The organism is Candidatus Methylomirabilota bacterium, from assembly GCA_036001065.1.
Classification (GTDB): Bacteria; Methylomirabilota; Methylomirabilia; order Rokubacteriales; family CSP1-6; genus MNEF01.
This window is the reverse complement of sequence record DASYUQ010000082.1, coordinates 1-41,381: the sequence shown is the minus strand read 5'-3', so window position 1 is coordinate 41,381 and position 41,381 is coordinate 1. Positions and strand designations below refer to the sequence as shown.

General features: G+C 68.9%; 47 protein-coding genes. 37 read left to right on the top strand and 10 right to left on the bottom strand.

The features are described 5' to 3' along the window. The 3 genes from VGV13_07510 to VGV13_07500 form a co-directional block, all read right to left on the bottom strand. The coding region (locus tag VGV13_07510) for an NADPH-dependent 7-cyano-7-deazaguanine reductase QueF (GenBank protein HEV8640927.1) at positions 1–158 on the bottom strand (158 nt) is incomplete at its 3' end. Between the two features lie 64 nt (positions 159–222). Further along, positions 223–519, bottom strand: coding sequence for a type II toxin-antitoxin system RelE/ParE family toxin (locus tag VGV13_07505; GenBank protein HEV8640926.1), 297 nt, complete (start codon positions 517–519; stop codon positions 223–225). 518 nt (positions 520–1,037) lie between these two features. Next, the gene (locus VGV13_07500; GenBank protein ID HEV8640925.1) at positions 1,038–1,910 is read right to left on the bottom strand and encodes a DMT family transporter; all 873 of its coding nucleotides are present in this window, start codon (positions 1,908–1,910) and stop codon (positions 1,038–1,040) included. 20 nt (positions 1,911–1,930) lie between these two features. On the opposite strand from VGV13_07500, the gene VGV13_07495 reads away from it, so the two are divergent. The 3 genes from VGV13_07495 to VGV13_07485 all read left to right on the top strand — a co-directional run bounded on the left by VGV13_07495 (position 1,931) and on the right by VGV13_07485 (position 4,007). Beyond that, complete coding sequence (locus VGV13_07495) at positions 1,931–3,010, top strand: DUF933 domain-containing protein (protein HEV8640924.1); 1,080 nt, start codon at positions 1,931–1,933, stop codon at positions 3,008–3,010. 33 nt (positions 3,011–3,043) lie between these two features. Further along, on the top strand, positions 3,044–3,436 hold the full coding sequence (locus tag VGV13_07490) for a hypothetical protein (GenBank protein HEV8640923.1): 393 nt from the start codon (positions 3,044–3,046) through the stop codon (positions 3,434–3,436). A gap of 154 nt (positions 3,437–3,590) precedes the next feature. Then, on the top strand, positions 3,591–4,007 hold the full coding sequence (locus tag VGV13_07485; protein HEV8640922.1) for a hypothetical protein: 417 nt from the start codon (positions 3,591–3,593) through the stop codon (positions 4,005–4,007). A gap of 62 nt (positions 4,008–4,069) precedes the next feature. On the opposite strand, the gene VGV13_07480 is transcribed toward VGV13_07485, so the two are convergent. Genes VGV13_07480 through VGV13_07470 form a run of 3 tightly spaced genes read right to left on the bottom strand, consistent with a single transcriptional unit; the run spans position 4,070 to position 7,817 of the window. Beyond that, positions 4,070–5,098 (bottom strand): uroporphyrinogen decarboxylase family protein, encoded by a 1,029-nt coding sequence (locus tag VGV13_07480; protein HEV8640921.1) that lies wholly within the window; start codon positions 5,096–5,098, stop codon positions 4,070–4,072. Continuing rightward, complete coding sequence (locus VGV13_07475; protein HEV8640920.1) at positions 5,089–5,955, bottom strand: MaoC family dehydratase N-terminal domain-containing protein; 867 nt, start codon at positions 5,953–5,955, stop codon at positions 5,089–5,091. The genes VGV13_07480 and VGV13_07475 overlap by 10 nt, the downstream gene beginning before the upstream one ends. Continuing rightward, positions 5,952–7,817, bottom strand: a complete 1,866-nt coding sequence (locus VGV13_07470) for an ASKHA domain-containing protein (protein HEV8640919.1) — start codon at positions 7,815–7,817, stop codon at positions 5,952–5,954. Before VGV13_07470 ends, VGV13_07475 begins: the two co-directional genes overlap by 4 nt. A gap of 74 nt (positions 7,818–7,891) precedes the next feature. Here VGV13_07470 and VGV13_07465 point away from each other — a divergent pair, with 74 nt between their 5' ends. From VGV13_07465 to VGV13_07450, 4 genes are all read left to right on the top strand, one after another. Next, the gene (locus VGV13_07465) at positions 7,892–8,074 is read left to right on the top strand and encodes a hypothetical protein (protein HEV8640918.1); all 183 of its coding nucleotides are present in this window, start codon (positions 7,892–7,894) and stop codon (positions 8,072–8,074) included. A gap of 1 nt (position 8,075) precedes the next feature. Beyond that, a complete protein-coding gene (locus VGV13_07460; protein ID HEV8640917.1) occupies positions 8,076–9,491 on the top strand; it encodes an amidase in 1,416 nt (471 codons plus the stop codon). Between the two features lie 6 nt (positions 9,492–9,497). Then, on the top strand, positions 9,498–9,875 hold the full coding sequence (locus VGV13_07455) for a hypothetical protein (protein HEV8640916.1): 378 nt from the start codon (positions 9,498–9,500) through the stop codon (positions 9,873–9,875). A 121-nt stretch (positions 9,876–9,996) separates the two neighbouring features. Next, entirely contained in the window at positions 9,997–10,314 is a 318-nt protein-coding gene (locus tag VGV13_07450) for a Smr/MutS family protein (GenBank protein HEV8640915.1), read from the top strand. Between the two features lie 373 nt (positions 10,315–10,687). Here VGV13_07450 and VGV13_07445 read toward each other — a convergent pair whose 3' ends face one another. From VGV13_07445 to VGV13_07430, 4 genes are all read right to left on the bottom strand, one after another. After that, positions 10,688–11,464 (bottom strand): class I SAM-dependent methyltransferase, encoded by a 777-nt coding sequence (locus VGV13_07445; GenBank protein ID HEV8640914.1) that lies wholly within the window; start codon positions 11,462–11,464, stop codon positions 10,688–10,690. After that, on the bottom strand, positions 11,461–11,640 hold the full coding sequence (locus VGV13_07440; GenBank protein HEV8640913.1) for a hypothetical protein: 180 nt from the start codon (positions 11,638–11,640) through the stop codon (positions 11,461–11,463). The genes VGV13_07445 and VGV13_07440 overlap by 4 nt, the downstream gene beginning before the upstream one ends. Before the next feature lie 112 nt (positions 11,641–11,752). Then, on the bottom strand, positions 11,753–11,935 hold the full coding sequence (locus tag VGV13_07435; GenBank protein ID HEV8640912.1) for a hypothetical protein: 183 nt from the start codon (positions 11,933–11,935) through the stop codon (positions 11,753–11,755). Then, positions 11,936–12,049: a carboxymuconolactone decarboxylase family protein gene (locus VGV13_07430; GenBank protein ID HEV8640911.1), complete on the bottom strand. Its 114-nt coding sequence runs from the start codon at positions 12,047–12,049 to the stop codon at positions 11,936–11,938. A 134-nt stretch (positions 12,050–12,183) separates the two neighbouring features. Here VGV13_07430 and VGV13_07425 point away from each other — a divergent pair, with 134 nt between their 5' ends. From VGV13_07425 to VGV13_07280, 30 genes are all read left to right on the top strand, one after another. Further along, positions 12,184–13,713 carry a PLP-dependent aminotransferase family protein gene (locus VGV13_07425; protein ID HEV8640910.1) on the top strand — a complete coding sequence of 510 codons (1,530 nt, stop codon included), beginning with the start codon at positions 12,184–12,186 and terminating at the stop codon, positions 13,711–13,713. Positions 13,714–13,759: 46 nt separating this feature from the next. Further along, positions 13,760–14,656 carry a pyridoxal 5'-phosphate synthase lyase subunit PdxS gene (pdxS, locus tag VGV13_07420; protein ID HEV8640909.1) on the top strand — a complete coding sequence of 299 codons (897 nt, stop codon included), beginning with the start codon at positions 13,760–13,762 and terminating at the stop codon, positions 14,654–14,656. A gap of 147 nt (positions 14,657–14,803) precedes the next feature. Continuing rightward, the gene (pdxT, locus tag VGV13_07415; protein HEV8640908.1) at positions 14,804–15,406 is read left to right on the top strand and encodes a pyridoxal 5'-phosphate synthase glutaminase subunit PdxT; all 603 of its coding nucleotides are present in this window, start codon (positions 14,804–14,806) and stop codon (positions 15,404–15,406) included. Continuing rightward, on the top strand, positions 15,406–15,978 hold the full coding sequence (locus tag VGV13_07410; GenBank protein HEV8640907.1) for a peroxiredoxin: 573 nt from the start codon (positions 15,406–15,408) through the stop codon (positions 15,976–15,978). The genes pdxT and VGV13_07410 overlap by 1 nt, the downstream gene beginning before the upstream one ends. A gap of 86 nt (positions 15,979–16,064) precedes the next feature. Continuing rightward, on the top strand, positions 16,065–16,856 hold the full coding sequence (pcaD, locus tag VGV13_07405; GenBank protein HEV8640906.1) for a 3-oxoadipate enol-lactonase: 792 nt from the start codon (positions 16,065–16,067) through the stop codon (positions 16,854–16,856). A gap of 100 nt (positions 16,857–16,956) precedes the next feature. Then, the gene (locus VGV13_07400) at positions 16,957–18,165 is read left to right on the top strand and encodes a 4Fe-4S dicluster-binding protein (protein HEV8640905.1); all 1,209 of its coding nucleotides are present in this window, start codon (positions 16,957–16,959) and stop codon (positions 18,163–18,165) included. 27 nt (positions 18,166–18,192) lie between these two features. Next, on the top strand, positions 18,193–19,422 hold the full coding sequence (locus VGV13_07395; GenBank protein HEV8640904.1) for a pyruvate ferredoxin oxidoreductase: 1,230 nt from the start codon (positions 18,193–18,195) through the stop codon (positions 19,420–19,422). A 10-nt stretch (positions 19,423–19,432) separates the two neighbouring features. Then, positions 19,433–20,461 carry a thiamine pyrophosphate-dependent enzyme gene (locus VGV13_07390; GenBank protein HEV8640903.1) on the top strand — a complete coding sequence of 343 codons (1,029 nt, stop codon included), beginning with the start codon at positions 19,433–19,435 and terminating at the stop codon, positions 20,459–20,461. A 109-nt stretch (positions 20,462–20,570) separates the two neighbouring features. Continuing rightward, entirely contained in the window at positions 20,571–21,548 is a 978-nt protein-coding gene (locus tag VGV13_07385; GenBank protein HEV8640902.1) for a tripartite tricarboxylate transporter substrate binding protein, read from the top strand. Position 21,549: 1 nt separating this feature from the next. Continuing rightward, positions 21,550–22,029 carry a tripartite tricarboxylate transporter TctB family protein gene (locus VGV13_07380; GenBank protein ID HEV8640901.1) on the top strand — a complete coding sequence of 160 codons (480 nt, stop codon included), beginning with the start codon at positions 21,550–21,552 and terminating at the stop codon, positions 22,027–22,029. 3 nt (positions 22,030–22,032) lie between these two features. Beyond that, positions 22,033–23,553, top strand: a complete 1,521-nt coding sequence (locus VGV13_07375; GenBank protein ID HEV8640900.1) for a tripartite tricarboxylate transporter permease — start codon at positions 22,033–22,035, stop codon at positions 23,551–23,553. 34 nt (positions 23,554–23,587) lie between these two features. Further along, a complete protein-coding gene (locus VGV13_07370) occupies positions 23,588–24,292 on the top strand; it encodes a TerC family protein (protein HEV8640899.1) in 705 nt (234 codons plus the stop codon). After that, the gene (locus VGV13_07365) at positions 24,292–25,059 is read left to right on the top strand and encodes a FadR/GntR family transcriptional regulator (protein HEV8640898.1); all 768 of its coding nucleotides are present in this window, start codon (positions 24,292–24,294) and stop codon (positions 25,057–25,059) included. Before VGV13_07370 ends, VGV13_07365 begins: the two co-directional genes overlap by 1 nt. 358 nt (positions 25,060–25,417) lie before the next feature. Further along, positions 25,418–28,111, top strand: a complete 2,694-nt coding sequence (ppdK, locus tag VGV13_07360; protein HEV8640897.1) for a pyruvate, phosphate dikinase — start codon at positions 25,418–25,420, stop codon at positions 28,109–28,111. Beyond that, on the top strand, positions 28,104–28,991 hold the full coding sequence (locus VGV13_07355) for a dihydrodipicolinate synthase family protein (GenBank protein ID HEV8640896.1): 888 nt from the start codon (positions 28,104–28,106) through the stop codon (positions 28,989–28,991). The genes ppdK and VGV13_07355 overlap by 8 nt, the downstream gene beginning before the upstream one ends. A gap of 5 nt (positions 28,992–28,996) precedes the next feature. Continuing rightward, complete coding sequence (gene ilvB / locus VGV13_07350) at positions 28,997–30,757, top strand: biosynthetic-type acetolactate synthase large subunit (protein ID HEV8640895.1); 1,761 nt, start codon at positions 28,997–28,999, stop codon at positions 30,755–30,757. Beyond that, positions 30,757–31,338: an acetolactate synthase small subunit gene (ilvN, locus tag VGV13_07345; GenBank protein HEV8640894.1), complete on the top strand. Its 582-nt coding sequence runs from the start codon at positions 30,757–30,759 to the stop codon at positions 31,336–31,338. The genes ilvB and ilvN overlap by 1 nt, the downstream gene beginning before the upstream one ends. 31 nt (positions 31,339–31,369) lie before the next feature. Continuing rightward, positions 31,370–32,374, top strand: coding sequence for a ketol-acid reductoisomerase (ilvC, locus tag VGV13_07340; GenBank protein ID HEV8640893.1), 1,005 nt, complete (start codon positions 31,370–31,372; stop codon positions 32,372–32,374). A 2-nt stretch (positions 32,375–32,376) separates the two neighbouring features. Then, positions 32,377–33,057 (top strand): phosphatidylserine decarboxylase, encoded by a 681-nt coding sequence (locus VGV13_07335; protein ID HEV8640892.1) that lies wholly within the window; start codon positions 32,377–32,379, stop codon positions 33,055–33,057. Positions 33,058–33,124: 67 nt separating this feature from the next. Further along, on the top strand, positions 33,125–33,919 hold the full coding sequence (pssA, locus tag VGV13_07330) for a CDP-diacylglycerol--serine O-phosphatidyltransferase (protein ID HEV8640891.1): 795 nt from the start codon (positions 33,125–33,127) through the stop codon (positions 33,917–33,919). Positions 33,920–33,938: 19 nt separating this feature from the next. After that, on the top strand, positions 33,939–35,486 hold the full coding sequence (locus tag VGV13_07325; GenBank protein ID HEV8640890.1) for a 2-isopropylmalate synthase: 1,548 nt from the start codon (positions 33,939–33,941) through the stop codon (positions 35,484–35,486). 21 nt (positions 35,487–35,507) lie between these two features. Beyond that, positions 35,508–36,593: a 3-isopropylmalate dehydrogenase gene (gene leuB / locus VGV13_07320; protein HEV8640889.1), complete on the top strand. Its 1,086-nt coding sequence runs from the start codon at positions 35,508–35,510 to the stop codon at positions 36,591–36,593. Then, a complete protein-coding gene (locus VGV13_07315) occupies positions 36,593–37,597 on the top strand; it encodes an aspartate-semialdehyde dehydrogenase (GenBank protein ID HEV8640888.1) in 1,005 nt (334 codons plus the stop codon). Before leuB ends, VGV13_07315 begins: the two co-directional genes overlap by 1 nt. Before the next feature lie 36 nt (positions 37,598–37,633). Next, the gene (locus tag VGV13_07310; GenBank protein HEV8640887.1) at positions 37,634–37,957 is read left to right on the top strand and encodes a hypothetical protein; all 324 of its coding nucleotides are present in this window, start codon (positions 37,634–37,636) and stop codon (positions 37,955–37,957) included. 26 nt (positions 37,958–37,983) lie between these two features. Continuing rightward, positions 37,984–38,700: a tRNA pseudouridine(38-40) synthase TruA gene (gene truA / locus VGV13_07305; protein ID HEV8640886.1), complete on the top strand. Its 717-nt coding sequence runs from the start codon at positions 37,984–37,986 to the stop codon at positions 38,698–38,700. Between the two features lie 145 nt (positions 38,701–38,845). Continuing rightward, positions 38,846–39,619: a formate dehydrogenase accessory sulfurtransferase FdhD gene (gene fdhD / locus VGV13_07300; protein HEV8640885.1), complete on the top strand. Its 774-nt coding sequence runs from the start codon at positions 38,846–38,848 to the stop codon at positions 39,617–39,619. Then, positions 39,612–39,917, top strand: a complete 306-nt coding sequence (locus tag VGV13_07295; protein HEV8640884.1) for a hypothetical protein — start codon at positions 39,612–39,614, stop codon at positions 39,915–39,917. The genes fdhD and VGV13_07295 overlap by 8 nt, the downstream gene beginning before the upstream one ends. Positions 39,918–40,020: 103 nt before the next feature. Further along, positions 40,021–40,299: a hypothetical protein gene (locus VGV13_07290; GenBank protein HEV8640883.1), complete on the top strand. Its 279-nt coding sequence runs from the start codon at positions 40,021–40,023 to the stop codon at positions 40,297–40,299. 67 nt (positions 40,300–40,366) lie between these two features. Further along, a complete protein-coding gene (locus VGV13_07285) occupies positions 40,367–40,942 on the top strand; it encodes a twin-arginine translocation signal domain-containing protein (protein ID HEV8640882.1) in 576 nt (191 codons plus the stop codon). A gap of 48 nt (positions 40,943–40,990) precedes the next feature. Beyond that, positions 40,991–41,381: molybdopterin-dependent oxidoreductase (locus tag VGV13_07280; protein ID HEV8640881.1), on the top strand; the 391-nt coding region annotated here is incomplete at its 3' end.

The following is a 41,381-nucleotide window of genomic DNA, read 5'->3' as shown; positions in this document are numbered from 1 at the left end:
TGGTCGGGGACGTAGCGGATCCTGATGGTCGCGAAGTCGGGCTGGCCGGTCATCGGGCACAGGCACGTGAACTCGGGCGCGGTCATGCTGACCTCGTAGTCCCGGTCCGGGTGCGGGTTCGGCACGACCTCCAGCGTCTTCGAGGGCTTGGTCGGCATCTCGAGCGATTATACCGGGAGGTTCTCGGTCCGCTGAAGCGGCGTTAGATTGAGCGTGTACCCGCTACCGCCCAAGCCAATATCCGGGCCGGCGTCGCGCGTGAGCGACGGCCAGAATCTGGACGCGGTTCTCGACCTCGCGGAACACAACGAAGAAAGGAAATCGGCGGAGCAGGTATCGACGCGTATCGCCGAGGTAGGGTGGCCACCGGCGTGGCGCATCCTCGATTCGTTCGATCGCCAGATCAAGTTCCGCCATAAACGCCTCAGCCGTCTCGGCGTTCCGAGCGTAATACCACTCGCGTGCAGCGCGGGCGTCCCCGATCGCCTCGGGATGAACCCAGGGGTGCCCGCCCGGCACTACCGGCCTAGGATCATGCGGCGAGCTTCAGGCCACGGGACTGGCGTAACTGCCCCGGAGTCTAGTTCTCGGATGCGCTTAGCTATCTCCGCCGCCCACGCAGCCTCTGCGCCCTCGTCGACGCCCTCCTCCAGACTTTCCAACAGCGAGGCCGCGAGCGCAGCCCGTGCCTCGGGCGACAACTTCAGAGCTTCCTCCAAGAGCTTTGCAGGGTCTGGCTTCATGTGCCGATTCTACTCCAGAGGGTCCTCACGGCTATTGAGGTCCGCCCCTACCTCAGGGGCGAGGCCGGCTTGCAAGGTCCACACCCTGTCAACGAACGTCTGGGCGAGTACTGTTACCGATCCGCCGCACTGGAGGCATGGAGCCCGGTAGTCGCCCGGGAGTGCGGCGCCGGCAAAGTCTGGCGGACGCTGGTAGCTCGGACGCCCGGAGACGGGGGTGCGGGCTCCTGCAAGCACAGATCGGTGAGGGTCATAGATACTGAGGGTTGCCCTGAGACGGGAAACGGCTGGCGTTCACCGGCTCGTGAGCCCGATGCCGGCGGCGACGGCGGCGCTGGCGACGAGCAGATCGAGGGTGAGGGCGTCGCCGGCGAAGAGCGCGGCGGCGACGACGCCGAAGAGCGGCTGGGTCAGGAAGAAGGCCGCCAGCGCGCTCGGCCGGTAGCGCTTGAGCAGCCAGAGGTTCACGACGAAGTTGAAGCCGGACACGATCGCGCCCTGGAAGGCGATCGAGCCGGCCAGCCGGGTGGTCCACCGCGTGGCCCCGGGCTCGAACAGGAGCGACATAAGAAAAAGGAGCACCACGCCGATGACCGCCTGGGCCAGCAGGATCTTGACCGGGTCGAACGTCTGTACGGCCCGCGCCATGTAGACGGTGCGTTCGGCGAGCAGGAGCGCGCTCAGGAACATGATCCCGTCGCCCAGCAGGGTGGGGGCGCCGCCCGCCTCGCGGCCGAAGAGCAGGGCGATGCCCGCGTAGGCGATCAGCACGCCGGCCAGCCGCCGCAGGGACAGCCGATCGCCGGGAATGAGGAAGTGGGCGAGAACGACGAAGTGGACCGCGTAGAGGTTCAGGATGATGGCGACGTGGGCGGCGCTGGTCAGCCCGGTGGCGATGTTCATCGAGGCGATCTGGGCGGTGAGCATCACCCCGAGGACGCTCAGCGGCCGCCACTCCTCGCGCGCGATCCGCAAGCCGGCCAGGCGGCCGGTGATCCACGCCCATCCGAGGATGATGATGCCCCCGACGAGGAAGCGTATCGCGGCCAGGCGGAGCGGCGGGGCGTCCTCGAGCCCGATCTTGATCGCGATGGGGTTGACGCCCCAGAACAGGGAAGCCAGCAGCGCCAGCGCGGCGCCGCGGAGGTCTATCGGGACGTAGCTCACCGGGTGCGATAATCGCACACATGAAGATCGGCCTGATCGGACTGCCCAAGAGCGGCAAGACGACGCTGTTCAACCTCCTCACCGGCTCCACCGTCCCCACCTCGCGCTACGAGACGGGGCGCGGGGAGCTCCACACGGGCATCGCGCGGGTGCCGGACCCCCGCGTGGACGGGCTGAGCGCGCTGTTCCAGCCCAGGAAGACGACGTATGCGAGCTTCGAGGTCGTGGACCTGGCCGGGATCGCCAAGGGGGAGCGGGCGGGGCTGGAGACCAAGGAGTTCCGGAACGCGGACGCGCTGCTGCACGTGGTGCGGGCCTTCCCGGACCCCGCGCTCGGCGCGCCCGATCCGCGGCGCGACATCGACGATCTCGAGACCGAGCTGATCCTCGCCGACCTCGAGGTCGTCGAGCGCCGCCTGGTCCGGCTGGAGTCCTCCATCAAGAAGCGCCGCACCGACGCCGAGGTCCGGGAGCAGGAGATTCTGAAAAAGCTCCAGGCGGCCCTGGAGGCCGCGACGCCGCTCCGCGCGCTCGAGCTGTCGGCCGACGAGGCCCGGGTGGTGCGGGGCTTCACCTTCCTCTCGCAGAAGCCGATCCTGCACTGCGTGAACCTGGACGAGAAGGCTGTCGGCGAGGGCGAGCGCGTCGTCGAGCGGTTCGGGCTCGGCGGGCTCACCTCACGCCCGCACACCCGGGTGGGCTGGGTGTCGGCGGTGATCGAGGCCGAGGTGGCCCGGCTCGCCGGCGACGAGCAGCAGGCTTTTCTGGCCGACCTGGGCCTCACGGAGCCGGCCATCCGCCGCCTCCTGAGCGACTGTTACGCGCTCCTGGGCCTGATCTCGTTCTTCACGGTCGGCGACGACGAGGTGAGGGCGTGGGCGATCCCCCGGGGCACGCGCGCGCAGGACGCAGCGGGGACCGTGCACTCCGACATGGCCCGCGGCTTCATCCGGGCCGAGGTCACGGGCTACGACGAGCTGGTCGCGGCCCAGGGGTCGTTCGCAGAGGTGCGGGCCAGAGGCCAGCTCCGGCTCGAGGGCAAGGACTACATCGTCGGCGACGGCGAGATCTGCCACATCCGCTTCAACGTCGGGAAGTAGGCCTCCTCTTGTGCACTGGCGCTGGCAGTCGCAGTGGCGTTCTTCGTGGCGTCGACTGTACCGACACTCGCAGGTCCTCCTGCTGGCCGGGGTGGCGAAGCCGTCAAGGACACGAAGGACGACAAAAGCGAGGCTACTTCTGACGCGAAGAAGTCGGACGCCAAGCGAGGCGACCGGAAGCCAGCGAAGAAGGGCGACGCGGACAACAGCGGCAACGCTAACGAGCACAGCAACAAGGGTGGGGAGCTGCGCGGGCTCGATCGTGCGGATCAGGTCGCGGGCGAGCACGGTGAGCAGGGCCGTGCCAAAGCGAGGACCAAGCAGGAAGGTTATCGTTCCGGCACCGTCGCCGGTTGTTGCTCGTCTCGGCTCACCTCTTCCTGCGCCGGCCTTTGCGCGACCGCATCCCACCTCGTTTTCCCGTAAGTCTAGAACTTGAATAATACGTCTCAGCTCCAGGACGAAGTGTGCTAGCGTCTTCGAAAAGCACGGGGAGCCAATTCACGTTCGCAGCGTAGGCTGGAGAAAGGCGCATCGCCACCGTTCGGTGGTTTCCGAACGCCAACCGCGGAGGAGCTCGATGGACAAACTTGATCGGAGATCAGCTTTGGCATTATTCGGATTCATAGCCGCTTCGGCCGCTGTGGTGAAGCCCGCAGCTTCGCAAACCATGTACAAGACTGTCGGCAAGGACACGACGTTGGCACCCGGTGTCGTGCAGCGTGTCTATGGCGAGGGACCAGCCATCATCTCTGGCTTTAAGAGTGTCTCGATGCGTGACATCATCATGCAGCCGGGATCGAAGACTGCCGGTAACCCGATGAAGGATGCCATGGTCTGCCATATCACCGAAGGAGAGCTTCGGCTCGTGCAAGACGGCAAGACCTTTACGGCCAAAAAGGACCATGTCTGGACTTGCGGGAAGGGCACAAAAGAGCAAGCGTTCAATGACGGGAACGTAGTCGCAATTATGAGGATCACGGACCTGATGGCTTGAGGCTCGCTTAGAGGCGCCTGGCGCACCGGTCGGATCATGCCGAGTGCCCAAAGGTCGCTGGTTCACACCGTGGCGCCCGGCACGCGCTTGAGCGGGCCGCCGAGCGCGCGCACCACGGCGGCGACGTTGGGGTCGGGCGTTCCCGTGGGCAGCACGCAGCCGGGCCCGACGATAAGGCCGACGCCGCCGGTCTGAGCGATCGCGTCCTGCGCCTCGGCCACGGCTTGCTCGGGCGTGCCGTCGCAGAGGGTCTTCCATTGATTGAGCCCGCCGATCACCGCCCCCGGCACCAGCGCCCGGCCCTCGGCGAGCGACGGGGGTGTCGCGCGGTCGTCCCAGTTCCACGCGTGCCCGGGCAGGCGGGCCAGGGGCGCGAACATGAGCTGATCGCCGTGGGCGTGGATGATCGTGAGCGCCGAGCGGCCGTGCACCGACTGGAGCAGGCGGCGGTCGTAGGGCTCGCCGAACTCGGCGTACTCCGCCTCGGTGTAAAGGCTCCGGCTGGCGGCCTGGATCGAGTAGAAGATGCCGGAGACGCCCTCGGTCAGCGCCAGGTCGGCGAACCGGATCAGCGTCTCGGTGATCGCTTCGAGCGCGTCCTTCACGAGCGCGGGGTGCTCGCGCAGATCCGAGCTCAGGCGATCGCCCGAGAGCTTCCGGGCCAGCGACAGCGGCGAGAAGAGCGTGGGCACGACGGGGGCGTCGCCGATTCTCCGATCGAAGCCCATGCGGACGATCGTCTCGATCTGCTGGGAGTACCCCGCCGCTGTTGCGGGATCGAGCGGGCGGATCTTCTTCCAGTCCTCCGGGCCCCGGACGGCGCAGCTCGCGCAGGCCCGGTGGCCGTCGGGCAGCACCTCCTCGGCCTCGACGCAGCCCCATTCCTGCACCGCGTATCCGCCGCTCGGCGTGATCTTGATGAAGTCGGAGCCGTAGCGCTCGTGGAAGCGCAGCGTGGCCTGGGCCAGACCGGCCGGGTTGCGGTCGACCTGGGGGAAGTGCCGCCACACCGCGTACGGCACGCGGTCCACGGGCTGCCGGGTGATCGCGGCCTGGACGCGCTCGCGGCGGCTCATTGGCTTCACAGCCACAGGGCTCCCTCGCTGAGAACGGCGCGCCCTCCGGCGTCGACGGCGTCGAACCCCACGCGGTCGGCAAGGCGGTCGCGCCCGTGGACCACGAAGGTGGACGGCAGGCGCACCATGCCGGTGAAGCGCGCCGCCACCCCGCGCACCACGGCGGGGTCGCCCCCCAGGTCGCGGCCGATGACGCGTGACACGGCGAGTCCGAGCGTGGCCGTTCCGTGCAGGATCAGCCCGGGCAGCCCCGCCGCCCGCGCGGCGGCGATGTCGGTGTGGATCGGATTCCAGATGCGGGCGCTCTCGGTGTAGACGTGCGCCGCCTGGGCGGCGACCTGGACCGGCGAACCCCACCTGACCGCGTCAGGATTCTCCGTCGCGGGCTCGATGGGGGGCAGCGGCTCGCCGCCTTCCGCCTCGGCGTGGACGCCACGGTACACGCTGCCGTAGAGCGTCGTGGTCACGGGGCGGCCGCGGTCGTCCACGGTTTCGAACCTCACCACGACCAGGGCCCCCGCCCGGCGCCGGCTCAGCGCGACCACGCGCGCCGTCGTCGAGAGCCGGTCGCCGGCGCGGGGCGGCCGATGAATCGTCAGGTGGTGGCTCGCGTGGACGCCCAAGGGCGCAATCGCCTCGCCGATCGTCCGGGCCCGGATGGCCTGGGCCAGCGGCCACTCGTAGCAGACGGGGAAGATCGGATGGGCCAGAGGACCGCCGGGCGCCGCCGTGTCGTAGTAGCGCGGACCCTCCTCGCCGAGGGCCGCCGCGTAAGCCATGAGCCAGCGGGCGTCGATCTCGTGCGTCAGCGGGCCCGCGACGGCGCCCACGATGGCCGCGCTCAGCCGGGGGGTCGTCGCGCGCGTCGTCATCGGGACGGGAAGTTCATGGACTCCACGAAGATCTGCTCGAAGTCCGGATGGGCGGCCAGCGAGACGTGCTCGATGCGGCCGGCGATCTCCGCGGCCCGCGCCCGCTCGGCTTCGCTGAGCAGCGCGAGCTGGGCGCCGAGCGAGGCCGCGTTGCCCACGTAGCGGACCTTTTCGGGCGGCAGCGGTGGGATGAGCCCGATGCGCAGCGCGCTCGAGATCGAGATGTAGTTGCCGAAGCCGCCCGCCAGCATCAGCTCGACCAGCCGGTCGGGCCTGACGCCGGCGACGTGCAGGAGCATGGCGACCCCGGAGGCGATCGCGCCCTTGGCCAGCTGCACCTGGCGGACATCGTCCTGGGTGAGCACGATCTCGCGCCCGGCGCCCGCCTCCCCCGGCCGCAGCACGATCACCTGGCGCTCCTCGCCCCGCATCACCACCCGGTCGCGCAGCCCGGGAGGCAGCGCGTCGCGCGCCTCCACGCGGATGAGGCCGGTCGCGTCGATGACGCCGGCCTCCAGCAGGCCGGCCAGGAGGTCGATGAGACCGGATCCGCAGATCCCCAGGGCGTCGACCTCCCCGATCGTGTGCACGCGGATGTCGTCGTCCACCGCGACGCGGTCGATGGCGCCCAGCGCGCCGCGCATGCCGTGACGGATCTGCGCGCCCTCCAGCGCCGGGCCGGCGGGCGCCGAGCACGCCCACAGACGCTCCCGCGAGCCGAGGATCACCTCGCCGTTGGTGCCGATGTCCACGGCGACCCGCACCTCGGCGCTCGCGTAGATCCGGGTCGCCAGCGCCACCCCGACCGCGTCGGCCCCGACGAAGCCCGCCACCAGCGGCAGCAGGCACACGCGGGCCTCCGGCGCGATCTTGAGGTTGAGCTCGCGCGCGGGCACGACGAGCGCGTGGCGCATGACCGGGGCGTAGGGGGCCAGCCCCACCCACGAAGGATCGATGCCGAGTAGCAGGTGGTGCATGCAGGTGTTGCCCACGACCACGGCCTTGTAGATCCACTTGGGCAGCACGCCGGCCTCGCGTCCCACCTCGGCGATGTGCTGGTTCAGCAGACCCACGATCCGCGTCGTGAGCCTGCGCAGGTTGCCGGGATTGAACTGGACGAAGGCGATGCGGGACATGAGGTCGCCCCCGAACACGGCCTGGGGGTTCAGGCTCGAGACCGAGCCGAGCTGCTCGCCGGACTCCAGCTCGACCAGCGTGGTGACGACGCTGGTGGTGCCGATGTCGATCGCCAGCCCGAACTTCATCGCGGACGTGTCGCCGCGCTCGACGGCGAGGACCCGCCGGCCGAAGGTCGTCACCGTGACGGTGCCCCCGTCGTCCCTCAACGCCGCCGGCAGGGTGGCCAGCACGCCCGGGCCGACGTCGCCCGGCTCGAGACCGACCGCGGCGACGAGTTCCTCGACGTCCGAGGTCTGGTGGTGCTCCTCGCGCGGCAGCGACACCTTGACGACCTGCTTGGCGATCCCCGCGTCGATGGTGATCCCGCTGGCGCGGGTGACGCCGGGACCGGCCCCCAGGATCTGGAACGATTGCTCCTCCACCGGCGGCGCCACCTGGACCGTCACGGCCTCCTCCAGGCGGCACTGGCAGGCGAGGCGATAACCCTCGCGGACGAGATCGTCCCCGAGCTGCACCTCGTCGGCGAGGCTGGGCGGAGGGATGGTGCCGGTCACGAACTTCACGCGGCAGGAGGTGCAACGGCCGCGTCCGCCGCAGGTCGCGGTGATGTCCACGCCGCCCGCGTGGGCGGCCTTGAGCACCGTGGTGCCGGCGGGCGCCGTCAGAGTGCGCCGCGCCGCGGGATCGCGGGGATCGACGAGGATGGTCAGCGAGACGGCCACGTGCCCCGATTGTAGCGCACGTGGCTCGGCGCTCGAGCCTTGCCTCCGGCCGCGCCTGCCGGTATTCTCCCGGCATGACGACGCCGGTTTCCCTCGACAGTCTCCGGCGCTCGGCCCAGCTGGCCGGGTTCGACTGGAGCGACGCCGAGCTGGAGGCGATCCGGGGCGCCGTCGAGCGCGCGCTGGAGAGCCTCGCGCGCCTGGAGCGGCTGCCGCTGGGCGACGTGGAGCCCACCACGCAGTACCGGGTGCTCTGAGATGGCCGATCTCTGCTGGGCGTCGGCGGCGGACCTGGCCCGCATGATCGCCACCAAGGCGGTCTCGCCGGTGGAGGCGGTGCGGGCGCACCTCGACCGCATCACCGCGCTCGACCGCTCCCTGCGGTCCTTCATCACCGTGTGCGCCGACGAGGCGCTGAGCGCGGCGCGGCAGGCCGAGGCGGAACTCGTCGCCGGGCGGCCGGCGGGGCCGCTTCACGGCGTGCCGATCGGATTGAAAGATTTGTTCAACACGGCGGGCGTGCGGACGACGGGCGGCTCCAAGATCCTGGCCGACTTCGTACCCCGGGAGGACGCCACGGTCGTCGCCCGGCTGCGGGCGGCGGGGGCGATCGTGCTGGGCAAGCTCAACATGCACGAGTTCGCCTACGGGCCCGAGGGGCTGAACGCTCACTACGGTCAGGCCCGCAATCCGTGGGACGCGGCGCAGGCCCGGATCCCCGGCGGCTCGTCGTCGGGCTCGGGTGTCGCCGTGGCGGCCGGGCTCGTGGCGGCTGCGCTGGGGTCAGACACCGGCGGGTCGATCCGCATCCCGGCCTCGCTCTGCGGCATCACCGGTCTCAAGCCGACCTATGGGCGCGCCAGCCGCGCGGGCGTGCTACCGCTGGCGTGGTCGATGGACCACGTCGGTCCCATGGCGCGGACGGCCGCGGACTGTGCCCTCATGCTGCGATGCCTGGCGGGGCACGACCCGCTCGACACCTCCACCAGCGTCCTGCCCGTCCCCGACTACGTCGGCGCGCTGACGGGCGAGATCAAGGGGCTGCGCGTGGGCCTGTTGAAGAAGTTCTTTCTCGACGGCGCCGCGCCCGAGGTCAGGCAGGCAGTGGAGCGCGCGGCCAAGGCGCTGGAGAAGCTCGGCGCCACGCTGGACGAGGTCGATCTGGAGTCGATGCCGCACGTGGCGCCGGCGTCGTTCGCCATCGTCGCCTCGGAGGCGCTGGCCTACCACGCCGAGTGGATGCGGACGCGTGCCGCCGACTACCAGCCCGACGTCCGCGAGCGCCTCCGGATGGGCGCCTTCGTCACCGGCCTGCAGTACGTGCGCGGCCAGCAGATGCGCGCGCTCGTCCGCGCCGAGGTCGACGGCGCGCTGGCCCGGCGCGACGTGCTCCTGGCCCCGACCACGCCGATCACGGCGACGGTGCTGGGCCAGACGGAGGCCACCCTCGGTGACGGAACGACGGACGTGCGCTCGGCCCTCATCCGCCTCACACGGCCCTTCAACTTCTCCGGCCATCCGGCCTGCTCGGTGCCTTGCGGGTTCTCGACCGCGGGACTGCCGATCGGCATGCAGTTCGTGGGCCGGCCGTTCGACGAGGCGACCGTCCTTCGGGTCGCCGACGCCTACCAGCGGGCCACCGACTGGCACGCGCGGCGGCCCGTGTTAGCATGACGGCCGATGGACGATAGCCTCGCTCAGCGGCTGGCGGCCCTGGAATCTCGGCTGGCGCGCCTGGAGGCGTCGCTGGCCTCGGTGAGCATCGACGCGGCCAAGGCGAGCATCCAGCAATGGGTGACCGAGTACGTGTCGCTGCGCCTGCAGCAGCTCGTGCCCGAGACGTGCGAGCACGCTCCCGACGGGGAGATGGCGGCGTCCGGGGGGCCGGTGCTCCCGGGCACGCGCATCCGCTGCACCGAGGAGGTCATCCACCGCCTGGGCCGGATCCCGATTCCCTTCGTGCGCCAGATGGTCACCCAGAAGGTCGCCGAGACCGCTCGCGCGGAGCAGGTCGGCATGGTCGACGTGGCCTTCTTCGAGCGCGCGGCGACGTTCTGACAGTGCAGGCTCTCGGGAGAGGATCTCTCGAGCTTCCAGCACTGGCAGCAGCACGCGGCGGGGGGCGTGCGGATTTAAATTCGGAGGGGGCGGACGTTACGGCCCCCTCCGAAACCTCGCCGTGACCCCGGACGAGCCCGTCCGGATTCCCATCGAGGATTCCCTCGACCTGCACGCCTTCGCGCCGCGCGACATCGCCTCGGTGGTGGAGGAGTACCTGGAAGCCGCCCGGGCCCGGGGCTTCAGCGAGGTGCGACTCATTCACGGGCGGGGGATCGGCGTGCAGCGCGCGATCGTGCAATCCCTCCTGGCCCGGCATCCGCTGGTGGCCAGCTACGCTGACGCTCCGCCCGAGCGCGGCGGCCGCGGCGCCACCCTCGTCCACCTCCGCCCCCCCGTCAGGCCAGATACACGTCGACAGGGATCAGGCGGCGGTTGAGCGGGTCCATCCCAAGCCCGAGCTCCTCGAGCGTCGTCGCGCCGAGGAGCACCGGGCTATCGGGCGGTCCCATCAGTATCGGAGTGGTCGCTCGACGCCCCTGACACTCGATCTCGAGCTGTGTCAGCCCCCACTCTTCGATGCGCCCGTCTGCCATCACGACGCGTTGGGTCCGGAGCGGACGGCAACCCAGAGCCTCCAGGAGGGGGACGGGGAGCCACCGAGTAGGCGGCGCCGGAATCTACGAGAGCATCGAAATCCCTGGCGGCGCCGTCACTTCTCGGATACAGCCTCAAAGTGACCTTGAACTGTCCCACGACCACCAGTGTGCTCTGTCGTCCGGCCGGACGGCAAGTGTGGTCGCCGGGGCGACTCAGTCCCGATCTGCCCGCAGCAGGAGCATGCGGTCGGTGAACGACTCCACGCTTGTGTCGGTGAGCTTGAAGTCGAACGCGGCGCGGCAACGCTCCGGGGCCGCGCGGACGAACCCCTCGAGAGCGCGGAGGGCATCTGGCGTCATGCGCATGCGCCCCGTCCAGTCGTCCCAGAGGCGGACCTTCGTCAGGACCGTCTCGTCGATCACCGTCAGGCCGGCGCCCCGCAGGAACGCCTTCCACTCCCGCGCGCGGTAGGCGCGCACGTGCGAGGGATCCCGCCGGCGCTCCACCTCGGTGATGAAGGTGGCGATTTCTAGATCGTCGTGCCCCAGGATGTCCTGGACGAGGAACGAGCCGCCGGGGGCCAGCACGCGCGCGACCTCGCGGATGGCGGCGGCGGGGTTGGCGACGTGGTGGAGGGCGATCCGGCAGGTGACCACGGCGAAGGCGCCGGGCCGGAAGGGCAGGGCCTCCACGTCGCCGGCCACGTAGGCGAGGTTACCCACGCCCCGGCCCCGGATGAACTCGCGCGCGGCTCGCAGCATCGGCTCGGTGAGATCGAAGGCAACGACCCGCGTGGCCAGGCCGGCGAAGGCCAGCGCGGTGTGGCCGCCGCCGGTGGCGACGTCGAGCACGCGCGCGGGCCGCCGGGCACGGCCCCAGGTCAGCAACTGCTCGAGGTCGGCGCCGGCCGCGTGCGAGACGCTCGCCACATAGGCCTCGGCGCTGGGGCCGAACTGCTCGCGGACGCGCTGGCCGTGCCGACCGTTCACTTCTTGTCCCTGGCGCGCTCGGCGAGGTGGCGCATGAGGAAGTCCTGGTCCAGCGGCGACAGGTCGAAGCGGCGCGATGCCTCGTCGATGAGCTTCACCCGATCCGCCTTGGGGTTGTCGAGGAGATGCTCGTCGATCCACTTCACGGCCTGCCGGATGGGGGCCTCACCCGCCATGGCGGTCTCCTTCCTCGAGCGCCTTGGTGGCGACCTTCTTGATGAGCGCCCGAGGCGGAGCAGGGTCCGTCAGCGTCGCGTCCAGGACCCCGCGCCGCCCCAGGTCAGGCGCCTACTTGCTCGAATGGCGCTCGAACTTCGTCTTCCACTCCTTGTTGAGGTCCTCGACGCCGGGGATGTACTTGATGGTCGACCAGGTCGCCCGGGCCGCCCCGCGCATGGCGTAGTAGAGGGCCTCGCTGATCTCGTCCTCGGTGGCGCCGGCTTGCTTCGCAGCCGCGAAGCGTCCCGGCACTCAGGAGGTGCAGCCGGCGGCCGCCATCGCCGCCAGCGCCACCAGCTGCATCGTCTTGGGGTCGAGCGCGCCTTCGCGGTAGTACAGACCTGCGAACTCCTTCATCTCTGCCATCGAATCGCCTCCTGGCTGGGGGGATCTCTAACGCGCGACCATTATACGGTGCCCGATTTGGTCGGTCGCCAGGTAGACCAATTGGCGCTTGACCGGGTTGATTTTTGGCCGAAAATGGTTGGTCGAGGCGACCTATGCAGATCGCGCTAGACCGCAGCAAGCCGGTCCCGCTGGCCCGCCAGATCCAGGCGCACCTGGAGCGGCTCGTCCGCGACGGCCTTCTGCTCCCGGGGGTCAAGCTGCCGGCCACGCGGGAGATGGCCCGGGACCTGGGCGTCAACCGCGCGACCGTGGTGCTCGCCTACGAGGAGCTGGTGGCCTCGGGCGCCGCGCGGTCCCACGTGGGGCAGGGCACCTTCATCGCCGAGCGCGCCGGTGACCGCGGCCGGCCGGCCGCTCCCGAGAGCGCCGCGCGGCCCCCCATCGACTGGTCGGGGCTCTTCTCGCGCAGCGCCCGGATCGTCGAGACCGAGGACAATCGCCGCCGGGCGCTGGTGCCGCCGAACGGGCTGGCGGGGACGGTGATCTCCTTCGCCGGCGGCATGCCCGACAGCGGCCTCTTCCCGACCGACGCCTTTCGGCGGGCCCTCAACGAGGTGGTGCGGGAGGAGGGCGAGGCGCTGCTCCAGTACTCGCCGGTGGCGGGCTATGCCCCTCTGCGCCGGTACCTGTCCACGTATCTCTTGCGTTTCGGGCTCGAGGCGCGATCGGACGAGATCCTGATCGTCAACGGCTCGCAGCAGGGCTTCGACCTGATCGCCCGCACGCTCGTCGATCCCGGCGACTTCGTCGCGATCGAGCAGCCGACCTATCCGCGGGCCGTGCAGGTCTTTCGCGCGTTCGGGGCCCAGCTCCTCACCGTGCCCTGGAAGGCGGACGGGCCCCAGGCCGACGTGTTCGAACGGCTGCTCGAGCGTCAGGCGCCGAAGCTCTTCTACTGCCAGCCGACCTCCCACAACCCCACGGGTCTGGCCATGGGCGCGGAGACGGGGCGCCGGCTGCTGGCCGCGGCGGCGCGCCATCAGGTGCCGATCGTGGAGGACGGCTTCGATCCCAGTCTCTACTACGGCGACCGGCCGCCGGGCCCGCTCAAGGCGCAGGACCACGACGGGCTCGTGATCTACATCGGGACGTTCTCCAAGATCCTCTTCCCGGGGCTGCGCCTGGGCTGGCTGCTGGCGCCGCCGCTCGTCATCGAGCGGCTCGCCGCCGCCAAGCAGCTCGCCGATCTGCACACGAGCGCGCTGCTCCAGGCGGCGGTCCACCGGTTCTGCGAGCGGCGGCTGCTCGATCGTCACGTCGCCCGCGTCGCCCGCGAGTACGGCCGGCGGCGCTCGCTGCTGGTGGGAGCGCTCCAGCGGCGCCTGCCGGAGGGCGTGACCTGGACCGAGCCTCAGGGCGGGTTCTCGCTGCTGGTGACTCTGCCGCCCGGGCTCGACGCCGCGGCTCTGCTCTCGCGCGCCATCGAGCGCGGGGTGGCGTTCACGCCGGGGGCCGCCTTCTTCGTGGACGGCGGCGAGCGCACGCTCCGGCTGTCCTTTTCGTCGGTGCCCGCCGCGCGGATCGACGAGGGGATCCGGCGGCTGGCCGAGGTGGTCAAAGACAGCTTGAAGCGCCCGGCGTCGCGACCGCGAGCGGAGGGCGTGGCGGTGCCGCTGGTCTGAGGTGAGCGGGGAAACGCAGCCGCACAACGGCGTAAGGAGACACGATATGACGGAGCTGAACGGATTGCGCATCGCCGATCGCAAGCACATCGGCCTCGCCGAGATGCTCAAGGGCGGGGTCATCATGGACGTGACGAATGCCGAGCAGGCCAAGCTCGCCGCGGAGGCGGGGGCGGCGGCCGTGATGGCGCTCGAGCGCGTGCCCGCCGATATCCGGCGGGAGGGCGGCGTGGCGCGCATGGCCTCCGTGAAGAAGATCAAGGAGATCCAGAGCGCCGTCACCATCCCCGTGATGGCCAAGTGCCGGATCGGTCACTTCGTGGAGGCCCAAATTCTGGAATCGCTCGGGGTGGACTTCATCGACGAGTCCGAGGTCCTCACGCCGGCCGACGAGCACTTCCACGTGGACAAGTTCGCGTTCCGGGTGCCGTTCGTCTGCGGGGCACGCGACCTGGGCGAGGCGCTCCGCCGCATCGGCGAGGGCGCGGCCATGATCCGCACGAAGGGCGAGGCCGGCTCCGGCAACATCGTGGAGGCGGTGCGCCACATGCGCGCGCTGACCACCGGGATCCGGCGGCTGACCACGCTCGGGCCCGAGGAGCTGATGACGGAGGCCAAGAACCTGGGCGCGCCCTACGAGCTGATCGGCTCGGTGGGCAAGCACGGGCGGCTGCCCGTCCCAAACTTCTCGGCCGGGGGCATCGCCACGCCCGCCGACGCGGCACTGATGATGCAACTCGGCGCCGAGGCGGTCTTCGTCGGCTCGGGCATCTTCAAGTCGAGCGACCCCGCCAAGCGGGCCAAGGCCATCGTCCAGGCCACCACGCACTACAAGGATCCGGACGTCCTGGCCCGGGTCAGCGAGGAGCTGGGCGAGGCCATGGTGGGGCTGGAGACCTCCAAGCTGACGAAAGAGGAGCTGCTGCAAACGCGCGGATGGTAGTGCGAGCCGAGACGCGGATGCGGAGGCTCGGCGACGCACGCGGCGAGGCGAGCCTGAGTGAGGGCGTGCGAGCCGCAGGGCGCCCAGGGGCTGGGGCCCCTGCGCCCGAGGCGAGCCGAAGAAAGGGGCGGGGGGTAGGTCGGAGCCATGAAGATCGGAGTGCTCGCGCTCCAGGGCGATTTCGTGCGGCACCGCCAGGCGCTCGAGCGCTGCGGTGCCACCGCAGTGGAGGTGCGCAAGCCCGAGGAGCTGGATGACCTGGATGGCCTGATCATCCCGGGCGGCGAATCGACGACGCTGCTGCATCTGATGGAGGAGTGGAACTTCGTGCCCGCACTCGAGAAGTTCCATGCCGAGGGGCGGCCGATCTTCGGCACCTGCGCCGGGCTGATCGTGCTGGCGCGGGACGTCGCGAACCCGCGGCAGTTTTCCCTCGGGTTCATCGACGTGGGCGTGGAACGGAACGCCTATGGCCGCCAGCGGGAATCGTTCGAGGCCCCAGGGACAGCAGTGCTGGATGGGCAGCCCACGCCCATCGAGATGGTCTTCATCCGTGCTCCGCGCATCCGGCGCCTGGGGCCGGAGGTGGAGGCGCTGGCGCGCCAGGGCGAGGACCCCGTGATGGCGCGCCAGGGGACGGTGCTGGTGGCGACGTTCCATCCCGAGCTGACCGATGACTCCGCCGTCCACCACTACTTCTGCGAGATGGTCCGACTGGCGTCGGTCGGTCGCGCTCCACGGAAGCGCTGATGGCCAGGTCCGACAACGTGTACGAGCTGCCCAGGGACTTGCCGGTCCCCGTCGACGATGCTGCCTGCGCGCATCTTCCCGGGCTTCCGGTACCCTCGATTCTGCTGCCCTCGACGGACGGCCGCGCGGTCGACCTCGCCTCTCTGGCCGGGACAACGGTGGTGTATTGCTACCCGCGGACCGGTCGTCCCGACCGCGAGCCTCCGCGGGGGTGGAACGAGATCCCGGGCGCGAGAGGATGCACGCCGGAATCGTGTAATTTCCGGGACCACCACGCCGAACTGCAGGCGGTGGGGGCCCGGGTCTTCGGCCTCAGCACCCAGGAGACGGACTACCAGCGCGAGGCCGTCGAGCGGTTACGCCTGCCCTTCGCACTCCTGAGCGACGCTCACCTGCGCCTCGCCCGCGCGCTGCGCTGGCCGACGTTCGACGTCGACGGGATGACACTCATCAAGCGGCTGACGCTCATCCTCCGGGATGGCCGCATCGAAGAGGTCTTCTATCCGGTGTTTCCCCCCGACCGGCATGCTGAGGAAGTGGTGGCGTGGCTGACCGCGCGCGCGCCGCGCTGAGTCGGGCCTTTCCCGCGCCACGGCTGCCGGGATAAGATCCCGGGGTCGTGCCGGCATCAATCCACCCTCTTCCGGGAGGACAGCCCATGAAGATCACCGCGAACGGGATCGCCATCAACTACACGCTGGAGGGCCCCGCGGCGGCGCCCGTGCTCACGCTCAGCCACTCGCTCGCCACGGATCTGACGATGTGGGACCCGCAGCAGGCAGCGCTGACGCCGCGCTTCCGCGTGCTGCGGTACGAGACGCGCGGCCACGGCGCCACCGACGCCCCGGCCGGCGCCTACTCGCTCGAGCAGTTGGCCGACGATGCGCGGGGACTACTCGATGCGCTCGGCATTCAGCAGACGCACTGGATCGGCCTCTCGATGGGTGGGATGATCGGGCAGACGCTCGCGCTGAAGGCGCCCGGCCGGTTCCTGAGCCTCGTTCTCGCCGACACCTCGAGCCGCGTACCGCCGGAAGCCAAGCCGATGTGGGAGGAGCGCATCCGCACCGCCGAGTCCAAAGGCATGGAGCCGTTGGTGGAGCCGACCCTCGGCCGCTGGTTCACGCCGGCGTTTCGGCAGCGCCGGCCCGACGTGGTCGAGCGCGTGGCCGCCATGATCCGCAAGACCAACCCGCGCGGCTACGCCGGCTGCTGCCATGCGATCGCCGCGCTCAATCTGACCGACCGCCTCGGCGCTATCAAGCTGCCGACGCTGGTGATCGTGGGGGAAGAGGACCAGGGAACGCCCGTGGCCGCCGCGCGCGCGATCCACGGGCAGATCAAGGGCTCCGAGCTGACGATCATCCCCGCGGCCGCGCATCTGTCGAACATCGAGCAGCCCGAGGCCTTCACGGCGGCCGTGACCGGGTTCTTGAGCAAGGTTCAGTAGAGACAAAGCGCTTGACAAGCGGTGTGGCCCACCGCATAGTTTGGTCAGACCAGCGGACCAGTCCTTTCCCCGGAAGCCTGTCGGTCGAGGAGGAGCACGCATGTCGGCGTTGATTTGCGAGGTCGTCTACCGCGGGATTTTCCAGAAGAACCTGGCGTCGCGCATCACGCGCGGCATCGTGCTGTCGGCGCGCAAATCGGGGCGCTGGGGCATCGCCTTCGGCCGCTACGGAGACAGTCCGCAGCGCAACGGCGTTCCCGCCAAGGACTTCGCCATCGTCGCCGACACCAAGGAAGAGCTCGAGCAGAACATGGCTCGCTACGAGCCCAAGCACGTGGACGTCACGATCTGCGTCGACGACACGCTGGCCAAGGGCGTCGAGTCGTGGGCGTGGTACGGGCTGCAGCCGATCAACCGGCTGACGCTCCCCGACGGCACGCTCCTCATGACGTCGCTGCAGCCCTTCGAGGATCTCCTGCGGGACATCCATAAAAAGGACGAGCCCTACACGCTCGCCGTGATCCGCGCCAGGGCGTCGTTCTCGGGGCTCTGGGTCTACAAGGAGGACCACACTGAGGTCCGGATCCTCGGCGCGTTGGCCAAGATCGCGCCGTCGTTCCTCACCCTCGACGGGGTCTGCCAGGCCATTGGGGAGATGGAGTGGGGCTCCGAGCTCAAGGTGGCCTCCGTCCGCAAGGCCTACGAGCGTCTGGAGGCGCGCCGGGTTCAGCCCGGGGAGGGCAACCCCGAGGTCCCGTACGCGTTCGAGTTTCCGCGCTGGTGGGAGATGCGCGAGGGCGTCACGATTCCAGCCATCCCCATCGGCAAGCCGAAGGAGGGCGGCAAGGGCTACGTCCCCGAGCGGAACCCCTACTTCAAGAAGTTCAGCACGCGCACGATGCGCCCGGTGGTCGACTTCGACACCTGCGTGAAGTGCAACCTCTGCTGGATCGCCTGCCCGGACTCGTGCTTCGACGTCATGCCCGACGGCACCTTCGACGCCAACATGGAGGCCTGCTGCGGCTGTGGGGTGTGTGAGGCCGTCTGCCCGGTGGAGAACTGCATCACCATGGTCAACGAAGCGGTCTTCGAGGACAACGCCAGCCAGTGGGACATGTGGCGGAACGACAAGACCGCCTACAAGACCTGGCTCACCGACAAGATCACGAACAAGAAGGCGACGGTGCGCTCCCACGGGTTCCGGTTCCGTGGCCAGTACGAGGAGGAGGTCAAGACGGACCTCGACGCCGGCGGCGCGGAGATCACCGCGGGGATTCCGGGCGAGAACGCCAAGCACAAGACCATCTAGCGGCGCGACACAGGAGGCGAACGAGCGATGGCGGTTGCGACAAAGACGGCTCCGGCCGTAACGGAAGACAGGGAACTCCTCATCTCGGGAAGCGAGGCGATCGCCGAGGCCCTGACCCTCGCCGACATCGACGTCGTCACGGCCTATCCGATCCGGCCCTACGACACCGTCATGCAGGCCATCGCCAAGAAGATCGCCAACGGTCAGCTGGTGGCCGAGTACATCGTGGCCGAGGGCGAGCACAGCCAGTTCGAGGTGGTCAAGCACGCTTCCACCGTCGGCGCGCGCGTGTTCTGCGGCTCGTCGGGCGTGGGCTGGGCGTACGCGATGGAGTGCCTGGTGGTGACCCCGCCCCTGCGGGTGCCGATGGTGGCGATGGTGGGCAACCGGGCGCTCGATGATCCGGGCGCCTTCGGCGTGGAGCACAACGACGCCCTGTTCGTGCGCGACCTGGGCTGGATGCTGGTGTGGATCGACAGCTCCCAGGAGGCCCTCGACACCACCCTGATCGGCTACCGCGTGGCCGAGGACCGCCGCGTGTTCCTGCCCCTGGCCATCTCGGCCGACGGCGCCTTCCTCACGCACTCGCAGGCGCTGACGCTGGTGCCGCCCAAGGCGAAGGTCGAGCGGTACCTGCCGGCCTACAACCGCGGTGACCTCCTGCTGCACCCGGACAACCCCATCACGGTGGCGCCGCAGGCCAACGAGGACTGGGTCATAGAAATCCGGCGGCAGAACAACGAGGCGATGGCGCGGGCAGTCACCGTGATCGAGGAGGCCTACGCCGACTTCCGCAAGGTGTTCGGCCGCGGCCCCGAGAATCCGTGGTTCGAGGAGTACATGACCGACGACGCCGAGATCATCCTGGTCGGCATGGGCACGATCTCCCTGCCCATCAAGGTGGGGATCCGCAACATGCGCGCCCAGGGCAAGAAGGTGGGGTTGGTTCGGCTGCGGTGGTTCAGACCATTCCCGACCGACCGGCTGGTCGCCGCGCTGTCGAAGGCGAGCACGATCGGCGTCATCGACCGCGATTATTCGTTCGGCTCGCCGTTCGGCTCGGGCGTGGTGGCCAACGAGATCCGCGCGGCGATGTACAACGCGCCCACGCGCCCGCCGCTGCTCTCCTTCATCTGCGGTCTCGGTGGCCGCGAGGTGACACTGGAGGACGTCTATAAGGTGACGGACCTCTGTTACAATGCCGCCAAGACCGGCAAGTCGGACACCAAGACCCACTGGCTCGGCGTTCGAGAATAGGGAGAGGCACATGCCGGAGACGACGTTCACCAACGCGACACAGGTGCTCGAGGCCTTCAAGGGCATCAAGAAGGTCACGATCGAGGAATACTTCACGTCGGGCCATCGGACCTGCCAGGGCTGCGAGTCCGCGCTGGTCATGAAGCTGATGGTCAAGGCGGCCGGCCCGCGCACGATCGTGCTCGGCTCCACCGGCTGCATGTACGTCGCCAACACGACGTACTACACGACGCCCTGGGTGGTGCCGTGGATGCACACGCAGCTCGGCTCCTCCGGCGCCGCCGCCCTGGGGACCGCCGCCGGCCTCAAGGCGCTCATGCACAAGGGCAAGATGAAGTCGGAGCCGATCAACGTGATCGCGTTCTGCGGCGACGGCGGCGGCGCCGACATGGGCCTCAACGGCATCTCGGCGACGCTGACTCACAAGGAGTACAACTGCCTGATTCTGCTGTACGACAACGAGTCCTACGCCAACACCGACATCCAGCTGTCGGGGATGACGCCCTACGGGGCCCACACGACGTTCAGCCCGCCCGGCTCGGTCAAGCGCATCATCCACACGCGCTGGAAGAAGAACGTCGCCGGCATGCTGGCGGCGGGGCATACCGAGTGCCGCTACGTGGCCACCGTCTGCGCCTCGTTCGCGGTGGAGATGATGAACAAGGTGCGCCGGGCGCTGACCATCGGCGGCCCGACCTTCATCCACTCCCTCGACCCCTGCCCCAAGGGCTGGGACTACGATCCGATGCTCTCCCACGAGCTGGGCGAGCTGGCGATCGAGACCGGCATCTTCCCGCTCTACGAGGTCGACGACGGCGTGCTCAGGTACTACGGCAAGACCAAGGCCATCATCGAGGGTCGCAAGCGCAAGCCCGTCCGGGAGTACCTCCTCAAGCAGGGCCGGTTCGCTCACTTCACGGAAGAGGACCTCGCTTACTTCCAGGCCAAGGTCGACGAGATGTGGGACAAGTGGGAGATTCCCGGCGTGGTGCCGTTCAAGCGGCTGGAAGCCACCAAGGCCGCCCTCGTAGCCAAGTAGCCTCGAGAGCGTGGTCGTTGCTTCGGTCACCGGCGGGGCCGGGCGCGGAACGGCGTCCGGTCCCGCCGTGTTTTATCGGTAACTCGTCGCACTACTTAGGAGGACCGTCATGACACACAGCGCCCGCATCCCGCTGAATTGGCTCCCCCTCCTCGTGCTGCTCGTGGCCGCGCCGCCGGCCGAGGCCTGGGAGCCGACCAAGCCCATCGAGTTCGTCATCCCCGCCGGGACCGGCGGCGGCGCCGACCAGATGGCCCGGCTCATCGCCGGTTTGGCCGAGAAGCACAAGCTCTCGCCGCGGCCGCTCATCGTCGTCAACAAGTCGGGAGGAGCAGGCGCCGAGGGTTTCGTGCACGTGAAGGAGAAGAAGGGCGACGCCCACACCATCATCATCACGCTGTCGAACCTGTTCACGACACCCCTGGCCACCGGGACGCCCTTCAGCTGGCGCGACTACACGCCGATCGCCCGTCTGGCGCTCGACCGGTTCATCCTATGGGTCAATGCCGAGACGCCCTACAAGAGCGCCAAGGAGTACGTCGCGGCGGTGAAGCAGAGCCCGGGCATGAAGATGGGCGGCACCGGCTCCAAGCAGGAGGACCAGATCATCACGGTCCAGGTCGAGCAGGCGCTGGGGCTGAAGTTCACCTACGTGCCGTTCAAGGGGGGCGGTGAGGTGTGCGTCAACCTGGTTGGCAAGCACGTGGACTCGACCGTCAACAACCCCATCGAGTGCGTGAGCCACTGGAGGGCCGGGCGGGTCCGGCCGCTGGCCGTCTTCGACCCCGAGCGCATTCCCGATCCCGACTGGAAGGACATCCCGACGGTGAAGGAGGCCCTGGGGCTCGACATCCAGTACAACATGCTGCGCGGCATCTTCGGCCCGCCGGACATGCCCAAGGACGCCGTCCAGTGGTACGTCGGCTTCCTGAAGAAGGTGTACGACACCAAGGACTTCCAGGACTACCTGCACAAGGGCGCGCTCAAGGGCGCGTTCGCCACCGGCGCCGAGTACGTCAAGTGGGTCGAGGGCGCCGAGCAGCTCCACAAGGAGCTGATGGAGAAGGGCGGGCTAATCAAGAAGTAGCATGCGGCTTGCCGACTTGGTCGTCGCGGCCGTCCTGGCCCTGCTGGGCGGCGTCGTGCTCTACGACGCCGCCCGGCTGGGCGTCGGGTGGGGACTCGAGGGTCCGCAGAGCGGGTTCTTCCCGTTCTGGCTGGCGGTGACCCTGATCGGCGTCTCGCTGGGGGTCTTCCTCCAGGCGCTGGTACGGGGCCCGGCCAAGGCGTTCGTCACCCGCGAGCGGCTCCGCCCGGTGCTCAAGGTGCTGCTGCCGGTGGCCGGCTTCATCGTGCTCACCGATCCGCCCGGCCCGCTCACCGGGCTCGGGCTGTACGTGGCGGCGGCGTTCTATCTGGGCTTCTACATGCGGTGGGTGGGACGCCACGACTGGCGGGCGGTCGTGGCGCTCTCCATCGTCGTCCCCGTCATCACCTTCTTCATCTTCGAGAAATGGTTTCTGGTCCCGATGCCTAAGGGACCGGTCGAGGACTGGTTCGGGTACTGACCGGTGGGTCTGGAGAACCTTCTCCTCGGCTTCCAAGTCGCCATCACGCCGACCAACCTCTTCATCGCCGTCGTCGGGATCACCCTCGGCACCATCATTGGGGTCCTCCCGGGACTGGGCGGCGCCAACGGCGTCGCCATTCTGCTGCCCCTGACCTTTACGATGCCGCCCACCTCCGCGATCATTCTGCTGACCTCGCTCTACTGGGGCGCCCTCTTCGGCGGTGCCATCACCTCGGTGCTCTTCAACATTCCCGGCGAGCCGTGGTCGGTGGCCACCACGTTTGACGGCTACCCCCTGGCCCGGCAGGGCCACAGCGGGCAGGCCCTGACGGCTGCCTTCACCTCGTCGTTCGTGGGGGCCTTCTTCTCGATCGTGCTGATCACGTTCTTCGCCCCCATCCTGGCCGAGATCGCCCTCAAGTTCGGTCCGCCGGAGTTCTTCGCCATCCAGTTCCTCACGTTCTCGAGCTTCGTGGGCCTGGGAGGTGGTAACCCGCTGAAGTCGCTGGCCTCGATTCTCATCGGGTTCATCCTGGCCTCGGTCGGCCTGGACATCGTGACCGGTCAGCTGCGGCTGACCTTCGGCTTCACCGACCTCATGAAAGGGTTCGACTTCATCGTGGCCGTCATCGGCCTGTTCGGGATCGGCGAGATCCTCCTCTCAGTGGAGGAAGGGCTGAAGTTCCAGGGTGCCAGAACGGCCATGAACCTCCGGGTGGTGCTCGACACCTGGAAGATCCTACCGCGCTATTACCGGACGTTCATCCGCGGCTCGGTCATCGGCTTCTGGATGGGGTTCAAGCCCGGCGGGGCCACCCCCGCCTCGTTCATGAGCTACGCGTTCGCCAAGCGCTTCTCCAAGAACCCCGAGCGGTTCGGCAAGGGCGAGATCGAGGGCATCGTGGCCCCGGAGACCGCCGCCCACGCCGCCGGCGTGGCGGCCATGCTGCCGATGATCACGCTCGGCATCCCGGGCTCGCCGACGGCGGCGGTGATGCTGGGCGGACTCATCATCTGGGGGCTGCAGCCGGGCCCGATGTTGTTCGTCGACAATCCGGAGTTCGTGTGGGGCCTGATCGCCAGCATGTACACCGGCAACGTGATCGGCGTGCTCATGGTGCTGGCGTTCGTGCCCTTCTTTGCCGCGATCCTCAGGATCCCCTTCGCGATCCTGACCCCGCTGATCGTCATCGTCTGCGCGATCGGGTCCTACGCGGTCCACAACAGTATGATCGACATCTGGTACATGCTGATCTTCGGCGTGGTGGGCTACGTCTTCAAGAAGCTGGACTACCCCCTGGCCCCGCTGGTGCTGGCCCTCGTCCTCGGCGACCTCGCCGAAAACGCGCTGCGCCAGAGCCTCATCATGTCGCAGGGCTCGCTGACCATCTTCCTGACCCGGCCGATCGCGGGCGCGATCACGGCCGTGGCGATCTTCTTCTTCCTCCTGCCGGCCATCACGCCCTGGTGGCGGCGCCTGCGGGGGCTCCCCGCCGCCGCCCCGGCGCCGCGCGAGACCTGAGCACGGTCGCGCGACGATGAGCGGAGGCACCTGAATGGGATTCTTGCTCGATCCCGAATTCTGGGCGCGCTGGCTCAGCATCGTGATCATCGACCTCACGCTGGCCGGCGACAATGCCCTGGTCATCGCCCTGGCCGTCCGCACGCTGCCCAAGCGCCAGCAGTTCTGGGGGCGCATCTGGGGCACGCTGGGCGCCGTGCTCCTGCGCCTGGCCTTCATCACCATCATCACGCTTCTCTTCCGGATCCCGCTCCTGCAGTTCCTGGGTGGGGTGGTCCTGGTCTGGATCGCGCTGAAGCTCGTCCGCCAGGAGACCGGCGCCGAGGGACACGTGCGCCAGGGCACGACGCTGTGGGAGGCCATCTGGATCATCATCATTGCGGACGTGGTGATGAGCCTGGACAACGTGCTGGCGGTGGCGGCCGCGGCCCGGGGCGACCTCGTCCTGGTCATCTTCGGGATCGCGCTCTCGATTCCAATCGTCATCTGGGGCAGCGGGCTCCTCGCCCGCCTGATGAACCGCTACGGCTGGATCGTGTGGCTGGGGGGCGGCATCCTCGGCTACGTGGCGGGGGAGATGGTCCTCAAGGATCCGCTCGTTCACAAGTGGCTCGGTGACGGGGTCGTCGACACCCTCCACTATGCCCTTCCGATCCTGCTCGGCGTCAGCATCACCGTCCTCGGCTGGTGGTTCGCCCAGGGGCACCGGGCCAGGAAGAAAATTCCGGAGAACATCTGATGGCCAACACGGAGGGCCGGGGCGGGCCGGTCAAGGCGGGGCGGGAGATGGGCATCGAACCCATCAAGTCGATCCGCATCTACGAAGAGATCGTCCGACAGATCAAGGCGATGATCGCCGAGGGCCGGCTCAAGAGCGGCGATCAGCTGCCGCCCGAACGCGATCTGGCCGAAAAGTTCGTCGTGAGCCGCACGTCCGTGCGCGAGGCGCTGCGGGCGCTGGAGAGCCTGGGGCTGGTCGAGGTCCGACCCGGCGAGGGCACCTTCGTCAAGAAGATCTCGGTCGAGGCGCTCATCGCGCCCCTGGCCCTGGTCATCCTGTCGCAGCGCGAGGCCATCGGCGAGCTGTTCGAGGCGCGGCGCCTGCTCGAGCCCTCGATCGCCGCCCTGGCGGCCCGCCGGGCGACGCCCGACGAGCTGCAGGAGATGGCGCGGATCCTCGCGGAGCAGGCCAAGGAGGTCGCGGCCGGGCGCACCGGGCTCACGCAGGACGGGCAGTTCCACGCGGCGATCGCCTCCGCCGCCCGCAACCAGGCGATCACCCGCATCGTGCACGCCATCATGGATCTGCTCGCGCAGATCCGCGAGGAATCGCTCAATACGCCGGGGCGCCCGACGCGGTCGCATCAGGATCACCGTCGCGTCCTCGAGGCGATCAGCCGGCGCGACGACGCCGCGGCCGCCCAGGCGATGCGCGATCACCTGGTGGCGGTCGAGGCGCTGGTGCTGGGTCCGGGCGCCCGGGGCAAGCCGAAGGGCGCACGCTGAGCGCCCCGAGCTTGACGGCTCTCACCACGGCCGCGTATACTAACCCGGCAATGGAGTCACGGACTTCGCGCATGCTGTCGCTGGGCCTGATTCTCCTGGCGCTGCCGGACCTGCCCGGAGCATCAGCGAAGTAACAAGACGCGCTGGATGCCACGGGCAGGAGGCGAGGCCCGTGGCGGCTGAAGTTCGGGGGCCACGGGTTGAGCGACCTGTGGCCCTCAGTTTTTAGGGCGCAATGGGGGAGGGAAGGATCGTCGCGACGACGCGGGGGCGTGAGTCACGGAAGATTGACACCCGTGCTGCGTATCCGCTAGAGTTGGAAGGCTTTTTCAGCCGTCCAGGACGGAGACTCGAGCCCATGCCTAAATACGTGTATTTCTTCGGTTCCGGGAAGGCTGAAGGTTCCTCGCGTTTGCGCGAGCTGCTCGGCGGCAAGGGCTCCGAGCTCGCGGAGATGACCAACCTCGGCATCCCCGTCCCGCCGGGCTTCACGATCACGACGGAGACGTGGGCGGAGTACAGGCGGGACGGGCGCCGCCCGCCCGCAGGCCTCTGGCCCGAAGTGCTCGACAGCCTCCGCAAGCTCGAAGCCGTCTCCGGCCTCATCCTCGGTGATGCCAAACGCCCGCTGCTCGTCTCCGTCCGCTCGGGGGCGCGGGTGTCCATGCCCGGCATGATGGAGACGGTGCTCAACCTCGGCCTGAACGACGCGACCGTCGAGGGCCTCGCCGCCGGGACGGGCAACGAGCGCTTCGCCTGGGACTGCTATCGCCGCTTCGTCACCATGTTCGCCGACGTCGTGCTCGGCATCGAGCGCCGCCACTTCGACCAGCACCTCGAGGGGCTCAAGACGCGGCTTCGCGTGCGCACCGATCCCGAAATTCCCGCCGGCGAGCTCCGCGCCCTGGTCCAGACCTTCAAGGGCATCGTGGCCGAGCGGACGAGCGCCCCGTTCCCGCAGGACCCGGCAGAGCAGCTCCGGCTGGCGATCAACGCCGTCTTCGACTCGTGGTTCGCCAAGAAGGCCGTCGACTACCGCCGCATCCAGGGGATCCCCGAGGACTGGGGCACGGCGGTGACCGTCATGGCGATGGTCTTCGGCAACCTCGGCGACACGTCGGGCACGGGCGTGGCGTTCACCCGCGATCCGGCGACCGGCGAGCGGCGCTTCTACGGCGAGTTCCTGGTCAACGCGCAGGGCGAGGACGTCGTGGCGGGCATCCGCACCCCCGAGCCCATCTCGGCGCTGCGCGATCGCCTGCCCCGCGTCTACGACGAGCTGGTGGCGATCAAGGACCGCCTCGAGAAGCACTACCGGGACGTGCAGGACCTGGAGTTCACCGTGCAGGAAGGCACGCTCTACCTCCTGCAGAGCCGTTCGGGCAAGCGCACCGCGCGGGCGGCCGTGCGCGTCGCCGTCGAGATGGTGCGCGAGGGGCTGATCGACAAGGACACGGCGCTCCTCCGCGTGGAGCCGGACCGGCTGAACGAGCTGCTGCACCCGATCTGCGATCCGACCGACAAGGCGCGGGCCATCGACAAGGCCCGGCTCCTCGCCAAGGGGCTGCCGGCGGGGCCGCGGGCGGCGGTCGGCCAGGTCGTGTTCACGCCGGACCGCGCAGTGGAATGGGTCAAGGAGGGGCGCAAGGTCATCCTGGTACGCGCGGAGACGTCGCCGGAGGACGTAGCCGGCATGCACGCCGCCGAGGGCATCCTCACCTCCCGCGGCGGGCTGACGTCCCACGCCGCCGTGGTGGCTCGCGGGATGGGCAAGGCGTGCATCGTCGGGGCCGGCGACGTGTTCGTGGACGAGGAGCGCCATGCGTTCCAGGCCGGCCGCGCCATCGTCCGGGAAGGTGACATCATCACGCTCGACGGCCACACCGGCGAGGTGATCCTCGACGAAGTCAGGCTGATCCCGCAGCGGGTGAGCGGCGAGCTCCAGGTCTTCCTCAAGTGGGCGGACGAGGTCCGCGCCCTGGGGGTGCGGGCCAATGCCGACACCCCCGACGACGCGCGCAAGGCCCGAGAATACGGCGCCGAGGGCATCGGCCTCGTGCGCACCGAGCACATGTTCTTCCAGGCCGAGCGGATTCCGACCGTGCGCGAGATGATCATGGCCGCCGACGGCAAGGCCCGGCGCGCGGCCCTGGACCGGCTGCTGCCGCTGCAGCGGGAGGACTTCATCGGGATCTTCCGGGCCATGGACGGCCTGCCGGTGACGATCCGCCTGCTCGATCCGCCGCTGCACGAATTCCTGCCCCAGTACACGAAGCTGCTGGAGGAGTACACCCGCCTCGACGCGCTCGGCATCAATCCCGCCCGGGCCCAGGAGCTGGAGCAGCTCATGGCCAAGGTCCGGGGGTTGCAGGAAGCCAATCCGATGCTCGGTCACCGGGGCTGCCGGCTCGGGATCATGTTCCCGGAGATCTACGAAATGCAGGTGCGGGCCATCGTGGAGGCGGCCTGCGCGGTGACCCGCGAGGGCGTCACGGTGGAGCCCGAGATCATGATCCCGCTGACCGGAACGGTCGGCGAGATGAAGCTCACCTGGGAGATGACCAAGGCGGTCGCCGACGAGGTCCTTGCCGAGACCGGCGTGGCGGTGAAGTACCTGATCGGCACGATGATCGAGGTGCCGCGCGCCGCGCTGATCGCCGATCAGATCGCGCAGCACGCGGAGTTCTTCTCGTTCGGCACCAACGACCTCACCCAAATGACGTTCGGCTACAGCCGCGATGATATCGGCAAGTTCCTGCCCTTCTATCTGGAGCGAGGCCTCGTCCCTCACGACCCCTTCTCGGTCCTGGACCAGGAGGGAGTCGGGGAGCTGGTGCGGATCGGCATCGAGCGGGGCCGGCGCGTCCGGCCGCAGCTGAAGGTCGGCATCTGCGGCGAGCACGGCGGCGAGCCGTCGTCCGTGGAGTTCTGCCATCGCGTCCGCATGACCTACGTGTCCTGTTCGCCGTTCATGATCCCTATCGCCCGCCTCGCGGCCGCCCAGGCGCGGCTCCGAGAGGGCGCGGCGTCCGGAGGAGGCCTCCATGGCTAGCTTCGAAGGCGTGTTCATCCCGGTCACGACGCCCTTCCGCGGCGACGATGTCGCTCCCGAGCGGCTGGCGGCGAACCTCGAGCGCTGGAACGCGACGGCGTTGGCCGGCTACGTCGTGCTCGGCTCGACGGGCGAGTTCCCCATGCTGAGCGAGGCCGAGCGGGAGCTCGTGCTCGCGGCCGCCCGCGCGGCGATCCCCCGCGGCAAGCGCTTCATCGCGGGCACCGGGACCAACTCGACCCTGCACACTGTCCGGCAGACCAAGCGGGCGGCGGAGATCGGCGCCGACGCGGCCATCGTCATCACGCCCCACTACTTCACCAAGGGGTTCAGCCGGCGGGAGGCGCAGATCCGCCACTACCTGGCGGTCGCCGACGCCTCGCCGATCCCGATCATGATCTACAACTTCCCCTTGAACACCGGGATCAACCTCGAAGCCGAGACGGTCGCGAAGATCGCGGCCCACCCGAACGTGTGCGGCATCAAGGACTCCTCGGGCAACATCCCCCAGTGCGCCCAGATCATCGATCAGACGCCCAAGACCTTCGACGTCCTGGTGGGCGCGGCCTCGGCGCTGCTGCCGGCGCTCGCGATCGGGGCTGCGGGCGGCATTCTGGCGCTGGGAACGATCGCCGCCCGGGAGTTCTGCGATGTCTACGCGCTGGCCACGGCCGCCCGCTGGAACGAGGCCCGGGAGGTCGCGGCCCGGATGATGGTGGCCGACCGCGGCATCGCCGGGCAGTACGGCATCGGCGGGCTGAAGGCGGCGCTCGACCTTCAGGGATTCTACGGCGGGCCGTGCCGGGCGCCCCTCGGCACCCCCGACGGGGACGCGATCGAGGACATCAAGGAAGTGCTGGCGACTGCGGGGCTGCTCTAGGAGGAATGGCCGTGAAAACGTCCGGAGCTCGCATCGTGCTCGAGTGCCTCAAGCGTGAAGGCGTGGACACCATCTTCGGCCTGCCGGGGGGTGCCGTGCTCCCGCTCTACGACGCCCTCTACGACTTCGAGGGGCTCCGCCACGTCCTCGTCCGGCAGGAGGCGGCGGCCGGCCACGCCGCCGAGGGGTACGCGCGGACCACGGGCAAGGTCGGCGTGTGCCTGGTGACCTCGGGTCCGGCGGCCACCAACCTGGTCACCGCGCTACAGGACGCCTACATGGACTCCATCCCCATCGTCGCCCTCACCGGGCAGGTGCCGACGCACCTCATCGGCAACGACGCGTTCCAGGAGGCCGACAACTGCGGCATCACCCGGCCCTGCACGAAGCACAACTTCCTGGTGAAGGACGGCAAGGACCTGGGGCCGATCATCCGCGAGGCTTTCCACATCGCCTCCACCGGTCGTCCCGGGCCGGTGCACATCGATCTACCCAAGGACATCCTGGTGAAGGAGACGGAGCTGGTCTGGCCGGACAAGGTCCAGCTGCGCTCCTACAACCCGAACTACGACGGCCATCCGGGGCAGATCAAGAAAGCCGCCCGCCTCATGGTGCAGGCACACCGGCCGGTCCTCTACGTGGGGGGCGGCGTGATCTCATCCGATGCCCACGCGGAGCTGCTGGAGCTGGCCGAGCTGACCCAGATCCCGGTGACCACCACCCTCATGGGGCTGGGCGCCTTCCCGTCCGAGCACCCGCTCTCGCTCGAGATGCTGGGGATGCACGGGACCTACTACGCCAACATGGCCGTCCACGCCTCGGACGTGCTCGTCGCGATCGGCGCGCGCTTCGACGACCGGGTGACCGGCAAGGTCGAGTTCTTCGCCCCCGAGGCGGAGATCATCCACATCGACATCGATCCCTCGTCGATCTCCAAGAACATCCAGGTCCACGTGCCGATCGTGGGGGATTGCCGTCGGGTGCTGCGCGCCCTCATCGACGCCGTCCGGGAAGAGATGGGCGGCGGGGTCCCCTCCCTGGCCGGGGAGGCGCGCCAGCAGTGGCGGGCCCAGATCGCCCAGTGGCGGGAGAAGCAGCCGCTCCGGTACGAGTGGGACGACACCCTCATCAAGCCCCAGTACGTCATGCAGGAGATCTCCAATCTCACCCGCGGCGAGGCTTACGTGGTGACCGGCGTGGGCCAGCACCAGATGTGGGCGGCGCAGTACTACAAGTTCAAGTACCCGCGGCGGTGGTGCACCTCGGGCGGCCTCGGCACCATGGGCTACGGGCTGCCCACCGCGATGGGGGTGCAGGCGGCGCACCCCGGCAAGCTCGTGGTCAACATCGACGGCGACGGCTCCTTCGCGATGAACAGCCAGGAGCTGGCGACCTGCTTCACCGAGAACCTCCCGGTCAAGACCGTGATCATCAACAATAGCGGGCACGGGATGGTGCGCCAATGGCAGCGGATCATCTACAAGGAGCGCTACTGCGCGATCGACCTGCCGGGCATCCCGGACTGGGTGAAGCTCGCCGAGGCGTACGGCTGCGTCGGCCTCCGGGTCACGAAGCCGAGCGAGCTCGCGCCGGCGATCGAGAAGATGCTCGCGACGCCGGCGCCGGTGATCCTCGACGTGTGCGTCGACAAGGACGAGTGCGTGTTCCCGATGGTGCCGGCCGGCGGCGCCAACACCGACATGATCCTGACGCCGCCGACTCGCGAGGTCCGCGAGAAGGCGGCCAAGTCGCAGACGGGGTTTTGATGAGCAACGGCAACGGCAGCGAGCCGCGCAAGCACACGATCGCGATCCTCGTCGAGAACAAGTTCGGCGTCCTGTCGCGCGTCGCGGGGCTCTTCTCGGCGCGCGGCTACAACATCGAGAGCCTCTCGGTCGGCGAGACGCTGGACCCGGCCGTGTCCCGCATGACGATCGTCGTGCACGGCGACGAGTTCGTGATCGAGCAGGTCACGAAGCAGCTCCACAAGCTGATCGACGTCATCAAGGTCTCGGATCTGACGGACGACAACCACGTGGAGCGCGAGCTCGTGCTGATCCGCGTCAACGCCGAGCCGCAGCACCGCGCGGAGATCCTCCGCACCGCGGACATCTTCCGCGCCAAGGTGGTCGACGTCACGGCCGCGACCTTCGTGCTGGAGGTCACGGGCGAGGAAGGCAAGCTCGACGCGCTCATCGAGCTCCTGAAGCCGATGGGCATTCAGGAGCTCGTGCGCACGGGCAAGGTGGCCATCGCCCGCGGTCCGAAGGCGCGCGCGAAGAAGGTCGAGCCCGTCAAGCGCGCCCGCGTCTCCGACGACCCCCGGGTCGTCGGGTTCGCCGATTAAACGATGATGGACAGAAAGGAAGCCGACTGACATGCCCGCGAAGATCTACTACGACCAGGACGCCGATCTCGGCCTGCTCAAGGGCAAGAAGATCGCGATCATCGGGTACGGCAGCCAGGGCCATGCCCACGCGCTGAACCTCCACGACTCGGGCCAGGACGTCGTGGTCGGGCTCTACAAGGGCTCGAAGAGCTGGGCGAAGGCGGAGAAGGACGGCCTGCGCGTCGCGACCGTGGCGGAAGCGACGGCGATGTCGGACGTCGTCATGATCCTGCTTCCGGACCAGAGTCAACGCGAGGTGTTCGAGAAGGAGATCAAAGGCGGGCTGAGCAAGGGCAAGATGCTCATGTTCGCCCACGGCTTCAACATCCACTTCAACCAGGTGGTGCCGCCGGCCGACGTCGACGTCGCGATGATCGCGCCGAAGGCGCCGGGCCACATCATGCGCGACCTCTTCACGCAGGGTCCGGGCGTTCCCGCGCTCATCGCGGTCTACCAGGACGTCACGGGCAAGGCGAAGGACGTGGCGCTCGCGTACGGCAAGGGCGTCGGCTGCGCGCGCGCGGGCGTGCTCGAGACGACGTTCAAGGAAGAGACCGAAACCGATCTCTTCGGCGAGCAGGCCGCGCTCTGCGGCGGCATCTCGCACCTCATCAAGGCCTCGTACGAGACGCTGGTCGAAGCGGGCTACCAGCCCGAGGTCGCGTACTTCGAGTGCATGCACGAGATGAAGCTGATCGTCGACCTGTTCTACCAGGGCGGCCTCGCGTACATGCGCTACTCGGTCAGCGACACGGCCGAGTACGGCGACTACACGCGCGGCCCCCGGGTCGTGTCCGAGCAGACCAAGGCGGAGATGAAGAAGATCCTCGGCGAGATCCAGTCCGGCCAGTTCGCTCGGGAGTGGGTGCTCGAGAACCAGGCGAACCGTGCCGGGTTCCTCGCCATGCGCCGGCGCGACGCGGAGCACCCGATCGAGGAAGTCGGCAAGCGCCTGCGCGGCATGATGGCCTGGATCAAGCCGCCGCGGATGTAACCATGGCCGGACGTCGAGACTCCGACAAGCCGAGCGACAAGGGCGGCAAGAAGCGCTCGCGGCTGCCGGTCGCGAGCGAGGGCTGGCCGTTCATCCTGGTGCCCGCGGCCATCGCCGCGGGCCTCGCCCTCACGGGGCGGCGCAAGCTGGCGCTGCCGTTCGCGGCCGCCTCGGCCGCGTCGCTCGGGTTCTTCCGCGATCCCGAACGCGAGACGCCGACCCTGCAGCACGCGGTCGTGTCCCCCGCGGACGGCCGCGTCATGGAGATCGCGGACGCCGTGGATCCGTTCGTCGGACCATCCGTGCGCATCGCGATCTTCCTCTCGCCGCTCGACGTGCACGTGAACCGCGCGCCGATCTCGGGGCTCGTGGTCAGCGCGCAGTACACGGCCGGACATTTCGCTGCGGCGTTCCGGCCGGGCATCGAGGAGTCGAACGAGCGGTGCGCGATCCACATCCAGGGTGAGTCGGCGCGGGTGACGGTGGTGCAGATCGCCGGGGTTGCGGCGCGCCGGATCGTCTGTCGCGTGTCGGCGGGCGACAAGATCGAGGCCGGCGAGCGCTTCGGCATGATCCGTTTCGGCTCGCGGACCGACTGCTACGTGCCGCGTGGCACGGACGTGCGCGTGCGGGTGGGCGACCGCGTGGTCGGCGGCGTCACCATCCTCGGAGTCCTGCCGTGAGTGCACGGAACCCCGACGGTCGATGCAGGCCACCTGCGGCGGTCGCGGGCAGGCGGGCCCCGATCCAATGATCAGACGGCATTCCAAAGCCGCGCGCCGGCGGCGGTGGCAGGAGCTCCGCGAGCGGCGCAGTCAGGGCATCTTCCTGCTGCCGAGCCTGCTCACGACCGGGAACCTCTTCTGCGGCTTCTTCGCGATGATCCTGACCGTGCAGGGGCGCTACACCGAAGCGGTGCTGGCGATCTACGTCGCCATGATCATGGACCTGCTCGACGGCCGTGTTGCGCGGCTGATGAAGGCGACGAGCCAGTTCGGCGTCGAGTTCGACTCGCTCGCGGACGTCGTCTCGTTCTGCGTCGCGCCCGGCTTCCTCGTCTACTCGTTCGCGCTCTCACAGCTCGGGCGGCCCGCGTGGTTCGGCGCCTTCCTGTTCGTGATCTGCGGGGCCCTCCGGCTCGCGCGCTTCAACGTGCAGACCGGCAGCGTCGACAAGCGGTACTTCGTCGGGCTCTCGACGCCGGCGGCGGCAGGCGCGGTGGTGTCGACGGTGATGTTCCTCGAGAAGGCCGACCTCCCGCGCTGGCACCTGACGGCGATCGCGGTCGGGACGTATTGCGTGGCGCTGCTGATGGTGTCGACGTTCAAGTACTGGAGCTTCAAGGAGGTCGACGTCGCGCGCCGGCACCCCGCCCAGGCGCTGCTGGTCGTCGTCCTCGGCGTGATGATCGTGGCCACCAACCACGAGCTGTTCCTGTTCCTCATCTTCCTTGGCTATGCGCTGTCCGGACCCGTCCGGCGGCTGATCGTCGGGCGCGCGCCGGTCGTGGCACCGGCCGAGCCGGCGCATTCCGAGCGACCGTAAACGCGAGAGGAGTCTTCCCATGGATCGGGTGATCATCTTCGACACGACGCTGCGGGACGGCGAGCAGTCGCCCGGGTTCTCCATGAACACGATGGAGAAGCTGGAAATGGCGCGCCAGCTCGCGCGTCTGAACGTCGACGTCATCGAGGCCGGCTTCCCGATCTCCTCCGAGGAGGACTTCGAAGCGACGCGCGAGGTCGCGAAGCAGGTGGGCACGCTCGAGGGCGCGCCGATCATCTGCGGCCTGTCCCGCGTCGGGCTCGGGGACATCGACCGCTGCTGGGAGGCCGTGAAGTACGCGCGCCGCTCGCGCATCCACACCTTCGTCGCGACCTCCGACATCCACCTGAAGTACAAGCTGCGCAAGTCGCGCGCGGAGGTCCTCAAGGCGTCGGTGGAGGCGGTGCGGCACGCGCGGGAGTACTGCGAGGACGTCGAGTTCTCGCCCGAAGACGCGTCGCGCTCGGACTTCGACTACATGTGCGACGTCCTCTCGGCGGTCATCGACGCCGGCGCCCGGACGATCAACATCCCCGACACCGTCGGCTACGCGGTGCCCAAGGAGTGGGGCGAGCGGATCGCGAGCATCCGCGAGAAGGTGCAGGGCATCGAGAAGGCCGTCGTCTCGGTGCACTGCCACAACGACCTCGGTCAGGCCGTCGCGAACTCGCTCTGGGCCCTGATGCACGGGGCGCGGCAGGTGGAGTGCACCATCAACGGCATCGGCGAGCGCGCCGGCAACGCGTCGCTCGAGGAGATCGTGATGGCGCTCCGCACGCGGAAGGACTTCTTCGGCGTCGAGACGCAGGTCCGGACGCAGGAGCTGTTCCGGACGTCGCGCCTGCTCTCCCACATCACCGGCGTCCACGTCCAGCCGAACAAGGCCATCGTCGGTGAGAACGCCTTCGCGCACGAGGCCGGGATCCACCAGGACGGCGTGCTCAAGGAGAAGCTCACCTACGAGATCATGAAGCCCGAGGACATCGGGCGCGCCTCGAACAAGCTGGTGATGGGCAAGCACTCCGGCCGTCATGCGCTGGCGGCGCGGCTCAAGGATCTCGGCTTCGACCTCGCGGGCGGCGACCTCGACCGCGCGTTCACGAAGTTCAAGGACCTCGCGGACCGGAAGAAGGAAGTCTTCGACGAGGACCTGATCGCGATCGTCACGGACGACGCGACGCAGATGCAGGAGACGTACGCGCTCGAATACCTGCACGTGATCAGCGGCACGGGGATCATTCCGTCCGCGACCGTGAAGCTGAAGAAGGAAGGTCAGAGCTTCCAGGACTCGGCGGTGGGCGACGGCCCGGTGGACGCGGTCCTGGTGGCGATCGACGCGATCACGGGGATGAAGGGGCGCCTGCAAGACTACGCGCTGCGCGCCGCGACCTCCGGCAAGGACGCCATCGGCGAAGTCTCCGTCAAGGTCGACTTCGACGGGACGATCGTCAGCGGCAAGGGGGCCTCGACCGACGTGATCGAAGCGAGCGCCCGCGCGTACCTCTCCGCGCTGAATCGCCTCATGCAGACGACCAGCGGCAAGCGGCTCAAGGAAGTCGGACCGTAGGACGACAAGGGGGACCCTCACGTGGCGAGCTACAGGATCGCGGTCCTTCCGGGCGACGGCATCGGGCAGGAGGTGACGCCCGAGGCGATGCGCGTCCTCGAGACGGTCGGCAAGCGCACGGGAACCTCGTTCGAGTTCGAGCAGGCGCTGGTCGGCGGGTCGGCGATCGACGCGACGGGCGAGCCGCTGCCGCCGGCCACGCTCGACCTCTGCCGGCGCGCGAATGCCATCCTGTTCGGCGCGGTAGGCGGTCCGAAGTGGGACGATATCGCGACCGAGAAGCGGCCCGAGCGCGGGCTGCTCGCCATCCGCAAGGAGCTCGACCTCTACGCGAACCTGCGCCCGGCGAAGTGCTTCCCGATGCTGGTCGACGCCTCGCCGCTCAAGCGCTCGGTCGTCGAGGGCACCGACCTGATGGTCATCCGCGAGCTGACCGGCGGTCTCTACTACGGTGAGCCCCGCGGGGTCGAGCGCTTCGCCGACGGCGGCGCGCGCGCCATCAACACCATGTCCTACACGTCCCGCGAGATCGAGCGCGTGGTCCGCATGGGGTTCGAGGTCGCGCGCAAGCGGCGGAAGAAGCTGACGTCCGTCGACAAGTCGAACGTGCTCGTGGTCTCGCAGCTCTGGCGCGAGATCGCGAACCGCCTCGCGAAGGACTATCCGGACGTGAGCCTCGAGCACGTGCTCGTCGACAACTGCGCGATGGCCCTGGTCCACAAGCCGACGCAGTTCGACACCATCGTGACCGAGAACACGTTCGGCGACATCCTGTCGGACGAGGCGGCGATCCTCGCCGGGTCGATGGGCATGCTGCCGTCGGCCTCGATCGGCGGCACCGTCGGCCTCTACGAGCCCGTGCACGGCACCGCGCCCGACATCGCGGGCAAGGGGCTCGCCAACCCGATCGCCGCAATCCTTTCGGCGGCCATGCTGCTGCGCTACTCTTTGAACATGGGCTCGGACGCCGATCGCATCGAGCGCGCCGTGCTCGACGTGCTCGCCGCGGGGCATCGCACGGCCGACATCGCTTCGTCCGGAGAGAAGAAGATCGGGACGAAGGAGATGGGCGACCTCGTCGTGCGCGCCGTGGAGGCGCAGTCCTAGTGGCACCGGGTGTGACCGTCGCCGTCGTCGGCGCGACCGGCGCGGCCGGCCAGACGACGCTCCGCATCCTCGAAGAACGGAAGTTCCCGGTCCGCGAGCTCCGCTGCTTCGCTTCCGAGCGCTCCGTCGGCAAGACCGTGACCTTCGCCGGCGAGGAGGTGCCGATCCGGAGGCTCGAGCCGTCGGCGTTCACGGGCATCGACATCGCCTTCTGCTCGGCGGGCACCGCGCAGTCGAAGGAATGGTCGCCCCAGCTGGTTTCCGCGGGCGCCGTCGTCGTCGACAAGTCGAACGCGTTCCGCATGGATCCCGCGGTCCCGCTCGTCGTGCCGGAGATCAATCCGCACGCGGCGAAGCGGCACCAGGGCATCCTCGCGTGCCCGAACTGCACGACGATCATCACGGTGATGCCGCTCAAGCCGCTGCACGATGCCGCGCGTCTCCGGCGCGTGATCGCGGTGAGCTACCAGTCGGTCTCCGGCGCCGGCGTGAACGGCATCGCCGACCTGCGTGAGCAGACGCTCGCGTGGGCGCGCGGCGAGTCGCTCGAGGCGAAGCACTTCGCGCACCCGATCGCCTTCAACCTGATCCCGGCGATCGACGCCTTCCAGCCGGACGGCTACACGGGCGAAGAGTGGAAGCTCGTCAACGAGACGCGGAAGATCCTCGAAGAGCCGGACCTCCCCGTGATGCCGACGACGGTGCGCGTCCCGGTGTTCACGTGCCATTCGATCGCGGTCACCGCGGAGACGGAGCGGAAGGTCGAGGTGGCCGAGGCGCGCACGCTGTTCGAGCGCTTCCCCGGGCTCACGCTCTGGGACGAGCCGGCGGAGAAGCGGTATCCGATGCCGGTCCTGGTCGAGGGCCAGGACGACTGCTACGTGGGCCGCGTGCGCGAGGATCTCTCGCACCCGCGCGGTCTCAGCTTCTGGGTCGTGGGCGACCAGCTGCGCAAGGGAGCGGCGACCAACGCCGTCCAGATCGCCGAGCTGCTGCTCGGGTAGGCGGGAAGCGCCGACCCGGCGCGACGAGGGGGTCCGATGAGGCTCCGTCGCTACTACTACCATCACGTGAAGCCCCACCAGCGGTTCCACATCGCCGTGTTCCTGACGATCATCGCGGTCGCGTGGATCGCCGTGCCCGGCGTCGCGCGCTTCGTCGAGACGATCGGCAGCTACAACCCGGCGGGGTACGAGCCCAAGGACGGCGAGCGGGCGGAATGGCTCGCGAAGCGCGATCCGAATCCGTTCGGCTACCTGACGTGGGAGAACCTCCTGAAGATCGCGCTGTTCATCTTCGTCGGGCTCGCGTGGCTGGCGGTCGCGCCGACGTTGCAGCGACCCGGTCGCTCGCTCCGCCGATAACGTCGCCGCTCCGGACGTTCCGGCTCGTGCTGTCGTACGACGGCACCGGCTATGCCGGCTGGCAATCGCAGCCGGATCCGCCGACCATCCAGGCCCTGCTCACGCGCGAAGCGCGGCGGCTCTGCGGCGAGGACGCGCGCGTGACCGGCGCCTCGCGCACCGACGCCGGCGTCCACGCGCTCAGACAGACGGTCTCGCTCACCACGACATCCCCGCTGCCGCCGGCGGCGATTCTCGGCGCGCTCAACGCCGCGCTGCCGCCCGACATCCGCGTCCGCGACGTCCGCGAGGCCGCGCCCGGGTTCCACGCCCGCTTCGCCGCGCGCGGCAAGCGCTACCTCTACCTGATCGACAACGCCCGCGTCGGCTCGCCGTTGCTCCGCCGCGTCGCGTGGCACGTCCCGGTGCGCCTCGAGATCGAACGGATGCGTGCCGGGCTCGCCGCACTGCGCGGCCGCCACGATTTCTCGGCGTTCCGCGCCGCCGCGGGACGCGAGCAGGCGCCGGTGTGCACGGTCCGCGCGCTGCACGTCTTTCGTCGTGCCGACCGCGTCGCGCTCCTGATCTCCGCCGACCGCTATCTGCATCACATGGTGCGCACGATCGTCGGCAGCGCGGTCGAGATCGGCCGCGGCGCCAAGAGCCCGGAGTGGCTGGCGGAAGTCCTGGCAGGCGGAGACCGCAGGCGCGCGGGCCCGACGGCCCCGGCGCACGGCCTGACGCTGGTCCGGGTGACCTATTGAGGTCAGGGGGAGCGCTGCGCTGCTCCCCCCGAACCCCCCATCGCTCGGCGGCGCTCGGTCATGTGATCCGTCGCAGCGCACTTACGGCGTGGTCGGCTCAGGCAGCGGCGGCAAAGCCGCCGCTCGAACCGCGTACAATCAGCCCGTGAGGACGTTTTTCCGTCTCAAGGGCGAGCGCGTCGAAGAAATCACTGCGGAAGTCGTCCGTGAGCAGCCGCTGACGGTCTACGTCAACGGCGAGCGCTTTCTGACCTTGCTCTGCTCGCCGATGCAGCTCGACGCGCTCGTGATCGGCTACCTCTGGATGGAGAAGATCATCGGTGGCCTCGAGGAGATCCGGTCCCTGGAGATCTCGGTGGTCGACGGCCGCGCCGACGTCGTCCTCACCGAGCCCGTGACGCTGCCGACCGAGCGCATCCTGACCTCGGGGTGCGGCGGCGGCATCACCTTCCGCATCGACCATCGGCTGTTTCCGCGGCTCGAGTCTTCGCTGCGCGTGGCGCCGGCGGCGCTCGCGGCGCAGATGAAGGAGCTCGCCGCAGCCGCTGTCCACTACCGGGTCTCACGCGGCATTCACGGCGCCGCGCTGTCCGACGGTGCGCGTCTGCTCGTCGTCGCCGAGGACGTCGGCCGGCACAACGCCGTCGACAAGGTGAAGGGCGAGGCGATGAAGCAGGACATCGCGACGGTCGACCGGATCTTGCTGTCGACCGGCCGGATCTCGTCCGAGATGCTCCTGAAGGCAGCGCGCATGGGGGTGCCCGTCGTGGCATCGCGGACGTCGCCGACCGAGATGGCGGTCGCGCTCGCGGAGCAGCTCGGCGTCACCGTCTGCGGCTACGTACGCCCGGACGGCCTGAACCTCTACGCGGGCCACGCCGTCGATCTGGCGGTGGAGCCGGTTTCCCGTCATGGCTGAGCCCGGCGACAGCCCGCAAGACAAGGCCTATCGCGTCGGCTTCAAGCGGTCGAAGCGCGAGGACTATGCGGTCGACATGCTGCAGCGGGCGCGGGGGAACCTCGAGGACCCCGATCAGGTGGACCGGATCCTTCGAGATATCGGCCGGTACTATAACGCCATCGCCGATCAGCCGATCGTGTCGCTCGAAGAGCGGCGGCAGATCGTGGAGTCGCTCCGCGCCGGCCGGACCGCGGAGGCCGCCGCACTACTCGACGCCTGTCTGGGCCGTTACCAGGTCCAGGAGGATGATTCCTAGCCTCTTTAGGTGGCCTCGATGCGGCTTGACCGTGACGGTCTGACCGCTGTAGCATTTCCCAACTTTTCAATGGTCTTACATCCAGTTCCGGGGAGGTCTGACCATGTCCCTTGGGTTTACGGAATCCCTGCAGCAGAACCGCTTCATCGTCGTTTCCGCCGATCCCGACACGCGCCGCGTTCGTCTCCGATCGGCGGCTGACGTCTGTCGCGACCTGTCATGCGGCGACGGCACGATCGTCGTGACCGAGGACGGTCGCGGCGACGATCTCAAGGCACTGAACGCCGGGGACATCGTCCGCGTCACGTCGACGCCGGGCCGCCCCCCCGAGATCGTCGTCGTCCGGCGCGTGTGGGACGAGCTGTCGAGTCCGGAGTTCTGATGCGGCCCCCTGCGATCGCGCTCTGCGCCAGGCAGCGTCACGGAATCGCCCACGAAGGAGGTTCACGATGAGTCTGTCCCGACGCGACGTGCTGAAGTTCGGCGGCGCCACCGCCGCGGGAGTCGCGGCCGGCAGCCGGCTCGACCTCGCGCCCGTGGAGGCCGCGGCGACGGATCTGAAGATCAAGACCGCGAAAGTGTCGCGCAGCGTCTGTCCGTACTGCGCCGTCGGCTGCGGGCAGCTCGTCTACTCGAAAGACAACCGGATCATCGACATCGAGGGCGACCCGGACACGCCGCACACGCTCGGCAAGCTCTGCCCGAAGGGCGCGGCCACCATCCAGCTCTCCAACAACAAGCTCCGCCCGACGAAGGCGCTGTATCGCGCGGCCGGCTCGGACAAGTGGGAAGAGAAGCCGCTCGACTGGATGTACGCCGAGATCTCCAAGCGCTACTACGAGACGCGCGAGAAGCACTTCATCGAGAAGGAGAAGACGAAAGACGGCGCCGACATCACCGTCAATCGTCTGGAGGCGATCGCCTCCCTCGGCTCGGCGTGCATCGACAACGAGGAGGCGTACCTCCTCACGAAGTTCAACCGCTCCCTGGGCATCGTCTACCACGAGCATCAGGCCAGGGTCTGACACTCCGCCACGGTCCCAGCTTTGGGGACCACGTTCGGGCGGGGCGCGATGACCACGAACCTGATCGACATCCAGAACGCGGATGTCATCATGGCGACGTCGAACATGGCCGAGAATCACCCCGTCGGCTTCCAGTGGGTGATGAAGGCCAAGGAGCGCGGCGCCAAGCTGATCCACGTCGACCCGCGCTTCACGCGGACCAGCGCCGCCGCCGACATGCACGTCCCGCTGCGCTCGGGGACGAACATCGTCTTCTTCGGCGGCCTGATCCGGTACGCGATCGAGTCGAACCTCTACTTCAAGGATTACGTCGTCAGCTACACGAACGCGTCGTTCCTCATCGATCCCGCGTTCAAGACGCCGACCGACCTCGGGGGCCTCTTCACCGGGTTCGACGACGCCAAGCGGAGCTACGACCGGAGCTCCTGGAAGTACCAGC

What these genes read in the sequence shown, in the direction of transcription:
- VGV13_07495 (HEV8640924.1), top strand. Translation starts at nt 1,931, where the DNA reads ATGAAGATCGGCCTGATCGGACTGCCCAAGAGCGGCAAGACGACGCTG.
- VGV13_07485 (HEV8640922.1), top strand. Translation starts at nt 3,591, where the DNA reads ATGGACAAACTTGATCGGAGATCAGCTTTGGCATTATTCGGATTCATA.
- VGV13_07475 (HEV8640920.1), bottom strand. Translation starts at nt 5,955, where the DNA reads ATGACGACGCGCGCGACGACCCCCCGGCTGAGCGCGGCCATCGTGGGC.
- VGV13_07465 (HEV8640918.1), top strand. Translation starts at nt 7,892, where the DNA reads ATGACGACGCCGGTTTCCCTCGACAGTCTCCGGCGCTCGGCCCAGCTG.
- VGV13_07460 (HEV8640917.1), top strand. Translation starts at nt 8,076, where the DNA reads ATGGCCGATCTCTGCTGGGCGTCGGCGGCGGACCTGGCCCGCATGATC.
- VGV13_07455 (HEV8640916.1), top strand. Translation starts at nt 9,498, where the DNA reads ATGGACGATAGCCTCGCTCAGCGGCTGGCGGCCCTGGAATCTCGGCTG.
- VGV13_07440 (HEV8640913.1), bottom strand. Translation starts at nt 11,640, where the DNA reads ATGGCGGGTGAGGCCCCCATCCGGCAGGCCGTGAAGTGGATCGACGAG.
- VGV13_07430 (HEV8640911.1), bottom strand. Translation starts at nt 12,049, where the DNA reads ATGGCAGAGATGAAGGAGTTCGCAGGTCTGTACTACCGCGAAGGCGCG.
- VGV13_07425 (HEV8640910.1), top strand. Translation starts at nt 12,184, where the DNA reads ATGCAGATCGCGCTAGACCGCAGCAAGCCGGTCCCGCTGGCCCGCCAG.
- pdxS (HEV8640909.1), top strand. Translation starts at nt 13,760, where the DNA reads ATGACGGAGCTGAACGGATTGCGCATCGCCGATCGCAAGCACATCGGC.
- pdxT (HEV8640908.1), top strand. Translation starts at nt 14,804, where the DNA reads ATGAAGATCGGAGTGCTCGCGCTCCAGGGCGATTTCGTGCGGCACCGC.
- VGV13_07410 (HEV8640907.1), top strand. Translation starts at nt 15,406, where the DNA reads ATGGCCAGGTCCGACAACGTGTACGAGCTGCCCAGGGACTTGCCGGTC.
- pcaD (HEV8640906.1), top strand. Translation starts at nt 16,065, where the DNA reads ATGAAGATCACCGCGAACGGGATCGCCATCAACTACACGCTGGAGGGC.
- VGV13_07400 (HEV8640905.1), top strand. Translation starts at nt 16,957, where the DNA reads ATGTCGGCGTTGATTTGCGAGGTCGTCTACCGCGGGATTTTCCAGAAG.
- VGV13_07395 (HEV8640904.1), top strand. Translation starts at nt 18,193, where the DNA reads ATGGCGGTTGCGACAAAGACGGCTCCGGCCGTAACGGAAGACAGGGAA.
- VGV13_07390 (HEV8640903.1), top strand. Translation starts at nt 19,433, where the DNA reads ATGCCGGAGACGACGTTCACCAACGCGACACAGGTGCTCGAGGCCTTC.
- VGV13_07385 (HEV8640902.1), top strand. Translation starts at nt 20,571, where the DNA reads ATGACACACAGCGCCCGCATCCCGCTGAATTGGCTCCCCCTCCTCGTG.
- VGV13_07380 (HEV8640901.1), top strand. Translation starts at nt 21,550, where the DNA reads ATGCGGCTTGCCGACTTGGTCGTCGCGGCCGTCCTGGCCCTGCTGGGC.
- VGV13_07370 (HEV8640899.1), top strand. Translation starts at nt 23,588, where the DNA reads ATGGGATTCTTGCTCGATCCCGAATTCTGGGCGCGCTGGCTCAGCATC.
- VGV13_07365 (HEV8640898.1), top strand. Translation starts at nt 24,292, where the DNA reads ATGGCCAACACGGAGGGCCGGGGCGGGCCGGTCAAGGCGGGGCGGGAG.
- ppdK (HEV8640897.1), top strand. Translation starts at nt 25,418, where the DNA reads ATGCCTAAATACGTGTATTTCTTCGGTTCCGGGAAGGCTGAAGGTTCC.
- VGV13_07355 (HEV8640896.1), top strand. Translation starts at nt 28,104, where the DNA reads ATGGCTAGCTTCGAAGGCGTGTTCATCCCGGTCACGACGCCCTTCCGC.
- ilvB (HEV8640895.1), top strand. Translation starts at nt 28,997, where the DNA reads ATGGCCGTGAAAACGTCCGGAGCTCGCATCGTGCTCGAGTGCCTCAAG.
- ilvN (HEV8640894.1), top strand. Translation starts at nt 30,757, where the DNA reads ATGAGCAACGGCAACGGCAGCGAGCCGCGCAAGCACACGATCGCGATC.
- ilvC (HEV8640893.1), top strand. Translation starts at nt 31,370, where the DNA reads ATGCCCGCGAAGATCTACTACGACCAGGACGCCGATCTCGGCCTGCTC.
- VGV13_07335 (HEV8640892.1), top strand. Translation starts at nt 32,377, where the DNA reads ATGGCCGGACGTCGAGACTCCGACAAGCCGAGCGACAAGGGCGGCAAG.
- pssA (HEV8640891.1), top strand. Translation starts at nt 33,125, where the DNA reads ATGATCAGACGGCATTCCAAAGCCGCGCGCCGGCGGCGGTGGCAGGAG.
- VGV13_07325 (HEV8640890.1), top strand. Translation starts at nt 33,939, where the DNA reads ATGGATCGGGTGATCATCTTCGACACGACGCTGCGGGACGGCGAGCAG.
- VGV13_07310 (HEV8640887.1), top strand. Translation starts at nt 37,634, where the DNA reads ATGAGGCTCCGTCGCTACTACTACCATCACGTGAAGCCCCACCAGCGG.
- VGV13_07295 (HEV8640884.1), top strand. Translation starts at nt 39,612, where the DNA reads ATGGCTGAGCCCGGCGACAGCCCGCAAGACAAGGCCTATCGCGTCGGC.
- VGV13_07290 (HEV8640883.1), top strand. Translation starts at nt 40,021, where the DNA reads ATGTCCCTTGGGTTTACGGAATCCCTGCAGCAGAACCGCTTCATCGTC.
- VGV13_07285 (HEV8640882.1), top strand. Translation starts at nt 40,367, where the DNA reads ATGAGTCTGTCCCGACGCGACGTGCTGAAGTTCGGCGGCGCCACCGCC.